This is a genomic window from Bdellovibrio sp. HAGR004 (genome assembly GCF_055397015.1).
This window is the reverse complement of the sequence record NZ_AP029176.1, coordinates 2,613,780-2,669,208: the sequence shown is the minus strand read 5'-3', so window position 1 is coordinate 2,669,208 and position 55,429 is coordinate 2,613,780. Positions and strand designations below refer to the sequence as shown.

At 50.5% G+C, this 55,429-nt stretch carries 57 protein-coding genes and 1 riboswitch (2 of these 58 only partly in view); of the genes, 31 read left to right on the top strand and 26 right to left on the bottom strand.

All coding sequences use genetic code 11. The features are described from left to right. The 8 genes from ACZ5ZV_RS13355 to ACZ5ZV_RS13320 all read left to right on the top strand — a co-directional run. Positions 1–397 carry the 3' portion of a hypothetical protein gene (locus ACZ5ZV_RS13355; RefSeq protein ID WP_464117576.1) on the top strand. Its footprint begins 224 nt before the window's first position, so 397 of the gene's 621 nt are visible here — the last part of the coding sequence; its start codon lies beyond the left edge, outside the window; the stop codon is at positions 395–397. 159 nt (positions 398–556) lie between these two features. Continuing rightward, positions 557–1,144 carry a hypothetical protein gene (locus tag ACZ5ZV_RS13350; RefSeq protein WP_464117575.1) on the top strand — a complete coding sequence of 196 codons (588 nt, stop codon included), beginning with the start codon at positions 557–559 and terminating at the stop codon, positions 1,142–1,144. Continuing rightward, entirely contained in the window at positions 1,144–1,995 is an 852-nt protein-coding gene (locus ACZ5ZV_RS13345) for a CE1 family esterase (RefSeq protein ID WP_464117573.1), read from the top strand. The genes ACZ5ZV_RS13350 and ACZ5ZV_RS13345 overlap by 1 nt, the downstream gene beginning before the upstream one ends. 127 nt (positions 1,996–2,122) lie before the next feature. Next, positions 2,123–3,736 carry a hypothetical protein gene (locus ACZ5ZV_RS13340; RefSeq protein ID WP_464117572.1) on the top strand — a complete coding sequence of 538 codons (1,614 nt, stop codon included), beginning with the start codon at positions 2,123–2,125 and terminating at the stop codon, positions 3,734–3,736. A 72-nt stretch (positions 3,737–3,808) separates the two neighbouring features. Continuing rightward, a complete protein-coding gene (locus tag ACZ5ZV_RS13335; RefSeq protein WP_464117570.1) occupies positions 3,809–5,086 on the top strand; it encodes a M24 family metallopeptidase in 1,278 nt (425 codons plus the stop codon). A 181-nt stretch (positions 5,087–5,267) separates the two neighbouring features. Further along, on the top strand, positions 5,268–5,855 hold the full coding sequence (locus tag ACZ5ZV_RS13330) for a hypothetical protein (protein ID WP_464117569.1): 588 nt from the start codon (positions 5,268–5,270) through the stop codon (positions 5,853–5,855). A 2-nt stretch (positions 5,856–5,857) separates the two neighbouring features. Next, positions 5,858–6,529 carry a Fic family protein gene (locus ACZ5ZV_RS13325; protein ID WP_464117567.1) on the top strand — a complete coding sequence of 224 codons (672 nt, stop codon included), beginning with the start codon at positions 5,858–5,860 and terminating at the stop codon, positions 6,527–6,529. Between the two features lie 143 nt (positions 6,530–6,672). After that, on the top strand, positions 6,673–6,978 hold the full coding sequence (locus tag ACZ5ZV_RS13320) for a hypothetical protein (protein WP_464117566.1): 306 nt from the start codon (positions 6,673–6,675) through the stop codon (positions 6,976–6,978). On the opposite strand, the gene ACZ5ZV_RS13315 is transcribed toward ACZ5ZV_RS13320, so the two are convergent. Next, a complete protein-coding gene (locus tag ACZ5ZV_RS13315) occupies positions 6,908–8,143 on the bottom strand; it encodes an ISL3 family transposase (RefSeq protein WP_464117565.1) in 1,236 nt (411 codons plus the stop codon). The genes ACZ5ZV_RS13320 and ACZ5ZV_RS13315 overlap by 71 nt on opposite strands. Before the next feature lie 38 nt (positions 8,144–8,181). On the opposite strand from ACZ5ZV_RS13315, the gene ACZ5ZV_RS13310 reads away from it, so the two are divergent. Together ACZ5ZV_RS13310 and ACZ5ZV_RS13305 are read left to right on the top strand one after the other, a co-directional pair. Then, positions 8,182–8,832: a hypothetical protein gene (locus ACZ5ZV_RS13310; RefSeq protein WP_464117564.1), complete on the top strand. Its 651-nt coding sequence runs from the start codon at positions 8,182–8,184 to the stop codon at positions 8,830–8,832. Positions 8,833–8,995: 163 nt separating this feature from the next. Then, the gene (locus tag ACZ5ZV_RS13305; RefSeq protein WP_464117563.1) at positions 8,996–10,201 is read left to right on the top strand and encodes a DUF7453 family protein; all 1,206 of its coding nucleotides are present in this window, start codon (positions 8,996–8,998) and stop codon (positions 10,199–10,201) included. Positions 10,202–10,239: 38 nt separating this feature from the next. On the opposite strand, the gene ACZ5ZV_RS13300 is transcribed toward ACZ5ZV_RS13305, so the two are convergent. The 3 genes from ACZ5ZV_RS13300 to ACZ5ZV_RS13290 form a co-directional block, all read right to left on the bottom strand. Further along, entirely contained in the window at positions 10,240–11,094 is an 855-nt protein-coding gene (locus ACZ5ZV_RS13300; protein WP_464117562.1) for a hypothetical protein, read from the bottom strand. A gap of 73 nt (positions 11,095–11,167) precedes the next feature. Continuing rightward, complete coding sequence (locus ACZ5ZV_RS13295) at positions 11,168–13,294, bottom strand: response regulator (RefSeq protein ID WP_464117561.1); 2,127 nt, start codon at positions 13,292–13,294, stop codon at positions 11,168–11,170. A gap of 33 nt (positions 13,295–13,327) precedes the next feature. Further along, positions 13,328–14,044 carry a pseudouridine synthase gene (locus ACZ5ZV_RS13290; RefSeq protein WP_464117560.1) on the bottom strand — a complete coding sequence of 239 codons (717 nt, stop codon included), beginning with the start codon at positions 14,042–14,044 and terminating at the stop codon, positions 13,328–13,330. A gap of 80 nt (positions 14,045–14,124) precedes the next feature. Between ACZ5ZV_RS13290 and ACZ5ZV_RS13285 the strand changes: the two genes are divergently transcribed. The 3 genes from ACZ5ZV_RS13285 to ACZ5ZV_RS13275 all read left to right on the top strand — a co-directional run bounded on the left by ACZ5ZV_RS13285 (position 14,125) and on the right by ACZ5ZV_RS13275 (position 17,102). After that, complete coding sequence (locus ACZ5ZV_RS13285) at positions 14,125–14,802, top strand: glycerophosphodiester phosphodiesterase (RefSeq protein ID WP_464117559.1); 678 nt, start codon at positions 14,125–14,127, stop codon at positions 14,800–14,802. 57 nt (positions 14,803–14,859) lie between these two features. Next, positions 14,860–16,140: a trans-sulfuration enzyme family protein gene (locus ACZ5ZV_RS13280; protein ID WP_464117558.1), complete on the top strand. Its 1,281-nt coding sequence runs from the start codon at positions 14,860–14,862 to the stop codon at positions 16,138–16,140. A 116-nt stretch (positions 16,141–16,256) separates the two neighbouring features. After that, complete coding sequence (locus tag ACZ5ZV_RS13275; RefSeq protein ID WP_464117557.1) at positions 16,257–17,102, top strand: S1 family peptidase; 846 nt, start codon at positions 16,257–16,259, stop codon at positions 17,100–17,102. Here the strand turns inward: ACZ5ZV_RS13275 and ACZ5ZV_RS13270 are convergent. Continuing rightward, positions 17,099–19,177, bottom strand: coding sequence for a TonB-dependent siderophore receptor (locus ACZ5ZV_RS13270; RefSeq protein WP_464117556.1), 2,079 nt, complete (start codon positions 19,175–19,177; stop codon positions 17,099–17,101). The genes ACZ5ZV_RS13275 and ACZ5ZV_RS13270 overlap by 4 nt on opposite strands. 39 nt (positions 19,178–19,216) lie before the next feature. Beyond that, a riboswitch (TPP riboswitch) is annotated at positions 19,217–19,316 on the bottom strand. Between the two features lie 123 nt (positions 19,317–19,439). Between ACZ5ZV_RS13270 and ACZ5ZV_RS13265 the strand changes: the two genes are divergently transcribed. Next, positions 19,440–20,498 carry a class I SAM-dependent methyltransferase gene (locus ACZ5ZV_RS13265; RefSeq protein ID WP_464117555.1) on the top strand — a complete coding sequence of 353 codons (1,059 nt, stop codon included), beginning with the start codon at positions 19,440–19,442 and terminating at the stop codon, positions 20,496–20,498. Position 20,499: 1 nt separating this feature from the next. On the opposite strand, the gene dbpA is transcribed toward ACZ5ZV_RS13265, so the two are convergent. After that, entirely contained in the window at positions 20,500–21,888 is a 1,389-nt protein-coding gene (gene dbpA / locus ACZ5ZV_RS13260; protein ID WP_464117554.1) for an ATP-dependent RNA helicase DbpA, read from the bottom strand. 121 nt (positions 21,889–22,009) lie between these two features. On the opposite strand from dbpA, the gene ACZ5ZV_RS13255 reads away from it, so the two are divergent. From ACZ5ZV_RS13255 to ACZ5ZV_RS13245, 3 genes are all read left to right on the top strand, one after another. Continuing rightward, on the top strand, positions 22,010–22,849 hold the full coding sequence (locus ACZ5ZV_RS13255) for a CvfB family protein (protein ID WP_464117553.1): 840 nt from the start codon (positions 22,010–22,012) through the stop codon (positions 22,847–22,849). Positions 22,850–23,148: 299 nt separating this feature from the next. Continuing rightward, a complete protein-coding gene (locus ACZ5ZV_RS13250; RefSeq protein WP_262552546.1) occupies positions 23,149–23,493 on the top strand; it encodes an RNA recognition motif domain-containing protein in 345 nt (114 codons plus the stop codon). Between the two features lie 259 nt (positions 23,494–23,752). Further along, entirely contained in the window at positions 23,753–24,313 is a 561-nt protein-coding gene (locus ACZ5ZV_RS13245; RefSeq protein WP_464117552.1) for a hypothetical protein, read from the top strand. On the opposite strand, the gene ACZ5ZV_RS13240 is transcribed toward ACZ5ZV_RS13245, so the two are convergent. Further along, positions 24,307–24,855, bottom strand: coding sequence for a hypothetical protein (locus ACZ5ZV_RS13240; protein WP_464117551.1), 549 nt, complete (start codon positions 24,853–24,855; stop codon positions 24,307–24,309). The two genes, ACZ5ZV_RS13245 and ACZ5ZV_RS13240, sit on opposite strands and share 7 nt — an antisense overlap. A gap of 180 nt (positions 24,856–25,035) precedes the next feature. Then, positions 25,036–25,788, bottom strand: coding sequence for a murein L,D-transpeptidase catalytic domain family protein (locus ACZ5ZV_RS13235; protein WP_464117550.1), 753 nt, complete (start codon positions 25,786–25,788; stop codon positions 25,036–25,038). A gap of 542 nt (positions 25,789–26,330) precedes the next feature. Between ACZ5ZV_RS13235 and ACZ5ZV_RS13230 the strand changes: the two genes are divergently transcribed. Then, the gene (locus tag ACZ5ZV_RS13230) at positions 26,331–26,696 is read left to right on the top strand and encodes a VOC family protein (RefSeq protein ID WP_464117549.1); all 366 of its coding nucleotides are present in this window, start codon (positions 26,331–26,333) and stop codon (positions 26,694–26,696) included. Positions 26,697–26,746: 50 nt separating this feature from the next. Here ACZ5ZV_RS13230 and ACZ5ZV_RS13225 read toward each other — a convergent pair whose 3' ends face one another. Next, entirely contained in the window at positions 26,747–28,087 is a 1,341-nt protein-coding gene (locus tag ACZ5ZV_RS13225; protein WP_464117548.1) for a TolC family protein, read from the bottom strand. 253 nt (positions 28,088–28,340) lie between these two features. On the opposite strand from ACZ5ZV_RS13225, the gene ACZ5ZV_RS13220 reads away from it, so the two are divergent. Both ACZ5ZV_RS13220 and ACZ5ZV_RS13215 read left to right on the top strand, forming a co-directional pair. Continuing rightward, positions 28,341–28,706, top strand: a complete 366-nt coding sequence (locus ACZ5ZV_RS13220) for an STAS domain-containing protein (RefSeq protein WP_464117546.1) — start codon at positions 28,341–28,343, stop codon at positions 28,704–28,706. 17 nt (positions 28,707–28,723) lie between these two features. Continuing rightward, a complete protein-coding gene (locus ACZ5ZV_RS13215) occupies positions 28,724–29,368 on the top strand; it encodes a cytochrome b/b6 domain-containing protein (RefSeq protein WP_464117545.1) in 645 nt (214 codons plus the stop codon). 51 nt (positions 29,369–29,419) lie between these two features. On the opposite strand, the gene ACZ5ZV_RS13210 is transcribed toward ACZ5ZV_RS13215, so the two are convergent. The 3 genes from ACZ5ZV_RS13210 to ACZ5ZV_RS13200 all read right to left on the bottom strand — a co-directional run bounded on the left by ACZ5ZV_RS13210 (position 29,420) and on the right by ACZ5ZV_RS13200 (position 33,069). Then, positions 29,420–30,160, bottom strand: coding sequence for a hypothetical protein (locus ACZ5ZV_RS13210; RefSeq protein ID WP_464117544.1), 741 nt, complete (start codon positions 30,158–30,160; stop codon positions 29,420–29,422). A gap of 142 nt (positions 30,161–30,302) precedes the next feature. Continuing rightward, the gene (locus ACZ5ZV_RS13205) at positions 30,303–32,090 is read right to left on the bottom strand and encodes a DEAD/DEAH box helicase (RefSeq protein ID WP_464117543.1); all 1,788 of its coding nucleotides are present in this window, start codon (positions 32,088–32,090) and stop codon (positions 30,303–30,305) included. A gap of 166 nt (positions 32,091–32,256) precedes the next feature. Next, entirely contained in the window at positions 32,257–33,069 is an 813-nt protein-coding gene (locus tag ACZ5ZV_RS13200; RefSeq protein ID WP_464117542.1) for a hypothetical protein, read from the bottom strand. 212 nt (positions 33,070–33,281) lie between these two features. Between ACZ5ZV_RS13200 and ACZ5ZV_RS13195 the strand changes: the two genes are divergently transcribed. From ACZ5ZV_RS13195 to ACZ5ZV_RS13185, 3 genes are all read left to right on the top strand, one after another. Then, positions 33,282–34,913, top strand: a complete 1,632-nt coding sequence (locus ACZ5ZV_RS13195) for an ABC-F family ATP-binding cassette domain-containing protein (RefSeq protein ID WP_464117541.1) — start codon at positions 33,282–33,284, stop codon at positions 34,911–34,913. Continuing rightward, a complete protein-coding gene (locus ACZ5ZV_RS13190; protein ID WP_464117540.1) occupies positions 34,913–35,716 on the top strand; it encodes an alpha/beta hydrolase in 804 nt (267 codons plus the stop codon). The genes ACZ5ZV_RS13195 and ACZ5ZV_RS13190 overlap by 1 nt, the downstream gene beginning before the upstream one ends. Before the next feature lie 119 nt (positions 35,717–35,835). After that, the gene (locus ACZ5ZV_RS13185; RefSeq protein ID WP_464117539.1) at positions 35,836–36,114 is read left to right on the top strand and encodes a hypothetical protein; all 279 of its coding nucleotides are present in this window, start codon (positions 35,836–35,838) and stop codon (positions 36,112–36,114) included. Here ACZ5ZV_RS13185 and ACZ5ZV_RS13180 read toward each other — a convergent pair whose 3' ends face one another. After that, a complete protein-coding gene (locus tag ACZ5ZV_RS13180) occupies positions 36,115–37,161 on the bottom strand; it encodes a polyamine ABC transporter substrate-binding protein (RefSeq protein WP_464117538.1) in 1,047 nt (348 codons plus the stop codon). Positions 37,162–37,190: 29 nt separating this feature from the next. Here ACZ5ZV_RS13180 and ACZ5ZV_RS13175 point away from each other — a divergent pair, with 29 nt between their 5' ends. The 7 genes from ACZ5ZV_RS13175 to ACZ5ZV_RS13145 all read left to right on the top strand — a co-directional run bounded on the left by ACZ5ZV_RS13175 (position 37,191) and on the right by ACZ5ZV_RS13145 (position 42,876). After that, a complete protein-coding gene (locus tag ACZ5ZV_RS13175; protein ID WP_464117537.1) occupies positions 37,191–38,069 on the top strand; it encodes an ABC transporter ATP-binding protein in 879 nt (292 codons plus the stop codon). Further along, complete coding sequence (locus ACZ5ZV_RS13170; RefSeq protein WP_464117536.1) at positions 38,066–38,896, top strand: ABC transporter permease; 831 nt, start codon at positions 38,066–38,068, stop codon at positions 38,894–38,896. The genes ACZ5ZV_RS13175 and ACZ5ZV_RS13170 overlap by 4 nt, the downstream gene beginning before the upstream one ends. Next, positions 38,886–39,728, top strand: coding sequence for an ABC transporter permease (locus ACZ5ZV_RS13165; RefSeq protein ID WP_464117535.1), 843 nt, complete (start codon positions 38,886–38,888; stop codon positions 39,726–39,728). The genes ACZ5ZV_RS13170 and ACZ5ZV_RS13165 overlap by 11 nt, the downstream gene beginning before the upstream one ends. Further along, on the top strand, positions 39,697–40,953 hold the full coding sequence (locus tag ACZ5ZV_RS13160; protein WP_464117534.1) for an MFS transporter: 1,257 nt from the start codon (positions 39,697–39,699) through the stop codon (positions 40,951–40,953). Before ACZ5ZV_RS13165 ends, ACZ5ZV_RS13160 begins: the two co-directional genes overlap by 32 nt. Positions 40,954–41,033: 80 nt before the next feature. Continuing rightward, entirely contained in the window at positions 41,034–41,624 is a 591-nt protein-coding gene (locus ACZ5ZV_RS13155; RefSeq protein ID WP_464117533.1) for an RlmE family RNA methyltransferase, read from the top strand. Next, a complete protein-coding gene (locus ACZ5ZV_RS13150; RefSeq protein WP_464117532.1) occupies positions 41,621–42,298 on the top strand; it encodes an RluA family pseudouridine synthase in 678 nt (225 codons plus the stop codon). Before ACZ5ZV_RS13155 ends, ACZ5ZV_RS13150 begins: the two co-directional genes overlap by 4 nt. 86 nt (positions 42,299–42,384) lie before the next feature. After that, entirely contained in the window at positions 42,385–42,876 is a 492-nt protein-coding gene (locus tag ACZ5ZV_RS13145) for a MarR family winged helix-turn-helix transcriptional regulator (protein WP_464117531.1), read from the top strand. 4 nt (positions 42,877–42,880) lie between these two features. On the opposite strand, the gene ACZ5ZV_RS13140 is transcribed toward ACZ5ZV_RS13145, so the two are convergent. From ACZ5ZV_RS13140 to ACZ5ZV_RS13110, 7 genes are all read right to left on the bottom strand, one after another. Further along, complete coding sequence (locus ACZ5ZV_RS13140) at positions 42,881–43,519, bottom strand: HD domain-containing protein (RefSeq protein ID WP_464117530.1); 639 nt, start codon at positions 43,517–43,519, stop codon at positions 42,881–42,883. Between the two features lie 14 nt (positions 43,520–43,533). Then, positions 43,534–44,364 (bottom strand): C1 family peptidase, encoded by an 831-nt coding sequence (locus tag ACZ5ZV_RS13135; protein WP_464117529.1) that lies wholly within the window; start codon positions 44,362–44,364, stop codon positions 43,534–43,536. Between the two features lie 26 nt (positions 44,365–44,390). Then, complete coding sequence (locus tag ACZ5ZV_RS13130) at positions 44,391–44,888, bottom strand: hypothetical protein (protein WP_464117528.1); 498 nt, start codon at positions 44,886–44,888, stop codon at positions 44,391–44,393. 104 nt (positions 44,889–44,992) lie between these two features. Beyond that, complete coding sequence (locus ACZ5ZV_RS13125; protein WP_464117527.1) at positions 44,993–45,325, bottom strand: VOC family protein; 333 nt, start codon at positions 45,323–45,325, stop codon at positions 44,993–44,995. A gap of 68 nt (positions 45,326–45,393) precedes the next feature. After that, positions 45,394–45,915 (bottom strand): thermonuclease family protein, encoded by a 522-nt coding sequence (locus ACZ5ZV_RS13120; RefSeq protein ID WP_464117526.1) that lies wholly within the window; start codon positions 45,913–45,915, stop codon positions 45,394–45,396. A 50-nt stretch (positions 45,916–45,965) separates the two neighbouring features. Beyond that, positions 45,966–46,832 (bottom strand): S8 family peptidase, encoded by an 867-nt coding sequence (locus ACZ5ZV_RS13115; protein ID WP_464117524.1) that lies wholly within the window; start codon positions 46,830–46,832, stop codon positions 45,966–45,968. Between the two features lie 220 nt (positions 46,833–47,052). Next, positions 47,053–48,162 (bottom strand): GGDEF domain-containing protein, encoded by a 1,110-nt coding sequence (locus ACZ5ZV_RS13110; RefSeq protein WP_464117523.1) that lies wholly within the window; start codon positions 48,160–48,162, stop codon positions 47,053–47,055. 257 nt (positions 48,163–48,419) lie between these two features. Here ACZ5ZV_RS13110 and ACZ5ZV_RS13105 point away from each other — a divergent pair, with 257 nt between their 5' ends. Further along, positions 48,420–49,988 (top strand): FAD-dependent oxidoreductase, encoded by a 1,569-nt coding sequence (locus tag ACZ5ZV_RS13105; protein ID WP_464117522.1) that lies wholly within the window; start codon positions 48,420–48,422, stop codon positions 49,986–49,988. A gap of 21 nt (positions 49,989–50,009) precedes the next feature. Here ACZ5ZV_RS13105 and ACZ5ZV_RS13100 read toward each other — a convergent pair whose 3' ends face one another. From ACZ5ZV_RS13100 to ACZ5ZV_RS13075, 6 genes are all read right to left on the bottom strand, one after another. Further along, complete coding sequence (locus ACZ5ZV_RS13100) at positions 50,010–50,462, bottom strand: OsmC family protein (protein ID WP_464117521.1); 453 nt, start codon at positions 50,460–50,462, stop codon at positions 50,010–50,012. A gap of 28 nt (positions 50,463–50,490) precedes the next feature. Continuing rightward, positions 50,491–50,667, bottom strand: coding sequence for a DUF1328 domain-containing protein (locus tag ACZ5ZV_RS13095; RefSeq protein ID WP_262552510.1), 177 nt, complete (start codon positions 50,665–50,667; stop codon positions 50,491–50,493). After that, positions 50,660–50,866 (bottom strand): hypothetical protein, encoded by a 207-nt coding sequence (locus ACZ5ZV_RS13090; protein ID WP_464117520.1) that lies wholly within the window; start codon positions 50,864–50,866, stop codon positions 50,660–50,662. Before ACZ5ZV_RS13090 ends, ACZ5ZV_RS13095 begins: the two co-directional genes overlap by 8 nt. A gap of 141 nt (positions 50,867–51,007) precedes the next feature. Continuing rightward, the gene (locus ACZ5ZV_RS13085; protein WP_464117518.1) at positions 51,008–51,817 is read right to left on the bottom strand and encodes a hypothetical protein; all 810 of its coding nucleotides are present in this window, start codon (positions 51,815–51,817) and stop codon (positions 51,008–51,010) included. A gap of 338 nt (positions 51,818–52,155) precedes the next feature. After that, complete coding sequence (locus ACZ5ZV_RS13080; RefSeq protein WP_464117517.1) at positions 52,156–52,470, bottom strand: hypothetical protein; 315 nt, start codon at positions 52,468–52,470, stop codon at positions 52,156–52,158. 147 nt (positions 52,471–52,617) lie between these two features. Further along, on the bottom strand, positions 52,618–55,429 hold the 3' portion of the coding sequence (locus tag ACZ5ZV_RS13075) for a S8 family serine peptidase (RefSeq protein WP_464117516.1). The gene runs 347 nt beyond the window's last position; 2,812 of the gene's 3,159 nt are visible here — the last part of the coding sequence; its start codon lies off the right edge, out of view — the gene reads right to left on this strand; its stop codon occupies positions 52,618–52,620.

Genomic DNA, 55,429 nt, shown 5'->3' with positions numbered 1-55,429 from the left:
TTCTGCGGTGCTAAGTCGATGTAACAGTGAGGCGCGTGAGTTCTACCAGTGTGCTGTCGTGTCTCAACGAATTGTGCAGTATCCGACTTACATCTCTTCAGTTTCAGGATACGGTGATTTTAATGAAAGTAAAACCACAGAAGCCATCTGCCGGGATTCAGCGGTTCGGGAGGCTGAGCGTGATGCTTTATCTGATTGCTCAGAGAAGTACGGAGTTTCTTGCCAAATCACTTCGCGCGGGACAGTCACCAGTCACAGGTCTTATCAGCGTCGCAGATACTTTATCATGGGCCCGAAAGAGTTGAGGCACGAATGCAATGCTCATGCGGCAGCAGAACCAGCATCTCACTATCGCTACCAGTGCTCTGTCGAGGTTATTGCCAAAGCGCAATTGTAGCACCCAGGTCAATCTGGCGGGCGGCGGTGTTTCTGTGATTTTCTGAAACAGCAAAGTCTTTGGACAGTGATGGACATTTTATCGGTTTGCAGAGCACCGTCTTGTAACGCGAGGAATTTTTTATTAGAACTCCTTATCTCAATCGATAAGGAGTTTTTTATGAAAAAGATGATCTTTGCCGTCGTGTGCAGTCTTGGGATTTCTTTTACGGCCTCCGCGAAACTTGTGAAGATGACTGATGCGGAAATGGGTGAGGCCACCGCTGGTCAGATCGTTTATCCCAGCTTCAGTGTCCGCCAGGCCGCGATCATTATGGAGATGCTGGCGAACAACGATCAGTCCCTGGCGCTTCTAACCAAGAAAATCAATCAGCGTCTGTTGCAACTTCAGTTAGAGCAGGTGACCGATGCACATATTCAGTACCTGCTTCGTCGCGTGAATGCCGTGGAGTTTTCAGACGTTCTTTTGCACAATCATCTGCAGCTCGTCAGTCAGATGATGATCAACAATCACTACTATGAAAAACAGGTTTTGGCTGATGCGCAAAGACGAGCGATCATTCAGACCTTTATTTCTGCTGTCGTGAACTCCAACCTGCAACAAAACCCGTCCGTCGCAAATATCCTGATGGTCGTAAGCGTGTTGGAGCCCAATGCGTTGTTGCAGAAATACCCTGGTTTGATTTCCCCAATTTACAGCTACGGTAAACCGAACACTCCAACCATTGATATCCGACGTAACGAATAATGTCTTCTTTAGGGCGCGTTGTTTTAGTTGTATTGATAGGCTGGTGTATTCCGGCCTTTGGCCAGCCGCCGGTGTCCGGGACGCCGCGCCCCTTGATATTGTGGCTGCACGGGTGCACCCAGTCTGCGCAAGAGTTTATGGGGCTCACGGGGCTGGCTGAAAAGCAGCAGTGGATGGGTCTGGATGCGCTCATTTATACACCGGAGCAATCAGTTCTTAAGAATCCTCTGACGTGTTGGAACTGGTTTTTGCCCGCCAATCAAAAAAGAAATGCCGGCAAACTAAAAGAAATCATGGCGCACATTGAAGGCCTGATTGGTGATGGGCTGGTAGACCCAGAGCGGGTTTATGTCGGTGGCTTCTCTGCGGGAGGTGTTCTGGCGGCGCACTTTGCGTACTGTTATCCGGATGTTTTTAAAGCTGCCTTGATTCACTCGGGAGCTCCCTACAAACTTATCAGCCGCAAAAAGCACTCTTATGATGATCTGGGGCTGAAGGCCGTTCAATGCAGCCGACAGGTATCGCGTAAAAGACTTCAGGAAATTCTGATCGTTCGCGGGGAAAAAGATCAGGTTTCCACAGAGTCTCATGCCCAGAAGTCCCTACGGCAGGGACTTTATTTTCTGGATCAGAGTGATGACAGTCGTGTGAATTCCTCTTTTTATCAGACGGCAAATTCGGGTGACTTCATCCGTTGGAGTTCACCCTCCGGGGCGCGTATTTCTTATATCAAGGTTCCGGGCATGGGCCATGCCTGGAGTGGTGGTTCGGATGAATTCACTTTCGGATCGGAAAAGACCTTTGATGCAACCATCCTGTTTCTGGATGTCATCAGCCGTTTATCAAATTGATCTATTACGGGGCGTTCGAACAGATGTGCGAGACGCTTTATATTAGGACCCTTGTCTTTTTTTGAGACAAGCTCTGTCGCTTCAATCCACAATAAGTAGAATAAAAATCAGATATCCGGGGGGATGTGTGAAAAAGAATGGGTTGGCGGTTTTGGCCGGGGCTGGTCTATTGGTGGTTTCTTTTCAGAACTGCGCTCCACAAGGCATGCGCTTTGATATGGATTCAGAAACGGCTTACAGAATTGACGGTGAACTTCCGGAAAATGCGAAAGTGGCAGAATTCCAGTCCGAAGAATCCATCGAATATCCCTCCACTCAATTGGTGCTGGTGGTTGATAACTCTCAAACAATGAAGCAGTCCCAGGAAGAGCTTGTGGCTCGGATCGACGGACTTTTAGGTTCTCTGTCCTCAAAAAAAGTGACAGTGCAGCTATTGTCAACTTCGAGCTATTTGAACAGCGGATCGACTATTTATTATGGCAGTCTTAAAACGGGTTCAGAATTATACGTAAAAGATGTTTCAGAACTGGCGGATAACGACACAATGGCGATTGCGAAGACGGTCTACGGTGCCAGTCCGCAGCCCATCGTCTTGGATCCTCGGGATTCAGCCTCCATTCGCCAGGCCCGTGTGGACAGTATAAAAAAATCTGTGTTGGGGATGGGAACAAGCGGCAGCGATAATGAATCCGCTCTTTGTTCCGTTATCCAGTGGGCCTCCAGCAAGTATCAGAAATCTGCCGCGAATGAAAAAGTGGTTTTCTTTGTGCTGACGGATGAAGACAACTATCAGACCCGTCATTGTATGGCGGATCAGGTTTATAACTATGACCGGACCATGGCGGTGCAATACAAAAAGACCAGTATTCCCTTCAAATTTACAGGGGTGGGCTATCGTGATGGCGTCAGCTCCAATGTCGAAACAAGAACATTTACAAATATCTTTTCTTTGCTGAAAGGCCAGAATCCGGCGGGCTTGGCTGGGCAGAACTGTCAAAGCGAAGATCTGAAGCGTGTCAAAGACAGTGTGAGTTCTTTGGTTGGAAGAACCGTCATGTATAACGGTGTGAGCTTCCACTTTAATGAAGTTGAACTGACCGAATGTAAGTATTCCGAAACCACTTCAACCTATTATGTGGACGAAGCTGAAGGTCTTACGGACTATTGCACGCAGGCCTATCGTGGACATGCAAACGTGATGGGTTATCTTGCCGCAACCTACACTGGTGTTCTGCCCCATCAGACGTGTCAGATGGTCGGGCCAACAGGAGTGCGTCGCGGGATTCTTCGTTCTGGCTATTTCCTGGAAGGAAGCCCGGATCTGGCCGTCAATTTCCTGAACGACATTTCTAAGACCGCTTTGCATGGCAATTATTTTATGGCCGTTGTGGGCAACATCCGAGGTCAAAGCTGTGAACTGAAAACCGGGCAGTCTTATGCCGAAACCTTCGAACGACTGCAAAGCTCCAGTCCCGGCGTGGTTCAGACTTATTCCCTGTGCCAGGATGATGATGGTTACAAGAAGGCCTTTGATAAAATCGCTGCATCTGTGTCTTATGTCAGTCAGGATTTCCCCTTGGAGATTCCCGAAGGCATGAAGGTGCGCGATGTCCTGTTACAGCGCAAAGACAGCGCGACAGTTGAAAAGGTGAAGCCGGATCAGTATGACGTCGCTGAAGGGAAAATCAAAATCAGCCTGAAGCTTTCCAAAGGCGACAAACTGACTGTGATCGTCTTTTAACTCGGCCCGGCGCGTGGGGGTTGACGGTTTTAAAATTGAGAATAGACTTTGGAGCAGGGTAATGAGGTGATTATGCTGTTCGCTGAGGAAGTCTATAAGGGCCGCCAAACAAAAGTTTCTAGCGCGTGGAAAGATCTTCTGGGATCTTCGGATTTAGTTCTGGTTCATAGTGGCGTGGCTGTGCAGAAGCCGGGTGGTTTGGATCAGACTTATGATTTTTTGCCTCATCCGTCTTACTTCTGGTTGAGCGGTCACCGCCGCCCTGAAGGCGTGATGGCTTATTCTTTAGGAGAAGGTTGGATCGAATATCAAAGGCCTTTAAGCCCGGTGGATATCGTGTGGGAAGGGGCTGAAGGTAATTTTGAGTGTCAGCATTCCCTGGAAGATCTGAAAAAGAAAATTTCTGGTGGTACTTACAAACGTATTCTTCACCTGGGGCAACCGGCTCAAGGCTTGGCGTCGGATGAAATCATCCGTGAACTTTCCATTCGAATGGATCAGGTGCGCCGTCGCAAGGGAGCAGAAGAGGTTCGTCTGATCCGTCAAATAGCGGACATGGCCAACGCGGGTTATACCGCGTTGAAGAAGTCGCTGCGCCCGGGCATCACCGAGCGCGAATTGCAACTTCACTATGAAAATGCGGTTTTGCTGGCCGGGGCGGAAAAGATGCCTTACGGCTCGATCGTGGGCAGTGGTGAAAACGCCGCAATTCTGCATGCTGTACCCACCGCAAAAAAAGTGGTCGCCGGGGAGCTGGTCCTGGTGGATGCGGGAGCCGATGTGGAAGACTATTGCGTTGATATCACCCGTGTGTTCGCTGTGGACGGTCAGTTCACGTCTCAGCAACAAGAAGTCTATGATTTAGTCCATCAGGCTTACAAAGAATCAGTCAAGATGTGCCGAGTGGGAACTCAGTGGCGCGATGTTCATATGAGGTCAGCGCGCGTGATTGCTGAGGGATTGAAGCAGTGGGGCTTGTGGAAGAGTTCAGTGGACGCCGTTTTGGAATCCGGAGCGATCTCTGTATTTTATCCGCATGGGGTCGGTCATTTGGTCGGCTTAAAGGTTCGTGATACAGGAAATCCTGAAAATACGAATCCAAAACGATACTACGGCTCCCGCCTGCGGGTGGATTTGGCGCTGGAAAAAGATTACCTTATTACAGTAGAACCAGGCTGCTATTTCGCCCGTGCCTTTATCGAAGATCAGGCGATCCGGGAAAATTACAAAGACCATATCAATTGGCCTGAAGCTGAAAAATGGAAGACTTTCGGTGGAGTGCGCCTTGAAGATGATATTTTAATCACTGGGGGGGACGCAGAAAGCCTGACTGACTGTGTGCCAAAGTAAAAGATCCCGATGAAAACTCAAAAAAGCCTTCCATGGATTTTCCTGGAAGGCTTTTTTATTTCAGCCCAAGCTGCAGAGGCTGTGGCTCGGCCGGGGGACTCCTATATTATTTATAGGGTACTTAGGCATTGAACCGAAATAGGGTATAAGGGGGGCATCAAAAAGACCTTAAGGAGATATTATGAAAAAGGAACTCTTGGCTAGTGTCCTGACCCTATCTGCAGGAATGGCCGGCATCGTGTCTTTTCCTCAGCCGTCTTTGGCCCGTTCGATCAATGTCGAGAAAGACTTTGCTGAATCGTTTGTTGTGAAGTCCTCGGTGGCCGCACGCTTTACAGATGAAAACGGGCAGGTGATTCACGGGCATATCTATCTAAGCCTGACTCAGCAGACCCTTACTCCTGAATACAACAACCAGCTTCGCGGTGAAATGACCGGCTATCTGTATTTTAAGAGCGACGAACCTGTCAGTGAACGTGATGGCAAGAAGTACTATCGTTATGAGCCGTTGACGGGTGATGATGGCGAGGTTCTCTTGGATAGAACTCACAAAGGGCAAACGAATGACTATCAGATCTATGGTTGCAACTCGACGATGACTCAGTGTGAAGGCAGCAGTTTTGCTGTTTCATTCTCAGGTAAAAACGTCAGCATGCAGTTGGTTTTTGCAGCAGATCAGCGTTTTGAGGTCTTTGTTCAGGCTGACAACTATTCAGAATGGGTGACACGAGTGTACTCAGTCCCCATGCATCCGGTGATCGCTGAATAGTCATGAAATTCACGGATCTTCTGATCAGGTCTGTGAACTCTGCCGAAGAAGAGCAGATTCGCGACCTGATTGAGCAGGTGAATCAATTGCGCCATCGCTGCGAGTCCCTTTCCTTAGAGGACTTGGGGGCGGGGCTGGCAAGACTTGCTCCCTTGCGTTTGCGGGGTTCCAGTGCTTTAAAGCGCGGCGAAGTCGAGTCGTGGCAACAAGCCAACGAATATGTCGCCGCGAGGATCCGCGCTGATGAAGCCCCGAACCTTCAGTCTATTTTGGATATCAATGCGATACTTTTAAAACGTCCTGCAGGCAGCCTTCGCGACCGGCCCGTGTTTGTGGGCACTCAGCAGGCTTGTCCTGTGGGAGAGCTCAAAGAGGGGTTTCTGCGCCTGGAGTCAGAGATTCTGAAGGCCGATCTAGACCCTTTCCGTAAGGCCGCTCTGGCTCAGTACTGGTTGATCAGTTTGCATCCATTTGAGGATGCCAACGGGCGCACAGCCGTGATGATAGCGGACTGGATTCTGGGGCTGGGCGGATACCTGCCGATGAGCTTTGAATCCAAGTTGGATGCTTTGGTGGGTGTTTTTGAAAATCAACGGGCTTCTGCAACCCCGGGGGCTGCCATTATCAAGCTTCTGAAGAACCTGCAAAGAAGCTATCAGGCCGTCCTTTCTTAGCAAAACCACAAATTAGGGCCAGGCCCTGTTTTTATTTCATGGATAAGAGCGCCTGAAACGGCTGAACTCCCGTTTGTTTGCATTTGAGCCTGGGCATGTTTCGTGGACTTAGGCTCTTGTTACAATCAACAAGGGACAAGAATATGTATAAAAAGTGGACAGACAAACTTATTTCATACTTCGTACTTCTTTCTTTCGCCGGGGCCATGGCGCCGATGACAGCACATGCGACTTCGGACTTGGACGCCCTTTATGATTCTCAGGCGGAAGTTGAAAGCATTGAAGCCAACCTGGATGAAGCCAAGGGTGGGTTCAATCAAAGCAAAGAAGAACTGGAAACAGCTCATAAAGATTGGTTCTTCCGAGGTTCTTGTGCCCTTACGCCGGGTAGAGTTCAAGTTTTCCGCAGTAGAACAAGATCGCGATTCGGTAGTTGGCAAAGTTTCTGAAGCCACGAGCATTGGCTTTGATGGATTGGATCTTCGAGTTGAACCCCTCCATCATCGCGTTGGTGATGTGGTGGCGTAAGTAGGTCAAGATGTTGTCGAGATGCCGGCGCATGAGCTTGGCGACGTCGCTCATCGGTTTAAGCCTGGAGTGCGTCGCCCACCAATACCATCGGTCGAAGAACTTTCTCGCCGAAGCTTGATACGTGTAGCTCCAAAACTCCGAGAACATCTCCTTCATCGACCACGCTCGCCCTGATTTAAGTTTATCCATGCGAAGCTCGTTGAACCGAGAGGTCTCGGCATCGCTCATGTTCTCGGGGTTTTTCAGAAACAGATATTTCGCACCTTTGAGTGTCTCGACATCGTCTTTCATAAACGCCCGATGCTCTTGGCGCCTCACTTTGTCGACCGCATCGCCCAAGTATTTTGAGATGTGGAACTTGTCGTGCACGATGTCGGCTTGGGGCGCATTCGTCTTTGTTGACGTGATGAAGGCGTCCCACATATCCATCGCAACAGCATCGATGCCGGATCTCGTCTCCTCTGGAAGCTTCTGCCAGAGTGAGTCTGTGGCCTCAAGTGTTCTGCCTTCGACGACATCTAGAACGCGTGCACCACCGATGTCGGTCATCAGTGAGGCGTACTTGTGACCTTTCAAAAAACTTTTCTCATCGATACCGACGTGTTTGATCTCATCAAGCTTGCGACGCTCAAGACCGCGTTCGACCGCGCGCTTTTGGATGTGATGGACCTGGTCCCACGAAAGCCCTAAAAGCCTTGCCGCCTCTTTGAGGCTCTTGGCGGCAATCATGACGTCAATCGCGAGCCTCTCAAAAAGCAGAGTGAAGCGAGAGTTCGGACCAGCCCATGGGACGTTGATTGTCTTCGCCCCATGCTCCTTGCAATCTGATCTTGGTACACGTGAGCGAATGATCGTTTGAAATTGCATCGTGTCCAAATGCCGCCACCTGCGCTCCTCGCGGTGATCTTTGATCGAACACGATCGCCCGCACTCGGGGCACTCCGGCTCGTGGCCTTTCGACCACTCGACATCAACCTCGACGAGACGATTTACGGTATCAAGGTTGACGTTAGTGACTGACCACGGCGGCACAAGACCGAGAAGCTGCTCGAACAACTGGTGTGAATCGGATGGATTTCTCATCCGAAAATCGAAGCTCATAAATTAAGCGAATTCAATTCGTGCGCGCCGGGCTACCCACAAAAAACTCGGAATACCCTAAAGATTTAAAAGCCACAACCCGCAAGAACAAAGAAACAGCGGCGCGTACCAGTCGCGAAATCCAGCGTTTGCAAAAACAGCAGGCGCAAAACTCCAAGGAAACAGCGGTTCTGACCGGCAAGATCGAGACCTTGAACAAGGAAATCAGAAAAAACGAGCAAGAAGAGGCACGTGTTCGCACCAAAGCAGAGGCCGTGGCGGCGAAATTGGACAGCACCCGCAACAGTTATGAAAACTCACTTGAGCAGCGCCGCAAAACTCTGCAGTCCTTAAAAGAAACCAATGCAGATCTTGCAAGATTGCAGGGAGAGCTGAAAGACCTTCAGCAGAAATACAGAGAAGCTGTGGCCGCTGAAAAATCCAGTGCCCGTTCTTTGAAGTCCGCCCAGGCCAGTCTTGATAAGTTCGAAAACTCGGCCCGTAAAGAGGCCCGCCGTTTGGATGACATGACCAAGGCCGCTTTAGCGCAGGCAGAAAAGAACAATCGCAAAGCGGACCTTTTGATCGAAAAGAAAAAGCAGATGGAAGAAGCGTTGGAAAAGAAACGTCAGCGCCTCAGCGAGGCCAAGGAAAAGCAAAAGAAAGCTTTGGCTCGCGTCAGCTCCAACTAGTTCCTTCTTCTTTCAGTCCATTATCAAAGGGTCGCTCCGGGCGGCCCTTTTTTTATGTCGTCGCCCCTTCATCGCAAATCCTTGGACGCGCCGTGAAATTGCAAAAGAAATCAGGACAGATCCTGGGTTCTTGCATATGCTTTTTGCATCACAAGGGGACACTATGAAGAAGATCAGCTTTTCATTTTTGTTGGCAGCCTTGGCATCGCCGGTTTTTGCCGGAGTTTTGCCCGAGTATGCGGAACCAGAACTTTTGGTGCGGGTTCATTTGCTGGACACTTACAATCTTCCGCCTTTAACTTACCTGAGCAACACTTCGCCTGCAATCAACAATCACGGTGATGTGGCAATTAAGTTGATGGCCGTGGATGGCAAACCCAACCAGGCAATTTGGTTCAAGGCCCACAATGCTCCCGGGGAAGTGATCTATGTAGCCCCGGACGATCATTACGTCACCGATCCGACCGTCAACGATCGCGGCCAGGTGACCTTCAGCCCCTTCAACGACTTCGAGAGCCAGGGTGTGTTGGCCTACGACAGTCACAGTAAAAATACGGAACTGAAAGTCTCTGGCCCAGAAAATCAGATCGCCTACGCGGGTTATGCGCAGACTTTGAACGATGGCACGGTGATCTTCCGCAATTTTGCCAAAGACTATGATCGCAGCTTTGTTGAATACAAAGACTCGTATGTCACCATCGCACGCGAAGGGGAAAGACGCTTTGACACTCCGGCGGCGTATTTGTTCCGCCCTGCTGTTAATGAAAAGAAGCAATGGGCCTTTAAGGTCCGTCTGGGGGAACATGGCGAGATCAGCGATGCCCAGTCGGATCAGATTTTGTTGATCCAGGCCAAAGGAAACGGGGACTACGAGAAAACCATCATCGCCCAGGATCGCAAAGGAGACCCTAACTCCAACTTCGTCGGTTTTGGAAACACAGTGGCTTTATCACAAAACGGTATGGTGGTTTTCATCGGCCATCTTCCAGACAAACGCAAGTCACTGGTTCTATACAAAGACGGTGAACTGCAGTCTTTGGTCACAGAGGGGTTGGATGGTATTTCTGAGCTGGAGCTTTTCACGCCGCGCTTAAACTCATCGGGCACAGTGGCTTTTAGAGCCAAGAATGCAAAAGGACTGCGTGGGCTTTATGTGGCCAATGAGTTTTCCGTGAAGCGTTTGCTGGGCGAGGGTGACAGCATTATGACGGACAAGGGCTTTGGGTATGTTCTTTTGAAAAAGGATTTCCCGGGCTTTGCCGGTGATATTGATTTCAATGAAAAGGGTGAACTGGCCTTTGCCTGCATTCTGGCTTCGCCAGACGATAAAATCATCGGGGATGCGATTTACAAGCTTTCTCCGAAATAGGTGAAAGACAAAAGGGGCTTCTTAGCCCCTTTGTTGTTTTAGCGGGCGCATTCGCGAAGCAGTTTTTCACAGCGATCGATGATTGTGGCCCGGATCTTATCCCGATGCTCTATAAACTCTGGCAGTTTCGTGGTTTGTACGATCTTGTAAAGACTGATAGTGCGAACCAGATCGGCCAGGCGTTGTTTCTGGGGGCCCTTGGACAGAGGGTATTTGGGGATGTCTGTGTTATCCGAAGCAGCACGCAGCACCGCCTCTGTCCAGTCGATTTCCGTCTGGGTTAAATAGATGGTGGGAACAAAGCCGCTTTTCTGCAGGGCTTTTTCTTCTGTTTTTAATTGAGTGTTCAGCCAGCGCAATTCGCTGACGATTTTGTCCAGCTCGGCATCGTACTTTTTGCCAAAAAGAGCAAAGACAGTCTTCTTCCATGCTGCACAGAAGTCCTCAAATTCAATGTTTTCGGCTTTTTCAAAAAACGGAGGATGAGTGATGTAGTGCAGAGTCTTTGTCAGCACATCGGTTGAGATCACCGCGCTGTTGGTTTTGTACCCCACACGCATCAGGTTGTGTGCCCAGTTGGCAAGTCCTGTCAGCGCGCCAGGGCTGACAGTGGCGGTGCGGAAGTTCAAATGGAAAGCGGCAAAGAGGGAACTGTGCATGGGGCGCTCTAGAACGCGATCCAGTTCGCTTTTGCGGCGCTCATGTTTGGGAAGGGAAAAGAAATGTTCCAGATGCTCAGAGAATTTTTCGAAGCTTTCCGACCACAGGTTTTCCTGCTGGCAGGTTTTGTACAACTGAAATGCTTTGGCTGGACTGGGTTCTGCCTCGTCCAGAAGGGCGTTGATCTTTTCTTCCATCAGTCTGGGAAAGTTCTGCCAAAGTTCTTTGATCATGGATCTTAGTTTAGCACGAAGTTTTTCCAGAAGTGGGAGTCCGTTTTTTTGTCGAAATTTTTGACGGTTTTCCCTAGGTGCGAACCCGGGTCAGAATCTCACTGAGCAGATTCATGTCGACGGGCTTGCTAAGATAGCCGTCAAAGCCATTTGCCAGACAGCGACTTTGTCCTTCCACGCTGGCTTGGGCGGTCAGGGCCACGATAGGCCGTCGATAGCCGCGCTCTCGAAGTTGTGATGTCGCTTTATAGCCGTCCATGACGGGCATTTTGATATCCATCAGGATGACGTCATAGGGATGGGCCAGGGCTTTGGTGACGGCCTCTTGTCCATTTTCGGCGGTTTCTACAACAGCGTCTTGTCTTTTCAGATAGCGGGTCATCAAGGCGCGCAGATCTTCAGAATCATCCACCACCAGAACATGACGGTCTTTAAGAAGGCCGTTGTCTTTGGCAAGCTTTATGCGCCCTTGTGTCTGCATTTTTGTCTGCGCCGGGGATATCAGTTTCAGATCCTGAATCTTTCCCAGTTTCAATGAGAATTCAAAAGTGCTTCCCTGGCCGGGCGCGGATCGCAACAGGCGCAATTCTCCGCCCATCATCCGGGCAAGACGCTCTGATAACGCCAGTCCCAATCCGGAGCCTTGCAGGCGTTGGACATCCGCGCTTTCGCCGCGCACGAAGGGTTGGAACAGATTTTTCTGCGTGGCCTCATCCATTCCCATGCCCGTGTCAGACACGGTGATGGTCAGGGTTCCTTCCATATCAATATTGGTAGAAAAAGCCACATGCACGGTGATGGTGCCCTCACGGGTGAACTTCACCGCGTTGGAAAGCAAGTTGATCAGGACCTGACGAAAGCGCACGGAATCCGAAAGGATGGTTTCCGGAATCTGAGTATCATAGGCAATTTGCAGATGATACTTCTCCTCCTCTAGAGCAGAGCGGATAACCGAAATGGAATCTTCCAGTTCGTGCATGGGATTCATGGGTGCTTTTTGGATGTAGAGGCGGTTGGTTTCAATTTTTGACAGATCCAGAAGATCATTCACCAAAGAGGCCATAAAATTGCCCTGCCGGTAAATAGACTGGGCATCACGCCGACCTTGTTCATTCAGGCTTGGGTTGCGAAGCAGGGTTTCGGCAAAGCCCACAATAGCGGCCAGGGGGGTGCGAATTTCATGACTGGCATTGGCCAGCAAGATGGATTTGGCATTGTTAGCGGCTTCGTGTAAGTCACGTTCGCGGCGCAGATTTTCTTCATTGCGTTTGGTTGTGATATCCCAGGCAATTCCCGTGGCCCGGTAAGGCTGAGCTTCAGAACTGCGATAAAACTTTCCACGCAGGGCAATGTGCCGATTCTGATTTTTCGCATCCTTGATCAAAGCTTCTGAATCCAGATCCGTGGTTGTGCGCAGGGACTCTTGCAAAATGTTTTTTAGCTGAGCCGCCCCTTCCGGGAAAAGGGCCAGGTTTCCCTCGCAGTGAATGGCGTCGTTGGGAATGTCCCAGTCCCAGCTTAAGGCATCTGAAGAGGACATCGACATGCGCAGGTGTTCTTCATTTTTTTGCAGTTTGGAATCCAACGTCAGCAGCTGGATCAGGGCTCTGTGCAGGTTTTTTCCAATAATGACCATCAAAAAGCAATAGACCGTGATCAAACCTCCGACGGGAATATGATAGGGAAGATCCGAGAACAGATAGCTCAGCCCCCACAAGCCCATCGCGGGAACCACCACGCAGGCCATGGCAATGCGTGAAGAAACATACGTGATCATCGCACCGGCAGACATGGAACACACAAGAAGGGCCGTGAGGATCTGCTGGGCGGTGTCGCCATAAGGGGCCAGCCAGCCGATCGTGCCCCAGCAAAGTCCGGAAATTCCCAGCAGCACATACATGGCATAAAGCCAAAAGCGGGTCTGGTAAATGTGTGTCAGCGAACTTTTGATTCTATTCCAGCGGTGCAAAAAGCCCAGGCGGATGAAGGCCGTTGAAAGCAGAATCACAGCCCAGGAGACAAGATAAGCGTGTGTGACATTGTCCCAAGCGATGTAGACATAAACCGAGGCGTTGGCGATGATCGCGGCAATGCCTGTGACATTCTGCTGATAAATCAGATCAATTTTGCGGATGGCAAGATCCAAAGATTCCTGATTCGTTTTGTTTGCTGAAGAAGTCTTGAGATCCGCTGTTGCCATTTGCAGCGATACTACAGTTCGAATCCTACGAATTCAAATTGCATCCAATCCATGTTCAAAGAGCCGGTGGATGCGCCCCCATTTTTCACAAGGTGGTGCTTGTATGGAGAGCGTTTCTCCGCTCCAGGGATGCTGAAGTTCGATGGCTGTGGCTTTAAGGCACAAGCCCTGGATCTGCAGGGTGTCCCGGAAGAAACGATTGTGATGGGAATCGCCATGTTCAATGTCACCTAAAAGGGGATGAGCGATGCGGTCAAAATGGCGACGAATTTGGTGCCAGCGTCCTGTGATCGGATGCACCTGCACCAGCGAATAGCGTGATGTGGGATACTTTTTGCCAACGGCAAAGGGCAGTTCAATCTGAGCCAGAGTTTTGTACTGTGTTTGTGCTTCAACAGTAAGGCGTCCTTCATCGGCCTCCAAAGGCAGATCAATCAGGCCTTCGCTTGGAACATAACCTCGAACAACCGCCTGATAGGTTTTATGCATCTGGCGTTCTGCAAAAAGATGATTGAGCTTGCGTGCCTTATCGCGGGACATCGCAAAAAGCAAAACACCACTGGTCGGCGCATCCAAACGGTGCACGGGAATGACATCTTTCTTCATCACCCGACGCAGGTGATAAAGGCAGATCTTTTCTTTAGGCACAGGATAGGGCGACAGCTCCGGAGGGTGCACAAAAAATCCGGCGGGTTTGTCGATCGCAAAAAAATGTTCATCCTGATAAAGCAGGCGGAAGGGGAGTTCCATAAGCGCGTAGATTAGGCGTTTTGCACTGTGAAAGCGAGAAAAATGTGGCCTAAAACGGACACCTTTGTTTCAATAGAGCCATGAAAATAATGGGTCACCGCGGGGCACGGGATCGTGCGCCGGAAAACACAATGCGCTCTTTTGAATTTGCTTTGCAGTCCGGGGTTCAGGCCGTCGAATTTGATGTTCATGAAACCTTGGACGGGGCGTGGGTGGTCCATCATGATGACACCTTAAATCGCACCACCACCTCTGAAGGCAAAGTGGGTGGTAAAACCTGGGAGGAATTATCCCGGGTGCGCACCAAAGAAGGTGACCCTTTGCCGCGACTGGAAGAGGTCTTGAAGTTATTTGCCCCCAGTACCGTAGAGCTGCAAATTGAACTGAAGTCTGCCGGGGACTTTGCCAAGCTCGGAGATCTTTTAAGTCAGTTTGGAAAAGTTGAAAATATCACTGTGATATCTTTTAACCATCGCTGGCTTTTGGATTTCAAAAATAAAAACTCGCAGATCCGGACCGCAGGCTTGTTGTTTGGACTGCCAACCAACCCGGTGGAGCTTGCAAAATCAGCCCGGGCAGACGGTCTGTCTTTAAGTGTAAACTGGATTGATTCGCAGCTTGTCAAAGAATGCCATGCAGCGGGACTGACGGTGACAGCCTGGAACGCAAATGACGCCGAAGTCTTTGGTAAGATGAAGGAAATAGGTGTGGACTATCTGGGGACAGATGTTCCATTTACGGCGGTTCACTGGAATTAGAGCTTCCTTCTAATTAGAACATGTGCTCTAGTTGCAGTCATAAAAATGGAGTTTTTTATGACGAAGAAGAAAGTCGCCAAGACCAAGTCACCACGCACGCAAGCTATTCACGGCGAATTCCTGTCCAAATCCTGGGAGTTTTCTCACCATCTCATTCCGCCGATGACCGCTTCTACGACATTTCGTCTGGAATCCCTGCAAAGGGGAGCTGAGGGCTTTAGCACTTTCGGGGCACCCTCTGGCAAGGAAAAGCCCATCTGGATCTATGACCGCCTGGAAGAGCCCACAACGAAAATGCTGGAAGACCAATTGGCGCTATTGGAAAAAGGCGAATGTGCCGTGACCTTTGGCAGCGGGATGGGGGCCATTGCCTCTACGCTGATGTCACTGCTAAGCAACGGTCAAAAAGTTGTCGCTCATAAAACTTTATACGGATGTACTTACAGTCTTCTGACGAACTGGCTGCCACGCTTTGGAATTCGTCACACCCTGATGGATGTGAACGACTTCAAAGATCTGGAAGCCGAATTGGCCGATCCAAGCACCCGTGTGGTGTATTTTGAAACTGTTTCCAATCCGATTCTGGAAATTGCCGATCTTGAAAAGATCACGGCCCTGGTCAGAGCCGCCAACAAAAAGCGTGCGAAGGAAGAACGCATCTACACCGTGGTGGACAACACCTTTGCAACACCGTGGGCCCTTCGCCCGATCGAATGGGGCGTGGATTTTGTCATTCAAAGTCTGACCAAGAATATTTCAGGTTTCGGTACGGAAATGGGGGGCGCGGTGATTGCTCCAAGGTCCCATGAAAGTCTGTTGCGTGTGGCACGCAAGGATTTCGGCGCGATCATTCATCCGTACTCGGCGTGGCATATTCTGGTTTACGGAATTTCAACCCAGGCCATTCGCTTTGAACAGCAGCAGGCCTCGGCGTTGGCGGTGGCAAAATTCCTGGAAAACCATGCGAAAGTGGAAAGCGTCACTTATCCGGGGCTTAAAAGCCACGGGCAGCACAAGCTGGCAAAAAAATATTTGAAATCTCCGGAAGGCAAGTTTGCTCCGGGCACGATGATTTCCTTCAAACTTAAAGGCGACATGAAAAAGTGTCAGAAATTTGTCGATGATATTGCGGCAAACTCTTATGCCATCACTTTGGCGGTCAGCCTGGGACTGACAAAAACCCTGATCGAGGTTCCCGGCTTTATGACCCATTCGGCGATACCTGATGACAAGCGTGATCACAGTGGCATTGATCCGCGTGCAATCCGTCTGAGTATCGGTCTTGAAAACGTGATGGACATCATCGGGGATTTGTCAGAGGCGCTAAAAAAGATCTAAAGCCGGCGCGCTTTGAATTTTCTACCGTCCATTTTTTTGACAGCGAACTATCCGTAGGGGGCTGGCGGATCTTGCGGTATTCTTCCCGAAGTCATTTCCTTGGGAGGAGCTATCTTGTGAGATCCGGCAAAATCATGCTGACATTGCTGTGCTTGTTGCTGGCGGCATGCTCTTCGCAGAACGAGTCCTTGCCGACGAACTCCTCCCAGGCCATTGTGGGCGGGGAAGAAGTTTTGGCCAATGATGCGCTCACCAGTTCCACGGTTTCTTTGGTGGCCAATATCTCTGGGGCTCCTGTGTCCGTCTGTTCAGGCGTTTTGATTTCCCACAATCTGGTTATAACGGCGGCTCATTGTCTGGTGAATTTTGATCAGTTGCCTTTGGTCGTGTACTTTGGTGCGAAACTGCCAACGACGATGGAAGATCCCGGCATGGTCGCGGTGGCCCAGGCGACCTTCCACAAACAATACACTCGTGTCAAAGATGGTTGGGGTCGCTATGTCACAACCCTGAACGATATCGGTCTGATTAAACTGGCCGAAGAAATACCCGCCGGAGCCCAACCCGTGGCAATTCTGGATCAGGGAATTGAGCTTCAGTCGCCGACAGAACTTTTGTTGGCGGGATATGGCATTATCAATGAAGTTGGCGAAGTTCAGCAGGCAGACGGTTTAAACAAAGCCCGTGTGAATTTGGTGAACGTGGAAGATTCAATTCTGGTTGCAGATCATCGTGACGGACAGGGGGCTTGCCGTGGGGATTCTGGCGGTCCCGCCTTTTTGGAAACGGCTCAAGGACTTGTTTTGGTGGCTGTGACCCGCGGCGCCCACGGGGGGGCCATGAACTGCCGCAGTTTTGGTGAATACACCAGCGCCTCTTATCACAAACAAATGATACTGGAGCAGGCCCGTCTGATGCAGGCCGAAGCTCCGCAGTTTGTGGCAGTTCCTGCCGCCAACTAAAGATTCGTCTGCAACGACAATGTCACCAGTCGTTCCATGCCCGGGTAGAGATAGATATGTCCGTACTGTGTAGGGGATTCCTTCCAGTACCTTTGATCCATCACATTTTCCACGGCCAGACGAAGTTGGGTGGCCTTTTCAACGGCCCCCCAGCGATAGGTGCTTCCCACATCCCAGCGGGTCCATGCCTGCAGCATAAGTGAGTTGTCCGCTGTCACGGCGCGGTCACTTTCATAAGATGCTCGTGCATCCAAACTTAACCCCGGCACGGAAGAAAGATAATAGACCCCGCGAAGGCGCAAGGTGTGTTCAGGAAGATTCACCGGGCGTTTGTCGTTGATGGCAGGATTCAGCACACTGTCTTTGCGAGAAGCCTTCAGCCACATTCCCGACATTTCAAGTTCAGTCTGCTGCCACTTTTTTTGCAACTCCAGTTCAAGCCCCTGATGCAGGGCCTTGCCGTCAGTTTGGAAAGCCGGGCGCTGATCTTCCACCACCGGACGATCAATATAGAATACTGCCAGTCCCCAGTGGAAGGTGTCGGCGTTGTGGCGCAGACCCCATTCATACTGTTTGCTGATCACATCCGGTACAAACTGTCCCGGATTATTATAACCGCTGCGGTTCGGGGTGACATAGGTTTCCACACCTTCACCATAGCTGACATAGGTGAGAAGCTCTGCAGAGATTTGATAGGACAAGGCCGCCCACGGCAGAACAAAGCCCTCACGGAAATTAGTGGCGCGAGAGCCGTCAGTGCGGATACTGCTGCGTTGGACGTCGATCATGCGCGCCCCCAGCCATCCTTTCCAAGCCCCGAAAGAAGCCGCATCGTAAACGAAGAATTCGGAAACGGAGGACTCGCGATTGGTGTTTTCATCATTCAAAGTGCCATCACCGGGCAATTGCACGCTGCCATCAACATTGCCAGTGCCGACAAAGTTATAGGCCTGTCGTTCATAGTCCTCTTGCATTTTGGTGCCGACATAACCGACATTCAGGTGGTGGGAAACATCGCCTGTCTGCACCTGCAATTGCAAGGCGGTCTTAACGGCCTGAGTGTTACGGCGTTCGTTATCACTGCGGAAGTCATACATGTCAAAGGTGCCGTCTGAACAATAGCGATCGTAATTATTCTCTGCAGAACAGCCGTAAGGATATGCCAGATGGTCGTCGGTGGTCAGATTTTGGATACCCGCAATGGTTGTCCACGTCAGCTGGCTATGGAGCTTTTGAGTCCAGCGCAAGGTCGCGGTCAAAGCCTCAAACGTTACCGGCTCCGACCAGGATTGATTGTTCAGGTTCAGGCGGGGATTTGTGACCGATGGCAACGTATCACCCAAAAGACTGAAGGCGGCCTGTGTGGGTTGGGATCGGCGGGACCACTCGATGTCGGATTCCAAAAGAGAGTTGGCCGAGGCCCGCCAGTCATTGGCAAGACTGAGAACCGATCTGTGGCCTGCGGAGTTTTCAATCGGAGGGCGCAAACTTTCGTGCGCCACATTCAGGCGATAACCAAATTGTTCCGCTTTGGAAACTCGGCCGCCCGTATCAGCCCCCACCAGCCAGTTTCCCTCCTGACTGATTTCGGTATTAAGTCTTAAGAATGTTTTTTCTGTGGGGCGTTTGACCACGAAGTTGACCATGCCTCCCGGCGACGCTGATCCGGCCTGAATGCCACTAAGCCCTTTCAACACCTCGAGACGTTCCTTGTTGTCCAGCGGAATGGAGGTCTGAGCATTGATGGGCAGGCCTTCGCGCAGGAAATTATATCGGTTGTCCAAAGTAAAACCACGAATGGAAAGAAAGTCCCAGTATCCCGAAGCATTGTAACTGTCGGTGACAGAAGCATCCATCAAGGTGACATCCGAAAGGCGACGAACACCTTGATCCTTCAGAGCCTGGGCAGAAATCAATCGGGTGGACAGGGGAAGTTCGGAAGCCGGCACATCAAAGGAACCGGCCTCCAGCAAGACTTGTCCTGTCTGGTCTTTCACGGTCACAGTGTCAATTTCATCAGCCCCCGAGTTGATGGGATACAAGAGAGCCACTAATAGTAAAAACGATTTTTTCATATCCATTCCCTTGGGTAGGGAAGGCGAGGACAAGACGGTGTGTCCTGTTATCAGCTTCCCTGCGCGAGCATTATCTCTATCAGGTTCAAAGGGTTAATCTCAGCCGGGACTTTTCGTCCCAACACCCCTAGCGTTTCGGGAGCGTTATGGGCCATGGTCCGATTGGAGTCAAATCTTTTCTGATTTCAGAGGTTTTGGTAAAACTTGGCGTTATTTTTTGAGAAATTCAGTCCTTTGCAGGAACTCATGCTAAGCTTGATGTATGACGCCAAATCAAGAGTTGCTGTTTTCGTTTTTAAAGATCCCCCCGCAAGGGGAAGAACTTTCCTGGAGGGATCTGACCTCTGAAGAAAAAGCGGCCTTTTATGTGGACCTGACTTTTTTGGAATCAGCCATCAGGTTTATGCAGGATGAACAGTGGCTCTTGGCCAAGCAGACGAATTTCTCCGAACAATATCAGAACTTTCTTCAAAACATCTTTTCTTCAAATCTTCTTTCGCTTCAATATCTTCAGGAACCTCTGATCCGACTGAATGCTCAACAACTTAAGACGCTGGTAAAACGCGCTGAAGAACAGGAAAAACTCTTTATCGTGCACATTCAGCAGATGCCCATGGACCAGCAACGACGCTTTATGCGGAAGGCTTTGCAATTGATGGTGCAGGTATTTCAGCATGAACACGTTTTGGTTCAGGGGGGTAACACTCGAGCTCGTTCACTGGCGTTTTCCCTGTACCGCACCTTTGATGGGCTGGATCAGATTTTTGGTTTGGACTATTCGGCCGACATCGGCATGAAGACTGATTTGAAAATCAGTGAAAGATTGTATGAGGGGGCAGGGCTTGGCGTGCAGTCCTCCTATTCGACACTGCTGACGGCGTTACGGGAAATCAATCCCAGTGAGGGGTGCCGCTTCATTGATCTGGGGTCAGGGTACGGACGGGTGGGACTGGTGATTGGATTCCTGCGTCCGGATATTGATTTTATCGGCTACGAATACGTCAAACACCGCGTGGACATTTCCAACGTTTCAACGGTCAGGTTTGGGTTGGAAAAAAATGTCCATTTTTACACGCAGGATCTGGCGGAAAAAAACTTTAAAATTCCCGAGGCCGAGGTCTATTACCTTTATGATCCCTTCAGCAAAGAGACTTATCTGCATGTCTTAAATCAATTGGTTGAAGTTTCCCGGCATCGCCGCATTGTGGTGGTCACCAAAGGCAACGCCCGCTTATGGCTGCAAGAGGTTGCAACCCAAGAGGGCTGGCCCGAGGGGCGAGAGTTTGATCAGGGGAACCTGGCCATCTTCGCCAGTCAGTAGACTATTTAACGAACTTGATTTGAAATTTTTGTCCCTTGATGCGACCTTCACGCAGCTTTTGTAAAGCCATGTCGGCGATCTTGCTGGAAACTGCCACATAGGAAATGCGATCCTGAATTTCAATCTTGCCCACATCCGTACCGGCCAGTCCCGCGTCACCGGTCAAAGCCCCCAGAACATCCCCCGGACGAAGTTTGTCCTTGCGACCACCAGAAATGGAAATGGTCTTCATCGGAGCTTCCCGCAGATTTTTATTCAGACCATATTGATTCTTGAATCCCAATGACGGACGTTGGAACTTCACTCCGGTCAAATCACTGAAGGCGGCCAGTTTCAAAGTGTCCTTGGGGTGCGACAGGGTGACAGCGACCCCGGTTTTACCAGCGCGTCCCGTGCGCCCAATGCGGTGAACATAGGTCTCAGGGCTCAGTGGCAGATCAAAGTTAATCACCAGCTCCAGATGATCGATATCCAAACCGCGAGCCGCCACATCGGTGGCCACCAGGATACGATGGGACTTGTTGCGGAACAAAGCCATCACGCGGTCGCGTTCCCGCTGTTCCATATCCCCGTGCAATGCCCCGGCAGGCACACCCTGACTGGTAAGAAGTTCGGCGATGCTATCCACGGCAAGCTTGGTGTTGCAGAAGATGATGGTCGAATCTGAGGGATGCTGTTGCAGGACGCGCATCAGGGTGTTGGTTTTATCATCGTCCTCGCTGTCATAAACGATTTGTTCAATGGCGTTGGTGTCGTCGTCTTCTTCGATGATCACCTGTGTGGCATGGCGCTGGTATTTACGGCTCAGATGCTCAATGGACTCCGGGAAAGTGGCAGAGAAAAACACTGTCTGACGTGAACCCGGCAGGTCGCGCATGACGGTCTTGATTTCATCTGCAAAACCCATATCCAGCATTTTGTCAGCTTCATCCAGAACCACAGTTTTGACTCCAGACAAGTCCACTCGACTGCGAGTCACAAAGTCCGCCACGCGACCCGGGGTCCCCACGGCAATCTGCACGCCGTTTTCCAGGGACTGCGCCTGTTCACGACCGGACTGTCCCCCAGTCAAAGAAAGAACCTTCAGGCCCGGCAGACGGCGGCCCAGTTTGCGAATTTCTCCTACAACCTGGGTTGCCAGTTCCCGGGTTGGGCACAGGATCAGGGCTTGCAAGTAAGCCTCTTCAATTTTTATTTTGTTTAAGATCGGCAGGGCAAAGGCGGCGGTCTTGCCGCTGCCGGTTTTGGCCTGACCGATGATGTCCTTACCTGCCAACAACAAAGGCATGCTTTGTTGCTGAATGGGTGTCATCTCTTCAAAACCCAGTTCCTGAAGAACTGTCAGCAGTTCTGAAGAAAGCGGCAGGGATGAAAAGTGATTTTCTGACACAGGAACCTCGATGAAAAATTGAAGTTATTCCTTAGCAGAAATTGCAATGAGGGGCCAATAAAATGAGCCGGTAAGAAATAGATTCCCGAAAGGGGGCTTTTATGGCATCACTGGCGTCACTATGGTGCAAATCGGTCAGATCAATAAGCTCAAAGTCATTAAACGCGCAGAATTCGGAGTCTTCCTTGACGGAGACAGCGATGGCGAAATTCTTTTGCCTCGTCGATACATGCCGGAAAAATGTGAGCTGGGTGATGAGCTGGAAGTTTTCATCTGCTACGATTCTGAAGACCGTCTGATGGCAACGACGGAAATGCCTTTTGCCATGGTCGGCACGTTTGCCAACTTACGTGTCAAATCCATGGAGCGTGTGGGGGCTTTCCTGGATTGGGGGCTTCCGAAAGATCTGCTTCTGCCTTTCAGAGAGCAGACACGGGACTTGAAAGTCGGGCAGTATGCCGTCGTGTACCTGTATCTGGATAAGAGCGATCGTATTTCCGCCTCCATGCGTTTGGAGCGATTCATAGACAAAGAGCCCGGTACGTATGAGCCCGGTCAGGCCGTGGACCTGTTTATCGCAGCAAAAAGTGATCTGGGATATAAAGCGATTATTAACAACCGCCATTGGGGGCTGTTGTTTGGGAACGAAGTTTTCCAACGTTTGGATTATGGCCAGAAACTGCAAGGGTATATCAAAAATGTGCGCGACGATGGAAAGATCGATCTGACCTTGCAGCAGCAAACCGGGTACAAGGCCGCCGCAGGGATCGCAGAAAAGATTCTGCAGGTTCTGAAAGAGCGCGGCGGTTTCCTGCCGATCAATGATAAGACCGATGCTGAAGTGATCTATGATCTCTTCGGTGTCAGCAAAAAGAAGTACAAAATGGCCTTGGGCGGGCTTTACAAACAGCGCCTGGTGACCATTTCAGATGATGGTTTGCGCCTGGTGGGGCCATCCTAGACCTGTCGGGGGAGTCCACCCCAGATTCCCTGAAGTTTGGTCATTTTGTGGGTTTTGTTATATAAGTATTTGATTTTATGAATATTTATTGGATTTTTGGGGCTTCAGCCGGAAATCTCGGTCTGAAGGGAATTTCTCCAAAATCTGCTCATTTGCACAAAACCCATTTTAATTGTTTCACTTTTGCCCGGAAGTTCGCTAGAAAATCTAACTAGAAGAATTTAGTCTCTGGAGAGTTTTCGGGCATAGGGCCCAGGACCTCTTAAGAGCTTCCCAAAAGCAAATCTTAGGAGGTTTATATGGGTAAAAAAATCTACGTTGGAAATCTTTCTTATTCTTTGGATGATCAGTCTTTGGCTGATACTTTCGCTGAATTCGGTAACGTTGAATCTGCACGCATCGTGATCGATCGTGAAACTGGTCGTTCTAAAGGTTTCGCATTCGTTGAGATGTCTACTGATGACGAAGCAGCAACTGCAATCGCTAAATTGAACGGCGTTGAGTTGATGGGTCGTGCGATGAACGTATCTGAAGCTAAACCAATGGCTCCTCGTGAGAACCGTGGTGGCTTCGGTGGCGGTCGTGGCGGCGGCGGCGGTGGCCGTGGTGGCTTCGGCGGCGGTCGCGGTGGTAACCGCGGTTAATTTGAGATTTTCATCTTAAATTCCAAAAGGGCAGGTTGATAAAACCTGCCCTTTTTTTATTTCCAAATATCTTCCGCCCCCGTGAAACTCTCAACCCTTTGAAATGTTCTGATCCATTGATTTTGTTGAGTGGCAACTTCGTTCCTATTTGTCCGCGTGTAGGTAGAGTCAAAATGTATTGGCATCTTCTTTGAATTAGTTTCTTCTTACAGGATCTTCTGGTGGCAATGAGGCCCCAGAGATTTCTAAAGGGGGAATTATGATTCGACGCACACTTCTGGCAGCCTTTTTCCTATTGATTTCCTATCAAGCCAAAGCCGCACAAATTGGTTTTGTTGAAACTGCGGGGAATGCGTGTGAGTTGACTCCCGGGCGCTATGATCTTCAGGCCGCAGGTGAAGGGCGGGTCGTTATTCCGTCGGGTCTTTATGTGAAGAAAGAAGAAAACAGCCGGATTGCTCGTGGCAGTTGTACGTTTGCACTGACTTTGCAGGCCGAACGCGGGAAGAAGATTATCGTGAAAGACTCCCGTCAGCTTTTAAATTTGCGTGCTTATCCTGTGAATACAAGGGTGCGCGCCGAGCTTGAGATCTTTAAGGCCGGAGCACAAGGGGCAAAACAAAGTCTTGAGGTGCAGTCCACCGAAACCGCGGAAAAGTTGACGCAATATCTGGGACAGCAGGATGTGATAGTGGAAACGGCCTGTGGTGGATCAGAAATCCTGCGTGGAAACCTTTCGGCAACCATTATGGGTGAAGGCAAGGCCCGCGCGTTTGCCAAGAATCTGACATTGGCAATTGAAGAAGTCAGCTGTCAGTAGGCGTCGCACCACGGTCGCGGTGTGATGACCTTGGTGATTTCATTGGCTCTCATATACAAAAACTCAGGTCCCACCGATAAGCGCAAGCGTTCGCGACGTTGAGAAATGCGCGATACGGTGCGGATCTGACCATACCCCAGTCCATCGGTCACAACGGTTCCACTCATTCCCTTCAAATTCCACTTAACTGTTCTTCCCGCAATGGGATTGACATCGGCCTCGGTCAGAATTGTTGAGACAGTTCCTTCAGAGTCCCGACAAAGAAGTCGGAAGTGAAGAACCACAAAGACCTCTTTGTGGCAGTCCTGGTTGCGGGAATACCCATAGCCAGTGTCACAGGTGTTAAAGGTTCTTTCGCTGTAGCCCAGTTCTTCAGAGCCGCGGTCCAGCCCCAGAAAAGTCTGAAGGGCGACGTAGTCGATTCTTTTTGAAGAATCGGCGTCTTCTGTCACGGCCGTGGGAATGCTTGGGGAAGCTTCTTTTTTTGGAGAGCTGCTGCATCCTGCGAGAAGGCATACCAAAGCCGCGAAAGTCCACTTCATGGGCGTCACCTCAAAATTGATCTTCAATTAGAGTAGGTCAAATCAGGCAAATAAAAAAGAGCTCTGTTTCAGACAAAGTGTAGAACTCTTTTACAGGAAAGGCCCCAGGCGCTGTGTAAAAGGGGATTGCCTGGGGCTTTGTTCAAAGCCCCTTCTCAAATCAGGGCAGGGAGCAGTCAACTATTTTGCAAAGGCATAGATAAGGCTTCCGCCCTTCAACATTCCGATCACTTTGTCGCGCAGATTGTTCGCCACCGCAGGACAACCCCAGCTGCGTCCCTGGATCACGCTGGATTCACGCACATAGCTTGCACCATGAATCACGACGGCCCGGGCTCGGGCATTTGAATTCGTGCTGGAAAGTCCATCCAGCTTTAGCGACAAGCCGTGTTTGCCATAATATGTTTCTGCGGCTCGGTAGTACCCCAAAGAGCTCGCATTGGAGCCGGACTTATTACTGAATTTTTCTGCATAGCCATCATGATTTGAATCGGAACCTTTGCCGTGCGCCGTATGAATTGCCATGACGTCACCAGACGACAGATTCACGATGAAGAAGCGGGCTTGTGTGGAACGCTTTCCGAAATCAATCAGGGAAATATATTTTTGATTTTTGAAGCGGGACCTGTTGTTTTCAAAGTACACCACAGCTTCGGCCAGCGCCTTGGTGTTGATCAGGCGCTGAGGATCAAGGTGATCATATTTTTGTAGGATACTTTCGGTGCTGGTCGCCTTCAGATCCACAAGAGATGAGTCTTCAGATTCAGGTGCCTGAAGATCCGCGACCGATTCGACACTTTCAGTGTTTGAAAGGGCTTGTTCCGTATCTGTGTCGTCGGGAAGTCTTGCGGCCTCTGTGTAGTCCTGGCCTGAGCAGGCTGCTAAGGTGAGAAAAGTCGCGCCAATAATCGAAAATTTGGTGATCAGATTCATTCATCCTCCATGATGAGTGTTCAGTTCTTGAAAGGATGCTAGCTGACATATGTTAAATGACGGGAAAATTGTTACTGGTGAATAATTTTTAAGACCTATTTCCGTGGATAATCCGAATACACTCAGGATATCCCTGTCCAAAGTTCAGTGAACAAACTCAGGTTCGACGACAAAGTCCTGCGCCAGCTTAAGAGGTGGCAAGGTTGCAAGTTAGGTGTTTTTATTCCGCGCAACTGGAGTAAGATGAAATCATGAACTTGCGATGAATGATGTTAGCAATAACAGAATCTCGCAGGGACAAAGAGGAACGTGAACGGATCAAATGTTTGATCCCTCGCTAAAAAAAGGAGATCTAACGAGTTGCATGTTACTTAGATGATGACAATAGAGATTGCTTTTCAGTGACTCTGATTGAATTCAAACAAGAACATTTCGTTTCCTCCCAATCCTCTGTGCCCATGTGTTTTACACATGGGCATTATTTTTTGCAGGCACCGTGGAAATTGCTTTCTATACTGGGGACTCCAACGAAGGGAGTTCTTATGAATATCTGTGGCTGGTTTGAAATTCCGGTAACTGACATTGCCCGCGCGATGAAGTTTTACGAGCAGTCTTTTGACGTCACCATGAAAACCATGGAGATGGGGCCAACCAAAATGGCTTCTTTCCCTTGGACAGAAAAAGCCGAAGGGACAACGGGAGCCCTGGTTCAAGGCGATGGCTACAAGCCTTCACACAGTGGCAGTCTGGTCTATCTGAGCGTTCCCAGCATCGAGGACACCCTTAAGAAAATTGAATCCAAAGGAGGCAAGACTTTATCCCCCAAGAAAAGTATCGGGGAGTGGGGCTTTATTGCCACCTTTGAGGACTGTGAGGGCAATCGCGTGGCTCTGCATTCCGCGAAATAGGTCTTGAAAGTCAAGAACGCCCCCGTGGGGGCGTTCGCTAGGTCACAGGCTTAGTTGCCGCAGACCTGATCCAAGGTCACCTGGTCCTTGTCCGGATTGAAGATACGGCCCAAACGGCCCTTGATTCCGCCAGAGCTGCGGCGCTCGATTTCACAGCTGTCCACTTTGGCAAACTGATCAGAAATCATCAGACGGTGAAGGCTGACACGCAAAGTGTTCAGCGCCGTCTGAGCTTTGACTTTCGTCATGATGGAGTTTGTCAGTTTGTTGGCAGCATCCAGGACGTGCATCAGGTCTGTCATACCCACATTAAAGCGCAGAACTTCCGCTTCATAGACTTTCACCATATTGGCATGGGCTTGAACGGCAGCATCGTATTGTCTTTGGGATTCAATCAAAGCCCCCAAAGTCACTTCCACCAGGTTCGCCTGCTCAAACTGCAGTTCTTTTTTGCGCAGACGCAGCTGTTCGATGTTCAGGTTGGTGATCTTCAAAGACGGGAAGTAAGCAAAGCCGAAGTTCACAGAGCCTGTCTGCTGAAGATCTCCGAAAGAACCGTTGGATCGGGTTGCACCCAAAGAGCTGCTGCCCAGGAAGCTGAACGCCTTGCTCCACTTTGCCACTTGAGCCGCCAGAATCATGGAGTTCATTTGTTTGTTTTCAGGCGACTTTTCAAAGATCTGATTCAACAGATTTTGTGGCGACCAGTTTTCAACCGGGGAGGCAGGGACAGACGCAGGCTGAAACACGATTTCTGCCGTCAATGGCAGGCCCAAAAGCTCGCGCACGGCGGCTTTTTCGCGACGGATCAGCTCGTCCACCTGAGAAACCTGAACCAAGGCCATCTGAGTTTGCGCCTGAGCTTGCAGGTAGTCTTCCTTGCGTATGATGCCCAGTTCGGCTGGAAGGCGAAGTTGTTCCTCGATGCCCTTCATGTTTTCGTACTGAACCTGCAAGGCATCGCGAAGCTCCATATCACCCAGAATAGTCATATAGATCGAATACGCAGAAGAATACCCGTTCAACTGAGCGATGTAGTAAGAGTTTCCTTGAGCGCGTAGCAGGTGGGCACTTTCTTTCAGGTCCAGCCAGTTGCTTGGCATCAGGAAAGGAAGAAGGAAGGAAACAGAGGTCAAAGCAAAGCTTGGTCCGCTGGAAATCACGGCACCCAAATTGACAGAAGGCAGAAGATTGCCACGGGCCACGTTCACTTTTTCTTTGGCTTGGTAGACTTCGTTCAAAGAGATCGCAATTCCGACATTGCGTTCAAGGTACATACGACGCAACGACTCCGGGTTGATAACCACTGGTCCTTGCGGGTTTTTGGGCGCAGCAAAGGCGCCGGAAACGGACACAAAGAAGGCGAGCAATAGCGGCGTTAGAAATTTCATGAAACCCTCCCAAAAAATCGAGCACAGAAAGATGTATTGGGGGGGCGCGACCTTGTCAAACGGAGTGTTATACGGACCCCAAAATAGAGTGAAAACTCGTTTGGAATCGAATTAAAACGCTTTTCAGAAAGCCGTTCGGGTCCTTGGGGGTGGCTTGCCTCAAGTTGAGCAGGCCATCACCTAAAAGTTTGATCCCCGGAAGGCTGTTGTTAGAATAGAGGCCAATCGGAATTCGATTTCTAGGAGTTGTACGTTGGAAGAGCAGAAGTCGTTTCAATATAGCTTTAATCAGCGCAATAACATGCTGGTGGTCTCGTTTTCAGGAGAGATCAACACACCGGTTTTGTCGGCTTTGGAAGCCTGCCGACAAGAACTTCTGGCAAAATCAGAAGTGCGTTGCGTGGTGCTGTATTTTCAGGATGTGGGAGCCATCAGTTCTGACGCGATCCCATGGCTGGCGCAGCTGCAAAGGGATATTCGCTTAAAGCAGGCGGAGGTCCGTTTGTGCGCCTTGCCGCTGGGACTGAGAGAACGCTTGGTGCGCATGGGAGTCGTCCGGGGGTTAGAGATCGCTGACGATCTGAAATCAGCACTTTTGTCCTTCAGTCGCGCCGCCTGACATGCTATCGTGGCCGTATGAAATCATATAGCTTTAAAAAATATCAGCCTGCGGGCTTGCGTGTTTGGCACTGGTTGAATGCTTTGGCCATCTTCGGACTTTTGGGGACTGTGTTGCTGCGAAAGACTTTCTTAAGCTGGCGCACCAATGCGGCCCTGATTGAAGAAAAGATCCAACAGGCCGGAGGAGCCATCACTCCGGAATTGGCCAAAGATATCGCTGTCAGCATTCGCACTCCAATGTGGGACTGGCACTATGTACTGGGGTTTTCCCTGGCGGCTTTGCTGGTTCTTCGCATTCTGGTCGGCATTTTCTCAGTGAAAACCTGTCCTGCGGCGCAGGCGGCAAAGGCCACATGGAATCTTTCCAAGGTGCCGGCTTCGGACAAAGGCAAGGCCGTTCACTACGCCCTGGTTCGCACGGGGTATGCTGTGTTCTATCTGATGACAGCCTTTATGGTCTTTTCCGGACTGGTGATGTACTTCAAGGAAGCCCTGGGGTTGGATAAATCAGTTGTCAATTCCATCAAAGAAATTCACGAACTGTCGATGTGGTTCTTTGTCGTGTTCGTGGCCGGGCATCTTGTCGGGGTGATCGTTGCGGAGCTTCGCGGTGATCGCGGCTTGGTTTCAGACATGATCCACGGTGGCAAGAAAGAATAGTTTTTAGCCAAGAACAAAAAGCGTCAGGTACAAATATCGACGCTTTTTTTATTACTTGCAGATGGAAAGTCCGCGAACGACTTTTTGGATCTCAAGATATTTCTGTCCACGTCCCTGAGGACGCAGAACATCCCAGTAGGACTTGCGGCTAAACAATCTGCCATCACGGCGAAGTTGATCATCCATCATGTGCAGGGTGCAGTTCAACGTGGTCTCAGGTGTTTTAGAATCACCCTTGTTGCAGCCCGAAGAATAATTGTGTTCTTTGCCGGCGTGGAGCTGAATCACCCCCGCCAGTCGGCCATTGGGGCCTTGAGCTCTGTTCATGCGGGGATCCGTGCCACAAGTGGATTCACCAATAGTCATGACATTGATGATGGCGATCCAGATGATTTTTTTCTCGGAGCTGTCCAGTGAAGAATACGAGGGGCAGATTCGACGCAAGTCTTCGGTGCCTTCAAACAGATAAGCAAAGTCATTGGTATTGAGATTCTTGGAGATGGATTTGCCCCATTTCCCCAGCCCGGTTTCGTTGACGAATTTAGAACATTCCTGCCCCAAATTCCGACTTTGATTGTAACGGAAAAGATCAAGATAAGACTGGTCTCCACCAACGGAACTTCTTAATTGTCGAAGTTGATCCACGGTTTCTGAAGAAGCCCCCATGCAGGCTGCTGACGTGCACGGAGCCGAGGCGCCATCGCGTTGATAAAGGCTGCCGCCGCTGGTCGATACTTTCGCTGATGCCTGCGCTGTCAGCAAGAATGCGAGTATTGATATCAATCTTTTCATAAGTTCTCCGACATTACTGCAAAGCAAGCATGATGCCGAAGTCTCAAAACGAAATGAGGAGGCTCTCGGAGCCTCCTCATGTTCATTTTCAATACAATGTAATGCCGAAACTGCGCTGTCTCATATTGAGACGAGCAGCATGTTAATCGCGGTACTGGCGCTTGGGAGCGCGATGGCGTTTGATGCCACTGTGATCGCGACGCTCGGAAGAGAAGCCACCACCACGTTCACTGCGCTCGCTGCGTTCTGCGCGGAGAGGGCGTTCAGAACGCTCACTGCGTTCAGAGCGCTCTGAACGTGCAGCCGGGCGCTCACTGCGTTCTGCTGGGGCTGCCTCTGTGCGGGCTGCAGCACCACCACCACGGAAGCTGGCGCTGGCGCCGCCACCGGAATTGGAGCGGAAGCCACGAGAAGCACCGGTGTCACGGCGACCACCACCGAATGGGCGGCGAGCACGGAAATCATCACGGTCACCATCGTTGTCACGGCCGCGAGAGAAACGGTTGTCTTTTGGATCACGCGGCAAAAGCTCGCGAGGGATACGATCACCCATGTAGTCCAGCATCAGATCTTTCTTCACAAACACGTTCGGGAAGTAAGCGGCAATAAAGCGTGCCAGAAGCTCTTCTTTGGAAAGCGCTTTCAGGTCGATGTCTTCCGCGTGGATCAGATCCTGGATCAGGTCCATCGCCAATTGCAATGGCACTGATTCCGGATCCATGGTGCTGACTTTGTCCATCACGTCTTTGATCTTCAGGCCGGCCACTTCATCCGCAGAAGGCACAACACCTTTGGTCAGAACGGCTTTCGTGTTTTGCATCACACGGCGAAGAAGAGTCAGTTGCTCCGGGTTCACCAGAGTGATTGCAGTTCCTTTTTGACCGTTACGACCGGTACGGCCGATACGGTGAACATAAGACTCAGAATCCCAAGGCAAAGAGTGATTGATCACGTGAGTCAGGTCTTTGATATCCAAGCCACGAGCAGCTACGTCCGTCGCCACGATGACTTTAACATGACGCTGTTTGAACTTCTTCAATGTCGCTTCACGTTCCGCCTGGGATTTGTCACCATGCAGGGAATCCGCCGGGAATCCACGCTGAGTCAGAATGTCAGCAAGTTCCGCCACTTCCATTTTCGTCTGGCAGAAGATGATGCCGTAGAATTCAGGAGCGGTTTGCAACAGACGTGCAATCACTTCAGTCTTATAGGAATTTTTAACAGTGTAGTAAACCTGCTCGATGGTGTCAGCCGTGCCGCCCACTTTGTTGACGGATACAGTTTCTGGATTTTCAAGGTAAGTGGAAGTCAAACGACGAACTTCAGAGGACATCGTGGCAGAGAACAACCAAGTGCGGCAAGCCGCACGAACAGAATCAGAATCATCCGGTTGTGTCGCGCTCAGGATGGTTTCCAAAGCCTCTTTGAAGCCCATGGAAAGCATTTCATCGGCTTCGTCCAGAACAACGGTTTTCACGCTTTGAAGCTTGATCATTTTTTGTTCAAGGAAGTCCACCAGACGGCCTGGTGTCGCGACAACGATGTGAGCACCGCGTTTGATGCCATCGATCTGCGTGCGGTAAGAAGCGCCACCATAAATGGTGACAACGCGAACGCCTTTTTTCTTGCCCAGCAAAGTCAGCTGTTCTGCCACTTGCAAAGCCAGTTCGCGCGTCGGGCTCAGGACCAACGCTTGAGTGTCTTTGGTGGTGCTGTCGATGTTTTCGATCAGCGGAATACCGAAGGCGGCAGTTTTACCTGTGCCTGTGGATGCCAGACCGATGAAGTCATTGGCACCGGCCAGCAGAATCGGCAAAGCCTGACGCTGGATCGGAGTTGGAGTGGTGAAGCCCATGTCTGCCATCGCAGCCATCACGGGTGCACTCAGTCCAAAGTTTTCAAAATTATCTACGGTTGTCAGTGGAGTCATTAGAGACCTTTCAGGTAATGGAAGTGGTCTCAAATATAAAACACCGTATGTGCATTGTTACCGCACCGATTGCGGTAGATCCAAGCCCACTTCTAAAGATGCGCCAAGATAGTCGATCTTGGCGCGAAAAGCTTTATAAATTTTTAATTTTTCCCAGAATAATGAACTATTTGCATAAAGGAAGGGACTTCACAATAGCGGCGATGTTATTGATTTGTTGGTACTTTCCGCCGGATTTGATCACCGCCCAATAGACCCCGGAGCTAACCACAATCCGGCCTTTGCTCTTGATTTGTTTAGCCATGATCCCGACCCCGCAGTGCAGGTTGATGTAGGGATCCAGAATGGTTTTTCTGGGGTCCGCTGGGCTGAGGTTCTTATCCTTTTGCCAGTCAAATTTGCAGAAAGGCGCCCATTGCACGTCCTGATAGGACAACTGGAGCAAGCCCTCGGAATAGACGGCCTTCCCTGTCACCGGGTCGCTGCCCATGGTCGTTTCCTGCATGCGGGAGACGGGACTGTAAGCGCTCTCATATTTTGCTATGGCCACGAAGAGTTGGGCCCAGGCGTTGGCGCGCTGGTTGTTGTCGAGTGAATGATAGCGCGGGCAGAAAGACTCGATGTCGTCGGCGCCCGGCAAAAGGCTGTTCCAGTCGTTTAAGATGAGCTGTTGGAGATATTCCGACCATTTGGTTCTTTCAGGATACTTGCTGCTTTCCCAGGCCAGGGCCTGCATTTTATATCCCGGTTCCGGCTCAGGAGTCGGAGTGGGCGTTGGCTCCGGCGTTGTGCCGCCGCCGGTGTCTGTGTTGCCATTGTCAGTCCCTGGATCAACAGCCCCGCTGCTGTTGTTATCATCCAGTGTGGTACTGGGAAATTGGCTGGATTTTGAACAACCTGTGAACAGAACAACGAGTGAAATCAGCATGGCTGCGAATGTATTGTTTTTAACTGCATTGTGATTCTTTGTTGCGATCATGTGGAACCCCCGCTGGGCTTACAGAGCAAGGGCAGGACCATGTGAGGGGACTCTATGTTTGTCGAAGTGCTTGATATCCTTTAGACTTTTTAGAGAGAAAAATCGCGAATTTGATCTTTTTTGTGTACACTCTGGGGTGTGCTTAAAAGGCAGGCATATTTTCTCAAAATTTTTGCAGCCTTAAGAAGTAAAAAAAGTTATACGAAGGACCTATGATTCATTTATCCAATATCACCAAGCAGCAAGGTAACAAAGTCCTCTATCGCAACGGATCTTTCCAGATCAATGCCGGAGAGAAAATCGGTCTGGTCGGCCCCAACGGCGCCGGTAAAACCACCATCTTCCGCATCATCATGGGCGAAGAGGGCATCGACGGCGGGACAATCTCCAAGTCTGATCGCACGGTGATTGGTTATTTCTCCCAGAACATCGAAGAGATGAAAGGGAAGTCAGCCATTGAAGAAGTGAAGTCGGCGGTGGGCAACATCGGCGACATGCAAACCCGCATGCAGGAATGCGAAGCCAAGCTGGCAGACCCGGATCTGGATCCGGATGAGATGATGAAGATTCTGGAAGTGTACGGCGAGATGCAGGCGGAGTTCGAGCGTTTGGGCGGTTACGATCTGGAGTCCCGTGCTGCGGAGATCCTGACCGGTCTTGGAATCGGGCCGGATGACTATCATCGTCCGACCGAGAGCTTCTCGGGTGGTTGGAAAATGCGTATTGCCCTGGCAAAAATCCTGGCGCTGAACCCGGAAGTTCTGCTGATGGACGAGCCGACGAATCACTTGGACGTGGAGTCCATCATCTGGCTGGAAGAATGGCTGGTGAACTTCAAGGGCGCGATCCTGATGACAAGCCACGATCGTGATTTCATGAATCGCCTGGTTGGAAAAATTGTCGAAATCGCCAATAAGACCATCACAGTTTACGGCGGCAACTACGACTTCTATGAAAGAGAACGCGACATCCGCAAAGAGCAGTTGATCGCGGCTGCCAAACGTCAAGAGGACATGCTGGCCAAAGAAGAGGAATTTATTGCTCGCTTTGCCGCCCGCGCCTCTCACGCAGCGCAAGTGCAGTCCCGTGTGAAGAAGCTTGAAAAAATTGATCGCATCGAAATCCCTGACGAAGAAGCTGAAATCAAGTTTGAATGGCCTGTCCCGCCACGTGGTGGTGATGAGGTTGTGAAGTTTGAAGGTCTTTCCAAAATCTGGAAGCGTGATGATGGTAAAGAAAAACTGGTGTTTTCCGGAGCCAACGCCTTGGTTAAACGCATGGACCGCATTGCGGTGGTCGGGGTTAACGGAGCTGGTAAGTCCACGCTGTTAAAGATCGTGGCCGGGCATGCGGAACCGACCGATGGGAAGGTGTCCTTGGGGGCCTCTATCAATGTCGGTTACTTCTCGCAGAACTCTCTGGATGTTTTGGATCCGAAGATGACGATTATTGATGAGGTGCACTCGCGCATGCCGAATGCGGGTTTGGGAACAGTGCGCAGTTTGTTGGGGGCATTCAAATTTTCGGGCGAAGAGGCGGAAAAGAAGATCTCTGTCCTGTCCGGGGGAGAGAAGTCCCGCGTGGTTTTGGCCTGCATCCTGGCGCAGCCGGTGAACTTCCTTATTTTGGATGAGCCGACGAATCACCTGGATATCAAATCCCGTGAATTGTTGCTGGAAGCCATCAAGGAGTTCCCGGGAACAGTCATGATCGTAAGCCACGATCGTCACTTCCTGCGTGCCGTAACAACTCGCGTGTTCGAGGTTGATAAAAATCAACTGCGTATCTACGAAGGCGATTACGAGTACTATCATCACAAAAAACAGCAAGAGCTTCGCGCTTAATGAACGGCAAAAAGACCCTGGATCTGCGGCAGTTTAAAATTCCACTGGGGAAGTTGTCCTCGGTGGAAAAGTTTAAGACCCGCGCAGGGGACGTTCTTTCTTATCGCACTTATTCCGCCTGGTCGGAAAACCTAATCATTCTTTATCACGGCGTGGGCGGCGACAGCAGGTACATGTGTGTGCTGGCTTCCGCGCTGGCAGAGGCGGGGTTGGGCACGGTGATCACACCTGATTTTCGTGGCCATGGCGCCAGCCTGGGCAGCGGTGACAGTCTCTCTCCGCATCAGTTGGAAATCGATCTGGAAGAATTGCTCATACATATCAAAATGACCCGGCCGGCGGCTCGGGTGTTTCTGATGGGGCATTCTTTAGGCGGTGGATTTGCTTTGCGAGTGGCGGTGTCGGACCTGCGCAAACAGTTTGCGGGCTTCGTCGCTTTGGCACCGTATCTGCCGTTGGAGCTTAAGGCCTTTAATGAAGGTGCGGAGTCCTGGCTGCAGTGGAATTCCGACGGAGGCTTCACGGTCCAGATGGAGGAGATCTTCAGAACTGGCGCTGAAAAACTTTCTTACAGCGCGGCTTACTTAAAAGCCGTTTCGCCACCAGCACAGATCCTGGAGGAATTAAAACGTCTGGCGTCACCAGTGACGGTGATTATCGGCCGGCAGGATGAGGTGGCCTCTGCCTCTCGTCAGCAGGAGCTTTTCAGTTCGGTCGGGGTGAAGGTTCATCTCATTGAGGGACTGAATCACCTGACACTTGTCTCGAAACCGGATCAGATCATTCCGTTTATTCCAGAATGATTCATCTACATTAAATCCTGCCGTTCGGTAAGAATTGTTAGAAAAATTCATAAAGCTTCCCCGTAGTCCTGCCGAAAAGTTCTACGAAATAACCAAAAAATTGAACGTAGGTGGTGGTTATGAATTCAGAGTTAGGGGCTTTTGCCCTGAGGCAGGTGTTTGCCTCGCTCGCTGTCCTGGGGCCGATACTTATCCTGGTGGGCCTTTGTTACTTCCTTTTCAATCAGGATCGACGCAGTATCATCTTGTATATTGGGGGCGGGCTGTTGTTGACGGTGATTGGTGTGACCTGTCTTTACTCCGAGCTGCGTACGGAGGATTCGCGGGCCCAGGAGCGGGAGGCCGAGCTGCAGCAGGAAAGAGCGGATTCTTTGGCCAGTGAATCCGCTCAAAAGTAGTTAGTGAGTTTTAACTTCCGTCCAAGCGTCTTCATAGAGCTTGTTGTTGTCGCCCTGATCCTGGATGCGCTCCAGCTTTTTCAAGGTTTCTTCTGCTGGGAACAAAGCTTTGTTGTTTTGTAGTTCTTTAGGCAAAGCGGCGCGGGTGTTCTTCAAAACAGGTCCCCCCAGAATGGTTTTTACGCGGTTGATTTCAGCTTGCTCGCTGAGCAGGAAGTTGATCAGCTTGTGGGCTGCTTCCGAGTGTTTGGCGCCTTTAATAATCACCAGATTGTCGATGGCCAGGGTGCCACCTTCTTCAGGAATAATATACTCAATTTTGCCCGGAGACTTTTCCGCAGCCTGAAGGGCATCAGAAGAATAGGTCTGAGCCGCCGCCACCTCTTTATTGTTCAGAATGTCGATCGTGTCAGAAGCAAACATCTTCAGGGACTTTTTAGCCTTCAGAAGACTTTGTTTGGCTTTGTTGACTTCTTCAGGATTCGTAGTGTTGACGCTATAGCCATGCATTTTTAAAGCAGCCCCCAGAGTTTCCCGCACGTCATCCAAAAGGGCGAATTTGCCTTTGAGTTGTGGGTTGTCCAGAAGATCCTTCCAGCTCTTGACGGAGCCCTTGTAAAGGTCCCGGTTGACCGCGATTCCTGCCGTCGTCCAGATGTAGGGTAAGGAGAACTTGTTCTCCGGGTCGAAGTTCTGTTTTAGGAACTGTTCACTGATCAGATCTTTGTTAGGAACCTGGTCCATCTTCAAATGCTCCAGCAGATTCATTTTGGACATGACTTCCACCATGTAGTCCGAAGGCACAGCGACATCTATGCCGGAAGAGCCCATTTGCACTTTGGCCAGCAGCTCCTCATTCGAGGAATAGTTGGAAATATTGATTTTGATTCCGGTTTCTTTCTCAAACTGAGCCTGAAGTTCCGGGGAAAGATAGTTGCCCCAGATAGACAGATTTACTTCTTTGGCTTGGCTTGTTTCCGCCGTTTTTTTTGTACATCCTGCAAGAAGCCCACAAAGAGCCAGTCCGGCCATCAATATTCTCGACATTTTTTTAATTCCTTCATATTGTTAGAGGCATGTTGGAACTTCTGAATATCGGCAAAAGTTTTTCCAGTCAAACGGCGTTGAAAGGAATTAATCTTTCCATCGGCGAGGGTGAGTTCTTTTCTTTGCTGGGCCCGAGTGGGTGTGGAAAGACAACACTTCTAAGAATCATTGCCGGTCTTGAGTCGGCCACCAGTGGACAAATTCTTCTGGATGGTCAGCGCGTGGATCAGCTTCCGGCGCAAAAACGCCCCTTCAACATGGTCTTTCAGCGCTATGCTTTGTTCCCGCACATGAGTGTGGGCGAAAATATCGCCTATGGTCTGCGTTTGCGGGGGCTGTCCCGTGATGCTATTGAAGCCAAGGTTGCCGAAGTGCTGGCGCTGGTGGACATGGGCGAGTTCCGCGATCGCAAACCTGACACGCTGTCGGGGGGGCAAAGTCAGCGCGTGGCGGTTGCGCGCGCCCTGGTGAATGAGCCACGTGTGTTGCTTTTGGATGAACCCCTTTCGGCGTTGGATCATAAAATGCGTGAGCACATGCAAAAAGAGCTTCGGGCCTTGCAACAAAAGTTGGGTCTGACTTTTATTTGTGTGACGCACGATCAAGAGGAAGCCCTGGCGCTTTCGGACCGTATTGGCATCATGAGCCGGGGAGTCCTGGAGCAGATCAGCTCCCCCCGTGAAATTTACGAGAATCCGGAGACCATCTTTGCCGCCCAATTTGTTGAATCTACCAGTATGTTGCGTGGAGAGTTGGTCGAGGTCAGCGAGGACTTGGCCACCATTCGTTTGGGGGATGGCAGCCTGATTAAAGGCAAGATCAATGTGCCGCCGGATCAGATTCGTCTGGGAATGAGCATTGAGGCCTATGTGCGCCGAGCGATGGTTTTCGGAGAGCGCGCCAAGTGAAGCTGCGCGATCTTTTTCTATTGCCTGCGGCATTGTGGTTTGCGGTTTTTATTCTGCTTCCGGTTCTTATCGTCGTGATTGTCAGTTTTGCCACCCGTGGAACTTACGGGGGGCTTGATTGGACGTGGACGCTTCAGAACTACTCGCGGGCGTTTTCATCCACTTATCTGGGGATTTTTCTTGAAAGCTTTCAGCTGGCTCTTCTGACCACGTTCATCTGTCTGGTGGTCGGGGTTTTGATTTCCTGGGCGATGGCCACAACGTCGCCAGGCATGCGTCAGGTGTATTTGATGGCGATGGTTCTGCCATTTTTAACCAATCTGGTGATTCGTATCTATGCGATTCGAATGTTTGTCGGGGTTGAGGGGCCTTTGCAGGCGGGGCTGTCTCTGGCCGGAGTGCCGTTTGATCCCTATGCACTGACACAGAACAAAGCTCTGGTGCTCTATGGGATGGTGACGACGTATTTGCCGTTCATGGTGCTGCCTGTGTACGGAGCTTTTGAGAAATTTGATTTCTCATTGGTGGAAGCTGCGCAGGATTTGGGGGCAGGCATCTGGCGGATTCTATTTACAGTGATCCTGCCAAATCTGAAAATGGCTTTGTGGGCGGGTTCTTTGTTGGTGTTTATACCCTCGTTGGGGGAATACGTGATTCCCGATCTCTTGGGTGGAGCCAAAACCATGCTTTATGGAAACCTCATCACCGAGCAGTTTTTAAAGTCCCGTGATTGGCCTTTTGGTGCGGCCCTGTCAGTCTTGATGATGATCCTTCTTCTGGGAATGGCGGCGTTGTTCCGTTTGTGGGGGGCACGACATGGCAAGTGAAGAACGTCGTCGCCCAGCCGCCCCCAAGGCGGCCACCGTGGTTTTGTGGTTGATGCTGATTTTACTTCACACGCCGATTGTGGTGATGATTTTCGGTGCGTTGATTGAAAAGACGCCGGACTCATGGGGCTGGACATTGCGATGGTTTGCGGAAGTCCTGTCCGACCAGGCGCTGATGGATGCGCTGGTCAGCAGCTTAAAGGTCGGCTTTGCCGCCAGTGTGCTTTCAACTTTAATCGGTACTGCGGCGGCCGTAGGACTGCATCGTTCTGCAGGCGTGTGGAAGTGGGCTGTAGAGGGGCTCTCGGTGGTGTCTTTGATTTTCCCGGAGATCGTTTTTGCCCTTTCACTGCTGTCATTGTTTTTTGTTCTGAAATTTGAGCTGGGACTTTTGACGGTGGTCATTGCGCATGTCAGCTTCAGTGTTTCCTATGTGATGATGACGGTGGGTGCAAGACTGGCCACAATGGATCGATCCTATGAAGATGCCGCCCGGGATCTGGGAGCCAGTGATTGGCAGACTTACCGTACCGTGGTCCTTCCTCTGTTGATGCCTTCGATCGTCGGCGGTTTCATTCTAAGTTTCTTGTTGTCCTTTGATGATTTCCTGATCACGTACTTCGTCAATGGTGTGGGCACGGATACGTTGCCGGTGAAGCTTTACACGGCGATGAAGTTGGGTGTCAGCCCGAAATTGAATGCGTTGTCCAGCTTGATGTTTGTTATGACTTTGCTGGCGCTGATTTTCTTCTTCCGTTCTTCCGCGTTCCGTGTTTTCTTTGAGTCTGGCCGGAGGACTCATGGAGAAAGCACAAAGAAAGAAAATTCTTAGCTGGGCGTTTTATGATTGGGCGAACAGCGCCTATTCAACGACTGTCATGGCGGCATTCTTCCCCGTTTTCCTGAAACAATATTGGAGTATTGGCGCGGATCCTATTGTAACCACCGCCCGTTTGGGTGTGACGATTTCCGTATCCAGCCTGGCCGTGGCCCTGATGAGCCCCACACTGGGGGTTATCGCCGACATGAAGGGCTTTAAAAAACTCTTTTGCATGCTCTTTACAATCATGGGTGTGATCTCCTGTGCGTGGATGGGATTTATTCCCAGCGGGGATTGGGTGAGTGCTCTGTGGGCCTATGCATTGGCACTGTTTGCGTTTAACGCCAGCAGTGTCTTTTATGATTCTTTGCTGCCGTATGTGGCACCGACTCGTTATATGGACTATGCCTCCAGCCTTGGATATTCCCTGGGATATTTGGGGGGCGGTCTTTTGCTTTTGCTAAATGTGTTGATGGCTCTTCATCCGCAAAGTTTTGGAATTCCTGATGCGACAGCTGCGACGAAGTTGTCCTTTATGATGGTGTCGGTGTGGTGGCTTGCGTTTTCCTTGCCGCTTTTTAAAAACATCCCCGAGCCTCAAGGGGGCCAGTCCTCCCATAATGTGTGGAAGCTCACCCAAAGCAGTGTGCAAACGCTGAAAAAGACTTTAAAAGAACTTCTGCATGAGCGGAATTTGTTTTTGTTCATGGCCGCCTATTGGCTTTATATCGACGGTGTTTACACCGTGATGACGATGGCGGTGGACTATGGGATCTCCATCGGCTTTGAATCCAAGGACCTGATTGCGGCGCTTCTGATCACTCAGTTTATCGGCTTCCCGTGCGCGTATTTGTTCGGAACCATGACGGGGCGCTGGGGGACGAAAAAGCCGATTCTGGCCTGTATTTGTGTCTATGGGGTGACGGTCATTGCGGCGACTCAGATGTCGGCGGCCTGGCACTTCTATCTTTTGGCCGTTGTGATCGGGATGGTTCAGGGTGGGGTGCAGTCGCTCAGCCGCTCTATGTTCGGCCGTATGATACCGAAGCAGGCCAGTGGTGAATACTTTGGTTTGTTCAATCTGGTGGGTCGTTTCGCCTCGATCCTGGGGCCGTTGGTGGTTGCAGGAGGCGCTTTATTAACGGGCAGCTCACGTCTGGGGATGGTGGGGTTGTTGGTTCTTTTTGTTGTGGGTGGTGGACTGCTTGCAATGGTGCAAGAGCCTGAGCGCCCCTAGGATACGGCCAAGATCACCTTTTTACCGAGACTTCTGATATTTGTGGACTTTGCGCGGGGATAGCGACATAACCCTACGATATGACTTATAATCCTCGCGATCACTACTTCAAAAAAGCCAAACAGGAAAACTTTGCGGCTCGTTCCGTCTTCAAGCTGGAAGAGATCGACAAGAAATTCAAAATGTTCAAGCCCGGTCAGGTGGTTTTGGATTTGGGAGCTTCTCCGGGGTCCTGGTCGCAGTATGCCTCCAAGGTTTCCGGCGAGAAGGGGCGAGTGCTGGGGGTTGATTTAAGCCCTGTCACAGTGAAGTTGAAAAATGCTGTTTTCATTCAGGCAGATTTGCGCGATTTGAATCTTGAAGAAATTTTCAAGGAACACGGTTTTGAACCGCCGTTTGATATTGTGATGTCAGATATGGCACCTAAAACCACGGGCATTCGTATGACCGATCAAGCGCGCTCCATGGAACTGTGCGAGCTGGCGCTGGATGTAGCTCGTCGCTTTTTGAAAAAAGACGGTCACTTTGTCTGCAAACTATTTCATAGCGATGATTTCGGCAAACTGCGTGATGAAATGAAAAAGACATTTGCGAAAGTGGAAGCTGTGAAGCCGGACTCCACACGCAAGATTTCCAAAGAAATCTTTTTAGTAGGCCTTAGCAAACGATGATCCGCATCGTCTTTGAGAATTCTCACTTTGTTATCTGTGACAAACCTCACGGGGTTCTCTCCACCCCCAGTCGTTTTGAAGAAGATGATGAACGGTTGTGCCTGGGGACGGCTTTGCAGAAGTCTTTGGGGGTGCAGATTTATCCGGTGAATCGACTGGACTTTGAGGTTTCCGGTCTGATTGTCTATGCCAAAACTCCGGAAGCGCACCGCAAGGGCAATGCTTGGTTTGAACATAAAGAAGTCACAAAGACCTATCGTGCGCTCACGACGGGGCAAAATTATTCTCATATTCCTGCCAATGTTGTGAATCCGCGAGTGACCCTGAATCTTGAGGTGGGGAACACTTTTGAGTGGCGCTGTCGTATGCTGCGTGGAAAACGTCGTGCATATGAAAGCCCTCAGGGCAAAGACTGTCTGACGGTGGCGCGCTATCTGGGGCAGCGTGAATCGCAGCAGATCTGGGACTTGAATCCAGTCACAGGACGTTCGCATCAGTTGCGATTTGATTTAAGCCGTCATGGTTTTCCGATTGTGGGTGATAAGCTCTACGGATCCAATGTGGAACTTGAAAACAACCGCATTGCTCTGCGCTCTTATAAAATTGATTTTTCGCGCGCCAATGGAGCCCGTGCTCTAGGCTTGCCAGAGATTCTTGAGATCGAATCTCTCTGATTTTTGAAGCCTTTGCGAAACGTCATGTATGGCAGCTCATGTAAAAAGAGTTTGCACGAAGTCATTGAATAGTTCTTAATAATTACATGAGTATCGATTCGGTTTCTGAGTATCGTTCCGAGGTGGGTGAAGTCATGGACTATATCCGCCATATCTTCAAAGCCCTGCGTGTTTCCTCCAGTCAGTTTGAAAAAGAGCTGGGTTTGAGCGCCGCACAGATTTTTGTGATGAAAAAGCTGAAGCAAGAGCCGGGTTTGTCGATTAACGACCTGGCTCTGAGGACCACGACACATCAAAGTTCTGTGTCGGTTGTGGTCAAGAAGCTGGAAGAGCAGGGATTTGTGTCGCGCACGGTGTCTCCGGAAGATTCCCGCAAAGTGGTTGTCTCTTTGACTCCATCTGGTCAGGAGAAGCTTGGTGAGATTCCTCGCACGGTTCAAGAAGATATGATTGATGCTCTTCAAAAAATGAGTCCTGAAAAAACAGAGGCTCTGGCGCAGATTATGAAAGAGTTCGTATCCAGCGCGGGAATTATTGAAAGTGAAATCGCACCGATGTTCGGTGAGAGCAACCGCTGATTGATTAAATTTCTCTTTTGATTTGTTCCAGATAAGTTTTGATGAAGGCGATGCGATGTTCGCCTTCTTTTTTTGCCGCGGTCGTATTCAGGTGATCCACCAATTTAAAAAGCTTTTGAAAGAAATGGTCAATGCCATAACTTTTATCATCCAAAGCACGGTTTTCTGCCCAAGGGTCTTCTTCCGCGTAAAACGGCCGGCTCATCTGAGTGGACGTTGCAAAGCAACGTGCGATGCCGATGGCGCCAAGGCTGTCCAGGCGATCGGCATCTTGAACGATCTTGGCTTCCAGAGTGGTGGGCTTAATACCCGCACTGAAACTGTGTGCTTCAATAGCGTGGCGAATGTCTTCGAAATGCTCTTCCGGATAGTTTACCGACTTCAGATACTCTAGCGTGGCCTCAGCAGAAAGTTGTGAAGCATAAGGACGGCGAGGATCGTTTTTGGGAACGTTGATGTAATCGTGAAAGAAGGCAGCGGGAAGAACAACCTCCCAGTTGGCTCCTTCGGCTTCTGTCAGGTGTTTGGCGGTGTTTACCACACGCAGAATATGAAGATAGTCGTGTGCCGGATCCGTGCTGGGATAAAGCACACGTGCTTTGTTGCTAAAAAGATGAAACCACTTTTTTTCGTCAAACACCATGAAAAGAGCCTATCTTAGGGTTCAATGACCCTCACCATAGGACCTGTCAGTTTGTCAAAAAACGCCGTCAAAGGCTGATCTGAATATCCATCCACATGATCAAAGGTAACAAAGCCATAACCGCCCTGACCCCATTCTTCGCCCCAGGAGTTTTTAAACATAAAGACTTTTTGTACATCATCATATCCCACGATCAGAACTGCATGGCCGCCGCAGGCGATCTTTCTGGAATTGCACTGCTCATCGATTTCGGGAGAATAGGTGAATGTACCTTTAGAATCGTTGATGTAAGGAAGCGCGACCTTTAAAGTCACAACCACCGGACGATTTTGATCCAGCTCCTGCATAAAAAGAGTGGACCACGGACGACGGACCCACATTTGTGTCAGGATCTTGGTGCGCAGGCTTCGATAGTCCACGAGCGAGACCTTTTGTTGGCCCAGATTATAGAAGGCGTGCTGTTCTGGACTGAGCCCCTTGGTGAAATCGGGGCTGCTGGCCTGATAAGGCAGTTGATGTTCCTGGTAGAAGGTCATTCCATTGGTGAAATTCAGCAAAAGCTGGTAGGTGTTGCCAAATTCAACTTCGGGGCGCCAGGGGGAAAGAACCTTGTGGCGGTAGATTTCGTATTCTTCTGAAATATCGAAATCTTGTCCAAATTGGTTCTTGATTGTGGATTCCACCAGGGCCGAGACGGCAAAGTAGGCGCAAGTGTCGCGGTTTTTCTGATTCTTGACGGACGTCTGCAAGTGGCGCAGGTCCACCTGTTTGGCCAAAGCCGGCTCTAGCAGAAGGCTGCTTAGCAAGCCCACAGTTAAAATCACGCGATTAACTATTTTCTTCATCTTAAATCCCCCAAAAACCGGACAGCTTATTCTGCAGAGCTTTTGACTTCCACAGATGTTTTCAATGTCTGATCGCAGAAGTCACCACCACAGGCTTCACGCACCTTGCGTTCATCAATGAACATCTGATTTGTGTCGATGGTGTGTGTGATGTCAGTCAAGGAGCCATCAGCCGTGAAGCCGACAACTTTGACTTCATAGATACCCGCAGCTTTGCGAGTTGCGGACTTGAATTCAAAAACCTGGTCGTCGATTTTAAAGTCGGCAGAGATATTTCCCATTTCCGCAAGGCTGGAGTATCCCAGATACACCGTGTAGCGGGGGGATACGTCGGTGCTGAGGCCGTGGTCTTCGACAATGACCGATACTTTTTTGGCAGAAGAGCCCGCATCTTTTTTGTCCACCAGACGCACCACCTGATCAATACTGGATGGAGTGACTTGCAAGGACTGAGAAGGAACGGATTTGGCAAAGGCCGTGGCAGAGAGCAACAAAGACAAGGACAGAATGGCCGCTTTCGACATGGGAATCTCCTGAGGTTAAATTCAAACCTTGGCGAAGATATCTGAAGAGCAGCGGTTTTTAAACTGTCAAAATATTATACATGCCAAATGTTCACGGTGTGGGACTAGTCCGGTTCTGGAAGGTTGATCAGTGTGTTTTGGTAAGGGGCTGGCTCCCAAAGTTCAATGCGATTTCCTTCGGGATCGTGGACCCAGGCAAAAGAGCCAAAATCGGTCTCAACGACAGGGGACTCAATTTGGGCTCCTTGTCGGGCTAAATCGTGCAGCAGGGCTTTCAGGTTCTCCACGCGAAATTGAATAGCCGTGGGCTGATCGGAAGGGCTGAAGCCATGGGTGTCTGTGCGGGGCAGAACCCCCAAAGTCTTTTCATACCAAGAGTAAAGCTGTTGGGGATTTTGTGCTTTTGAAAAAGCAGCCCCGAAGTCTTTGATTTCCATAGTTCTATCTTTTCGGCAGAGCCAGGCACAGGCAATGCCTTCATGCCGGTTCTGTGAAGATGCACGGTCTAGTTGTTAGCGGGTTGGCGCAAGGCCTTGCACCAGTCAGGATGTCTTTTGGTCCCGCCATCATAAGCATAGGCCAGATTGTTCTTTATCAGAATGTCGGACAGGGAACGTCCGTCGACCACCACATCAGCCAGAATGCGGAAGTATTTGTCGCGCTGGACATTGTGAAGTTCGACGTTTTTGGCGTTCTTCAAGGTGCTGGCAACCAGATTGCGCGCAATACGCCCGGCCTCTTTTTCACATTTGTTTTTTGTGCGAACTTCGGGCGTGTCGATTCCCAGAACCCGCACGCTGATTTTTTTGCCGATCAAAGCCGGAACATCGGGAATATTCACGGTCAACGTGTCGCCATCATAATTCTTAAGTACTTCCACGCAGCGGAAGGTTCTGTCGTCGTGCTGGCAGGAGCGGGGAGACGAAGAAGAAAGTGTTTTGTCAGAGGCCTGCAGACTTTGGGAACAGGCCGTCAGGGTGGAGATCACAAAAACAGAAAGAAGAAACGGGCGAAGCTGAAAATTCATACTTTAAAGTCTAAGTGATCTTTGTCCGAAGGGCAAGGCGCCCCTCGGGTCTATTCCAGATTCAGACCTGCCTGCAGACTGGAAATACGAGTCTGGGAACGGACCTTCTTGCTTAGCAGTCGGTCTTTGATTCCACTGCTGACTAAAACCCGCTTGATTTCCTGAGGTGTCAGCGTCTGCCAAGGATGGCGTAGCATCAGGGCGGCAGCCAATCCGCTGACCCAGGCTGTGGCTTGGGACGTTCCGCTCATATAGCCGTACTTGCCCTCGGGCAGGGCCGAGAAGATGTTCTTTCCCGGAGCAGCGATATCCACTGAGCGGGTGCCGAAGTTGCTGCTGGCCAGAAGGCGTCGTTGGGAATCCAAAGCAGCGACCGAGATGATGTTTTTCAGGTTGTAACCTGCGGGATAATAACCGACCACGTCGGTGTTGCGCCCTTCGTTGCCGGCGGCGGCGACGAACAGAATGCCCTGATCCTGGGCTTCACGAATCGCAGCCTCTTCCATGGGGCTTCTTTCATCGCCACCGCCGGAATAGTTGATAATGTCCGCTTTCATGCGGGTGGCATAACGAATGGCCTTTACAGTGTTCAAAAGGTTGTCGTTTGCCGGAACTGACGGGTCGTAGTACTTCAGAATCATAAACTTCACGCGGGAGGATCGTGCTTGCTGCTGAATGATCCCCGCGACGTGGGTGCCATGGCCATGGTGATCAGACAGGTCATGATTGTTGGAAACAAAGTTCCATCCATGGAGATCCCCGGCAAATCCGTTGCCATCGTTGTCTTTCTTATTGGTCTTTTCCCGAGGATTGGTCCACAGGTTGTTTTTGATCAGTGGGTGATTTACATCCACACCCGTATCAATGATTGCCACGACAATATCGCGATCCAGACTTTCTTGAGAGAAAGAGTTCATCGACATCCCCAAAAATGTAGTTACAAAAAATACGATTGCCTTCATGCCGAAGCACTAAAGCAAGGGAAGGGCCAGCGCCAGGCATCGATGATTTTCTTCTGAGTGGGAAATGGGCTGCGAGTGTTTAGAAATATCTGAACATTAAAAAAGCCCGAACGTTTGTTCAGGCTTTTCTGGTCACTATCAGTGAATGGACAGCTGTCTGAAGGTTAGACAGCCATTAAGCGACACGTTTGATCTGAGACTCTTTGGCGACGGTGTACTTGTTCCGGCCGGTTTGTTTGGACTCGTACAGGGCCTCGTCGGCTCTTTTATACAATGAATCCGCTTTTTCACCCGGCTGCACCTCCGCAATCCCCATGGAAATGGTGAAGCGGATCTCATAGTTTTCATGCACGAACACCTCTTTGCGGATGCGGTTCATGGCCTCTTCCGCCATGCGTGTGGCCGCTTCAGCATTGCATCCTGGCAGGATCACCGCGAACTCTTCCCCGCCCAGGCGGGCAATAAAGTCCTCTTCGCGCGAGAAACTTTCCTGAATCAGGCGCACGCACTCCTTCAGGACGAAATCACCGATATCGTGGCCGTAGGTGTCGTTGATCTTTTTAAAGAAGTCGATATCCATGATAATCAATGTCATCGGATCTTTGTCGATTTCATGCAGCTGCAGATAGCGCCGAATCTGTTCATCGTAACTGCGGCGGTTGTGAGCCCCGGTCAGATGATCCTTACGCATGGTGGTGTTGGCCTCCATCAGCTGTTTTTTGACTGTGGTCAGGCTTTTTTTGATAGTCTCCATGCGTTTGGAGCGGCGATCATTGTGCGCACTTTGATGTTTCAGATAGAAGTTGATAAACTCCCGGGACTTCATGCGCAGCTCTTCAATCGAGTTGGATTCCACGGCTTCGCGCAGTTGTTCCAGGCTTTGATTGACGTCGCCTGAGGCGGCGTTTTGTTCCTGGATTTCTTCACTGAGGTGATCAGCGAAATCCCAGATGATGCGCTTGAAGTCATCAAAGGTGTTCTGCACATAGCTGTATTCGTCAATACGATAGCTGGAGATAAACTGGCGGATTTCAAACAGCACGCGTTCCGTGTCCTGACCGTTTGGATTCACCAATTCTTTCGCAAAGCCATCAAGCTTGTTACGCACCTTGCGCACTGAGTGGTTTTGAATTTCAAAAAGATGTTTGTTGAAAACATCCAGAATAAAGAGCAGCGTGGCCCTCTCTTCAGACATGCTCGGGACGCCTTTGCCCTTTTCAGCGCCGTTTGCAGAACCCCAGTCCATGTCAAATTGCTCAACGAGCTTTTTTACCCACTGTTTCAAGTAAGCCTCCTGGGAAGGATACAACACTCTTTTATCGGAGCAGAACGGGCGGGTCTTAAGGGGACTTCGGACTGAATCTGCGGGGCCAGTCTCAGTTCGAAACAAAAATGCGGAAACCTTGCACGGCAGACAGGTTGACTCATCTTGAGATTCTATTTTTTCCTCTTGCGAGATGCATTTTGGCACTCGCAGGCCTCCGGACATTCTTTCTTGCCGTAAAGCTTTCTATGATAAGGCCCTGAAAAAAGGAGTCTATCATGGGACAATCTGCAGAGTTGAGTGGACCTGATTTTTCCAAAGGTGTTGAGGTCAGCCAGTTTTCTGACGGGCAGAAGATGTTAGGGCACGTCGGCCGGGAGGCGGTCTTACTGGTGCAACATGATGGCGAGTTCTTTGCCGTCGGGGCAACGTGTTCTCATTATGGCGGACCTTTACACGAGGGACTCGTTGTCGGAGAGACAATTCACTGTCCCTGGCATCACGCCTGTTTTGATTTGCGTACGGGGGATGCATTGAAGGCTCCCGCTTTAAATCCCATTGCCGCCTGGACTGTGGAACAACGTGAGGGACGGGTTTATGTCACAGGGAAAAAAGCCTCTACAGTGCGGCCTCGCGAATGGAGCGAGTCGCAAAGATACGTGATTGTGGGGGCGGGTGCTGCGGGCACGGCCGCTGCGATCATGTTGCGCAAACATGGATTCATCGGCCATATAGCTGTTGTAAGTGAAGATAAGTACCTGCCTTACGATCGCCCTAATTTGTCCAAAGACTATTTGGCGGGGAATATCCCCGAAGACTGGGTGTCATTGGAAGCTGAAGAATTTTATCAGCAGAACAAGATTCACTTTGAACTGGCTGCCAGGGTTGAAAAGTTGGACTCGCATCGTCGCAGCGTCTTTTTATCCAACGGAAAAACCTTGCGCTATGATCGACTTCTTTTGGCGACGGGAGGAGAACCGATCAAACCCAAGATCCCTGGAATCGAAAAACCGCACGTGCATTATTTAAGAACGTTGCAGGATTGTCGTCGGATTATTGGCAGAACCACCTGGGCCCAGAAGGTTGTTATCATCGGGGCCGGATTTATTGGTTTGGAAGCGGCGGCAGCCCTTCGTCAGCGCAATATGGAAGTTCATGTGGTGGCGCCGGAGGAAATGCCACTTCTGCGCGTGGTCGGTGTTCACGTTGGCAGTGTTTTAAAAAAGCTGCATGAAGAGCACGGGGTTCATTTTCATTTGGGGCATGGTGTGAAAGAGATCCGCGATCGCAGTGTCTTGTTGGACAGCGGTGAAAGCATTGATTGTGACTTCGTGATTGTAGGCACGGGCATTCGGCCCAGTACGGCCCTGGCGGAACAGGCCGGCTGTTGGGTGGAAAACGGTGTTCTGGTGAATGAGTATCTGGAGACCAGTGTCCCGGGCATTTTTGCCGCCGGTGATATTGCTCGATGGCCCGATCCACACAGTGATCGTGCGATCCGGGTGGAGCACTGGGAGGTGGCTGAGCGCCAAGGGCAGACGGCAGCATTGAACATGATGGGAGACTGGGTGAAATTTCAGGAGGTGCCATTTTTTTGGACTCAACACTATGATTTAAGTTTAGGGTATGTGGGTTATTCGGACCGCTTTGATCGCATGGATGTGATGGGTGATCTGGCCAGCCGCGATTTTGCGGTGGCCTATTACGAAGATCAAAGGGTGGCGGCCGTGCTGACGGTTGGAAGGGATTTAGAAAGTCTGATGGTCGAAGATGCTTTCAGTCACTTTAACGATTCAAAGCTTCACGAGGTCTTGCGTTCACAGAATCACCATGCCCCGCCATCCTAGCGGGGTATGATGAAGTCTGAGTCAGTGTGTATGCTGGGACGGGGACATGGTTTCATGAAAGTCGATATCCAGGGTGATATCGGCTTTCAAAACCTTTGAAACCGGGCAGTTGACTTTTGCATCCTGGGCAATGGATTCAAAAAGTTTTCGATCAAGCCCAGGGACCTGCGCCCGCAGTTTCAATCTGGAGCTGGTGATGCTGAACGCATCGCCATTTTTTTCCAAAGAAACGGTGGCAGACACATCCAAAGTATCGGCATTAAAACCTTTTTTTGCCAGGGCTCCGGCAAGAGCCATGGCAAAGCAGCCGGAATGAGCGGCCGCAATCAGTTCTTCGGGATTGGTGCCGGGTGTATTTTCAAAGCGGGTCGTAAAAGAGTAAGGAACGTCTTTCAGGGCCCCGCTTTCGGAATTAAGAATGCCCCTGCCATATTGAAGATTGCCCTGCCAGCGGGCCGAAGCTTTGCGTTGCATGGATTCCTCCTTGAAAAGAGGCCGCCTTTTACCGCGGTCCTTTTTTTCCACTCAGCAGATTGATAATAAAACTGATGATCGCCAGGGCCAGGAACACAAACAGCAACAGACGACCGATCTCAACGGACAGTCCCGCAATTCCCCCCGCACCCAGAAGATAGGCAACGATTGCTATGACAAAAAATATGATGGCGGCTCTAAGCATGGGAGTTCCTTTCTGTTGGGGCTGGAGGAGGCATGTGGAGCAGAATGTCTTCGAAGTTGTCCCGGGCGCTGTTCATCTGCGAGGGGTAAGGAACGGTTTCCCGTTGGTGGCGACGGGAGGCTCTTTGCATCTCGTCGAGTTCCCACTCGTAGTAGAAGGCTTTTCCGGTCTCTTCCAAGTCGTGTTTTTGTTCCGACATAGCTCCTCCTGCACTTTGATGCTTAAAGAATCCGTGTGCCAGGGGATCATGCCAAGATTTTGAAGTGAATTGTTTTAGAAAACAAATGTGTGGCGAGACAGCCTCCGAGGGAAAACAGAGGCCATCTCGTCACGAGGGAAATTATTTGCAGAAGGACAGCTTTTTTACCATGTCAGAAATCGGTGTGATTTTTTGATATCTGCCACCGCTTTTGATCACAGCCCAATAGGCCCCAGAACCGACAGTGATAGCACCTTTGTTCTTGATCTGGCGGGCCATGATACCGACGCCACAGTAAAGGTTTTTATACGGATCCAAGATGGTTTTCTTTGGATCCTTGGAGGAAAGGTGCTTGTCTTTGTTCCAGTCAAATTCACACCAGCGCGCCCATCGAACATCCTGATAGGACAGCTGTAAAAGCCCCTCAGAGTAAACCGGGTTGCCGGTCACCGGGTCCGTACCCATGGTGGTCTCGTGCATTCGGGACGTCGGATCATAGGCGCTTTCGTACTTGGCCATGGCAGAAAATAAGGCGGCCCAGACATTGGCACGCTGGTTGTTGTCCAGTCTGTCATAACGAGGGCAGAACCGATCCATATCATCAGCGCCTCCTAACAAAGTGTTCCAGTCCTCCAGGATGATCTTGTGCAAGTATTCACTCCACTGACGACGTTCGGGCTTGGTGGAGGTTTCCCAGGACAAAGCTTCGATCTTATAAGTTCCCGGACTTTCAGGGATGACAGGGACAGAGGGCTCTGTAGGGTTTTTTGGATCCGTGGATTCCGGTGTCTCAGTGTCTGGGGGAGTCTCGGCGCTGCTGTTTCCATCATCGATGGTGCTTGCCAGATCCTGAATGGAAGAAGTTGTCGGGGAGCAGGCCGCTGCCAGTAAGAAAGCTATCGTGATCGCGACAACGGACACTGTCTTGGTGAGATGTTTTGAGTTCGTCAATGGACCTCCACATGGATTTGTGATTCAGGCCCCTTCAGAAGAAACGGGAGAACGGTGCCGGCTAAACTTTGTCTCGTTCAAAATTATTTCGCCGTTGTAAGATCAAGATGTACTTTTACATTACTTGAAGGCTTAAGGCGGGTGTTGAATTTCAGGATGCAACATAAAAAATAGGACTAAGGCCGAAGAAAAGAGGGCTGGGGAGCCTTAGAGGGCTCGACTATGGTGCAAGTGAGTTTGTCAGGAATTGCTGATAGTGGGATTTTGAAGAAAAGCCGGTGCTAAATAAGATGCGGGAATAAAAAAAGCGCAGACGAAAAATCTGCGCTTTTTGTTTTTTAGTTCTGACACTGAACAGTTGCAAAGTCCGTGTCAGGCAGACGGTCCATCCACCAGTCCACGCAACCACCGGAATCGTACTGGCTGCACTGGATTTCCTTGGCTGACAAAACACCGTCAACGCAAGTTCTTACGCGGGAAACAGAGTCACAAGTATAGGCAGGACCCAGAGTTTTTGTTGGGGTGGCACTGTAGTACAACTTGAGGCTGACACCGTTTGGAATAATCAAACCATCTGCGGAAACGCAGTTCTGTGCCTGAGCCGTCTGGGCGATTGCAAAAGACGCGATGAGCGCCATCATAAGTGCTTTCATGGATTCTCCTTGTTAGATTGCTCGCGCAATATAACTAAGTTCGTCCCTTCATGTTGTCAGGAAATCGTCAAAGTCGTGTTGGGGGATGGTAAAGCTCAGAGCGCACTGCCAAGAATTTCAGCAGTGCGCCTTATATAACGTGAATTTCTATTCTTCGGACTTATAAACGGCAGGAATTACCTGGGACTGTGCATCTTCAATCAGAATATCGCGCACAGATTTGTTTTGAGGGGCATAAAGGATCAGGTCCCCCGCACCATAGCCTTTGACCAAAGAAACTTCCGTGGATGAGTTGCCACCCAGCTCCACAGTTTCCGGTAAATTGGTGTAGGCCTGCGCCATTGGATTGGCAGAGATTTTCTCCCATTTATTTTCGTGTGCCCCTAAATAGTCGTCATATTCCACCGCACCGTTGTCCTGATGGGTGGTGGAAATCTTAATGTTCAGCTCTCCTGTTGGCGCATAGGACAGCAGGGTCACGTCCGCTTCGATGATGGCCAGTGTGGAGTTATCAAAGACTCCCATCGGGCGCAAATCCAGGACCGCGCCGGTGTAGTCTTCTTTGGCTTTCTCAGGATCCGCTGCGTATTGTTGTTCATACTCTTTGCGCATTTCTCGGGCCTGATTTCCGTCCAACAACAAACTGACGAAGGATTCTTCCGTCAAACCCGGAAGATCGGATGCCGGTAGACCGGAAAGCTCCTGATCAGCCTTGCCATCGCCATCAGCGTCGATTTGCACATTCACTTCACAACGGTGCCAAGTCGTCATGCCTTCATAAAGCTTGATGGCCACTTGCAGAACGCGACCCCCATCTTTTTCGATCACACGGTAGCCGGCTGACTGCATGTCGCAGTTGCGGTTGTGGGCCAGATCCGGTTTCTTTTCTTTCTTGCGGCTGTCACCACCGATCAGATTAAACAAATAAGCCTCGCCTGTGTTGGCACTGGAGTTCTTCAGTTGAAGTTCGGCCAGGCTGCCAGCGCTGTCACCGTCGGATGTAGAGCGAACCACCAAGGATGTCGCCTCGATTTTAGAGATTTGACGAGCGACGGCCAGGGCTGGCAATTGCGCCACCACCTCTTTATCTGATACGAGCTTCAGGAAGCCATCGAGTTCGTCATTGGCGGAGGTCATCAAAGAACCTGTGATTTTTGCTTTCACCAGGATCTTTTTGCTTTCTCCCGCAGCCAAGGTCACAGAAGGCGCGCTGACTTGCAGAGCCTTGTGGCCATTCCATTGCGGAGTCACAGTGATGGATTCGGAGCTGATATTTTTGAGTGTGATTTCCTGAGCCAGTGTCTTATGCTGTTCAATGTCGGTCAAACCGAAGGACAGAGTCGCTGGAATCGTCACGATTTTGGCATTCAGGGATTCAGCCACCTGCACGCGGCCTGCTCCTTGACGGCTGACAGAATAAGTTTTCTTGTCAGCATCATGGATCACTTTACCGTGGGCCAAAAGAACAGACTTCAACTCGTAAGGATTCAGGGTCGAGTGCTTTTGCTTAAGAAGCGCCATCACCCCGGCAATGTGAGGACCGGCCATAGAGGTCCCGGACATTGTCACACCTTTGTCTCCCGCACCACGGGCAGCAGAAATAATGTTTGTCCCAGGAGCCGCAATTTCAGGCTTGATCAAACCATCTTCAGAGCGAGGACCACGGGAAGAAAACGGGGAGATCGTGTCCACCAACCAGGCCTTTTCCACCATGGCTGTGGTTTTAAGATCAGCCACCACCGGACCTGATTTAAGAGCCGCTTTGATTTGGTTGGCAACATCCAAAGTGATCATCACGGCTGGGATATCGAAACGGCCTTCTCCCCCCATGACGATGGCATCACCTGGTGCGTTGTTTGCCACAATCACCGCCAGGGCGCCGGCCTGTTGACCGCGTTTGATCTTATCCGCAAAAGCCACCACACCACGATCAATCAGAGCAATCTTGCCTTTGATCTTTTCTGCCATTTCCGCATCGAAGTCTTTATCGGCCACACCGACGAAGATCACTTCGGCTTTGGCAGAGGCCACTTCTTCCAACGGTTTAGAGACAGCCCCTTCAATGGCTTCCCCAAGGATGGTTTCAGAACCCGCCGTAAATTCCACCGCCGGGAACAGAACGTTTTGATTCATATTATCAATGCTGGACGCCACAGAGATCGCATCATCAGACACACCCGGAGCCCCCACGATATAGGACTGATCGCCAGAGTTTCCTCCTGAAGCAACCACGATGGTTCCACCGCGCACCAGATTCTTGATGGCATGGCCGTACATGATGTGAGGGTTGCCGTAACCGCTTCCCAGAGACAGGTTCACCACGTCAAGCTGGTTGGTAAAACTCAAATCACCCTGGGGGTCGGCTGCGTATTCCAATGCTGCGATGACGACTTCATCACTGGTGGAACCTTTGGCGCCGAAGACTTTGATGGCGTAAATATACGCATCCGGAGCCACACCATCATAAGTGTTCACGCCATCCCCCAGGCCGGCCACTGTTCCAGCGACGTGAGTTCCGTGGGTGGCTTCATCCAGAGGATTGGCATCAGGAACCGGGATGCGTTTCATATAGTCCGGGGACCCGGAGTTGTAAGCAGAACCCACAAGGTCAATGCCGCCGACAACTTTTCTATTTGGGAAGGAGGCGTGAGGTTTGGAAGGGTCCACGGCCAGGTAAGCCTCTTTGGTTCCTTCGCCACCAAACATTTTATGAGTATAGTCCACGCCAGTGTCGATCACCCCAACGCGCATGCCCTGACCACGGATGTTTTGAGCGTATGCGGCTTCGCTCCCGATGAATTTGACGGAAGTGTTGTTGCCGACAAGGCCCTTTTCATTGATCTCTTCATCTTCTTGAGGACGAGAGAAAGAACCAGACTGTTCAGACATGGTGACGTTCGGAAGCGCTTTGATTTTTTCAAACACCTCTGCCGGAGCCCAGATGGCCATACCGTTCAGG

Excerpts from the sequence above, each read along its gene's own strand:
- ACZ5ZV_RS13350 (WP_464117575.1), top strand. The coding sequence starts at position 557 with ATGAAAAAGATGATCTTTGCCGTCGTGTGCAGTCTTGGGATTTCTTTT.
- ACZ5ZV_RS13345 (WP_464117573.1), top strand. The coding sequence starts at position 1,144 with ATGTCTTCTTTAGGGCGCGTTGTTTTAGTTGTATTGATAGGCTGGTGT.
- ACZ5ZV_RS13335 (WP_464117570.1), top strand. The coding sequence starts at position 3,809 with ATGCTGTTCGCTGAGGAAGTCTATAAGGGCCGCCAAACAAAAGTTTCT.
- ACZ5ZV_RS13330 (WP_464117569.1), top strand. The coding sequence starts at position 5,268 with ATGAAAAAGGAACTCTTGGCTAGTGTCCTGACCCTATCTGCAGGAATG.
- ACZ5ZV_RS13325 (WP_464117567.1), top strand. The coding sequence starts at position 5,858 with ATGAAATTCACGGATCTTCTGATCAGGTCTGTGAACTCTGCCGAAGAA.
- ACZ5ZV_RS13320 (WP_464117566.1), top strand. The coding sequence starts at position 6,673 with ATGTATAAAAAGTGGACAGACAAACTTATTTCATACTTCGTACTTCTT.
- ACZ5ZV_RS13315 (WP_464117565.1), bottom strand. The coding sequence starts at position 8,143 with ATGAGAAATCCATCCGATTCACACCAGTTGTTCGAGCAGCTTCTCGGT.
- ACZ5ZV_RS13305 (WP_464117563.1), top strand. The coding sequence starts at position 8,996 with ATGAAGAAGATCAGCTTTTCATTTTTGTTGGCAGCCTTGGCATCGCCG.
- ACZ5ZV_RS13300 (WP_464117562.1), bottom strand. The coding sequence starts at position 11,094 with ATGATCAAAGAACTTTGGCAGAACTTTCCCAGACTGATGGAAGAAAAG.
- ACZ5ZV_RS13295 (WP_464117561.1), bottom strand. The coding sequence starts at position 13,294 with ATGGCAACAGCGGATCTCAAGACTTCTTCAGCAAACAAAACGAATCAG.
- ACZ5ZV_RS13290 (WP_464117560.1), bottom strand. The coding sequence starts at position 14,044 with ATGGAACTCCCCTTCCGCCTGCTTTATCAGGATGAACATTTTTTTGCG.
- ACZ5ZV_RS13285 (WP_464117559.1), top strand. The coding sequence starts at position 14,125 with ATGAAAATAATGGGTCACCGCGGGGCACGGGATCGTGCGCCGGAAAAC.
- ACZ5ZV_RS13280 (WP_464117558.1), top strand. The coding sequence starts at position 14,860 with ATGACGAAGAAGAAAGTCGCCAAGACCAAGTCACCACGCACGCAAGCT.
- ACZ5ZV_RS13270 (WP_464117556.1), bottom strand. The coding sequence starts at position 19,177 with ATGAAAAAATCGTTTTTACTATTAGTGGCTCTCTTGTATCCCATCAAC.
- ACZ5ZV_RS13265 (WP_464117555.1), top strand. The coding sequence starts at position 19,440 with ATGACGCCAAATCAAGAGTTGCTGTTTTCGTTTTTAAAGATCCCCCCG.
- ACZ5ZV_RS13255 (WP_464117553.1), top strand. The coding sequence starts at position 22,010 with ATGGTGCAAATCGGTCAGATCAATAAGCTCAAAGTCATTAAACGCGCA.
- ACZ5ZV_RS13250 (WP_262552546.1), top strand. The coding sequence starts at position 23,149 with ATGGGTAAAAAAATCTACGTTGGAAATCTTTCTTATTCTTTGGATGAT.
- ACZ5ZV_RS13245 (WP_464117552.1), top strand. The coding sequence starts at position 23,753 with ATGATTCGACGCACACTTCTGGCAGCCTTTTTCCTATTGATTTCCTAT.
- ACZ5ZV_RS13240 (WP_464117551.1), bottom strand. The coding sequence starts at position 24,855 with ATGAAGTGGACTTTCGCGGCTTTGGTATGCCTTCTCGCAGGATGCAGC.
- ACZ5ZV_RS13235 (WP_464117550.1), bottom strand. The coding sequence starts at position 25,788 with ATGAATCTGATCACCAAATTTTCGATTATTGGCGCGACTTTTCTCACC.
- ACZ5ZV_RS13230 (WP_464117549.1), top strand. The coding sequence starts at position 26,331 with ATGAATATCTGTGGCTGGTTTGAAATTCCGGTAACTGACATTGCCCGC.
- ACZ5ZV_RS13225 (WP_464117548.1), bottom strand. The coding sequence starts at position 28,087 with ATGAAATTTCTAACGCCGCTATTGCTCGCCTTCTTTGTGTCCGTTTCC.
- ACZ5ZV_RS13215 (WP_464117545.1), top strand. The coding sequence starts at position 28,724 with ATGAAATCATATAGCTTTAAAAAATATCAGCCTGCGGGCTTGCGTGTT.
- ACZ5ZV_RS13210 (WP_464117544.1), bottom strand. The coding sequence starts at position 30,160 with ATGAAAAGATTGATATCAATACTCGCATTCTTGCTGACAGCGCAGGCA.
- ACZ5ZV_RS13205 (WP_464117543.1), bottom strand. The coding sequence starts at position 32,090 with ATGACTCCACTGACAACCGTAGATAATTTTGAAAACTTTGGACTGAGT.
- ACZ5ZV_RS13200 (WP_464117542.1), bottom strand. The coding sequence starts at position 33,069 with ATGATCGCAACAAAGAATCACAATGCAGTTAAAAACAATACATTCGCA.
- ACZ5ZV_RS13195 (WP_464117541.1), top strand. The coding sequence starts at position 33,282 with ATGATTCATTTATCCAATATCACCAAGCAGCAAGGTAACAAAGTCCTC.
- ACZ5ZV_RS13190 (WP_464117540.1), top strand. The coding sequence starts at position 34,913 with ATGAACGGCAAAAAGACCCTGGATCTGCGGCAGTTTAAAATTCCACTG.
- ACZ5ZV_RS13185 (WP_464117539.1), top strand. The coding sequence starts at position 35,836 with ATGAATTCAGAGTTAGGGGCTTTTGCCCTGAGGCAGGTGTTTGCCTCG.
- ACZ5ZV_RS13180 (WP_464117538.1), bottom strand. The coding sequence starts at position 37,161 with ATGTCGAGAATATTGATGGCCGGACTGGCTCTTTGTGGGCTTCTTGCA.
- ACZ5ZV_RS13175 (WP_464117537.1), top strand. The coding sequence starts at position 37,191 with ATGTTGGAACTTCTGAATATCGGCAAAAGTTTTTCCAGTCAAACGGCG.
- ACZ5ZV_RS13165 (WP_464117535.1), top strand. The coding sequence starts at position 38,886 with ATGGCAAGTGAAGAACGTCGTCGCCCAGCCGCCCCCAAGGCGGCCACC.
- ACZ5ZV_RS13160 (WP_464117534.1), top strand. The coding sequence starts at position 39,697 with ATGGAGAAAGCACAAAGAAAGAAAATTCTTAGCTGGGCGTTTTATGAT.
- ACZ5ZV_RS13155 (WP_464117533.1), top strand. The coding sequence starts at position 41,034 with ATGACTTATAATCCTCGCGATCACTACTTCAAAAAAGCCAAACAGGAA.
- ACZ5ZV_RS13150 (WP_464117532.1), top strand. The coding sequence starts at position 41,621 with ATGATCCGCATCGTCTTTGAGAATTCTCACTTTGTTATCTGTGACAAA.
- ACZ5ZV_RS13145 (WP_464117531.1), top strand. The coding sequence starts at position 42,385 with ATGAGTATCGATTCGGTTTCTGAGTATCGTTCCGAGGTGGGTGAAGTC.
- ACZ5ZV_RS13140 (WP_464117530.1), bottom strand. The coding sequence starts at position 43,519 with ATGGTGTTTGACGAAAAAAAGTGGTTTCATCTTTTTAGCAACAAAGCA.
- ACZ5ZV_RS13135 (WP_464117529.1), bottom strand. The coding sequence starts at position 44,364 with ATGAAGAAAATAGTTAATCGCGTGATTTTAACTGTGGGCTTGCTAAGC.
- ACZ5ZV_RS13130 (WP_464117528.1), bottom strand. The coding sequence starts at position 44,888 with ATGTCGAAAGCGGCCATTCTGTCCTTGTCTTTGTTGCTCTCTGCCACG.
- ACZ5ZV_RS13125 (WP_464117527.1), bottom strand. The coding sequence starts at position 45,325 with ATGGAAATCAAAGACTTCGGGGCTGCTTTTTCAAAAGCACAAAATCCC.
- ACZ5ZV_RS13120 (WP_464117526.1), bottom strand. The coding sequence starts at position 45,915 with ATGAATTTTCAGCTTCGCCCGTTTCTTCTTTCTGTTTTTGTGATCTCC.
- ACZ5ZV_RS13115 (WP_464117524.1), bottom strand. The coding sequence starts at position 46,832 with ATGAACTCTTTCTCTCAAGAAAGTCTGGATCGCGATATTGTCGTGGCA.
- ACZ5ZV_RS13105 (WP_464117522.1), top strand. The coding sequence starts at position 48,420 with ATGGGACAATCTGCAGAGTTGAGTGGACCTGATTTTTCCAAAGGTGTT.
- ACZ5ZV_RS13100 (WP_464117521.1), bottom strand. The coding sequence starts at position 50,462 with ATGCAACGCAAAGCTTCGGCCCGCTGGCAGGGCAATCTTCAATATGGC.
- ACZ5ZV_RS13095 (WP_262552510.1), bottom strand. The coding sequence starts at position 50,667 with ATGCTTAGAGCCGCCATCATATTTTTTGTCATAGCAATCGTTGCCTAT.
- ACZ5ZV_RS13090 (WP_464117520.1), bottom strand. The coding sequence starts at position 50,866 with ATGTCGGAACAAAAACACGACTTGGAAGAGACCGGAAAAGCCTTCTAC.
- ACZ5ZV_RS13080 (WP_464117517.1), bottom strand. The coding sequence starts at position 52,470 with ATGAAAGCACTTATGATGGCGCTCATCGCGTCTTTTGCAATCGCCCAG.